The sequence below is a fragment of the Nocardia sp. NPDC060249 genome, from assembly GCF_042728755.1.
Taxonomy (GTDB): Bacteria; Actinomycetota; Actinomycetes; order Mycobacteriales; family Mycobacteriaceae; genus Nocardia.
The window spans coordinates 1,155,550-1,213,220 of record NZ_JBHXAQ010000002.1 but is presented as its reverse complement, the minus strand read 5'-3'; the positions used below and the strand labels follow the sequence as shown (position 1 = coordinate 1,213,220).

Annotated in this window: 27 protein-coding genes (2 of these 27 only partly in view); 18 read left to right on the top strand and 9 right to left on the bottom strand. The window is 67.3% G+C overall.

Going from position 1 to position 57,671, the window contains the following annotated elements; genetic code table 11:
* From ACFWFP_RS13010 to ACFWFP_RS13000, 3 genes are all read left to right on the top strand, one after another.
* A protein-coding gene (locus ACFWFP_RS13010) for an anti-sigma factor RsbA family regulatory protein (RefSeq protein ID WP_379294939.1) crosses the window boundary here: on the top strand, positions 1-585 show its 3' portion. It extends 345 nt beyond the left edge of the window; 585 of the gene's 930 nt are visible here — the last part of the coding sequence; its start codon lies off the left edge, out of view; the stop codon is at positions 583-585.
* A gap of 225 nt (positions 586-810) precedes the next feature.
* Complete coding sequence (locus ACFWFP_RS13005) at positions 811-5,082, top strand: HAMP domain-containing protein (RefSeq protein WP_379294938.1); 4,272 nt, start codon at positions 811-813, stop codon at positions 5,080-5,082.
* Positions 5,079-7,442 (top strand): SpoIIE family protein phosphatase, encoded by a 2,364-nt coding sequence (locus ACFWFP_RS13000; protein ID WP_379294937.1) that lies wholly within the window; start codon positions 5,079-5,081, stop codon positions 7,440-7,442. The genes ACFWFP_RS13005 and ACFWFP_RS13000 overlap by 4 nt, the downstream gene beginning before the upstream one ends.
* Before the next feature lie 548 nt (positions 7,443-7,990).
* On the opposite strand, the gene ACFWFP_RS12995 is transcribed toward ACFWFP_RS13000, so the two are convergent.
* Positions 7,991-8,491, bottom strand: a complete 501-nt coding sequence (locus ACFWFP_RS12995; RefSeq protein ID WP_379295134.1) for a hemerythrin domain-containing protein — start codon at positions 8,489-8,491, stop codon at positions 7,991-7,993.
* Positions 8,492-8,759: 268 nt separating this feature from the next.
* Between ACFWFP_RS12995 and ACFWFP_RS12990 the strand changes: the two genes are divergently transcribed.
* From ACFWFP_RS12990 to ACFWFP_RS12930, 13 genes are all read left to right on the top strand, one after another.
* Entirely contained in the window at positions 8,760-9,956 is a 1,197-nt protein-coding gene (locus ACFWFP_RS12990; RefSeq protein ID WP_379294936.1) for a zinc-dependent alcohol dehydrogenase, read from the top strand.
* Positions 9,957-10,091: 135 nt separating this feature from the next.
* Entirely contained in the window at positions 10,092-11,375 is a 1,284-nt protein-coding gene (locus ACFWFP_RS12985) for an acetyl-CoA carboxylase biotin carboxylase subunit family protein (RefSeq protein ID WP_379294935.1), read from the top strand.
* A gap of 60 nt (positions 11,376-11,435) precedes the next feature.
* Positions 11,436-13,415 carry a CocE/NonD family hydrolase gene (locus tag ACFWFP_RS12980; RefSeq protein WP_379294934.1) on the top strand — a complete coding sequence of 660 codons (1,980 nt, stop codon included), beginning with the start codon at positions 11,436-11,438 and terminating at the stop codon, positions 13,413-13,415.
* A gap of 607 nt (positions 13,416-14,022) precedes the next feature.
* Entirely contained in the window at positions 14,023-16,872 is a 2,850-nt protein-coding gene (fxsT, locus tag ACFWFP_RS12975; protein WP_379294933.1) for an FxSxx-COOH system tetratricopeptide repeat protein, read from the top strand.
* Positions 16,873-17,815: 943 nt separating this feature from the next.
* Complete coding sequence (locus tag ACFWFP_RS12970) at positions 17,816-18,253, top strand: hypothetical protein (RefSeq protein ID WP_379294932.1); 438 nt, start codon at positions 17,816-17,818, stop codon at positions 18,251-18,253.
* Positions 18,254-18,318: 65 nt separating this feature from the next.
* The gene (locus tag ACFWFP_RS12965) at positions 18,319-20,439 is read left to right on the top strand and encodes a tetratricopeptide repeat protein (RefSeq protein ID WP_379294931.1); all 2,121 of its coding nucleotides are present in this window, start codon (positions 18,319-18,321) and stop codon (positions 20,437-20,439) included.
* A gap of 756 nt (positions 20,440-21,195) precedes the next feature.
* Complete coding sequence (locus ACFWFP_RS12960) at positions 21,196-22,083, top strand: universal stress protein (RefSeq protein ID WP_379294930.1); 888 nt, start codon at positions 21,196-21,198, stop codon at positions 22,081-22,083.
* Positions 22,084-22,379: 296 nt separating this feature from the next.
* Entirely contained in the window at positions 22,380-23,483 is a 1,104-nt protein-coding gene (locus tag ACFWFP_RS12955; protein ID WP_379294929.1) for a hypothetical protein, read from the top strand.
* Positions 23,484-23,592: 109 nt separating this feature from the next.
* Positions 23,593-23,922, top strand: a complete 330-nt coding sequence (locus tag ACFWFP_RS12950; protein ID WP_379294928.1) for a hypothetical protein — start codon at positions 23,593-23,595, stop codon at positions 23,920-23,922.
* Between the two features lie 653 nt (positions 23,923-24,575).
* The gene (locus tag ACFWFP_RS12945) at positions 24,576-25,940 is read left to right on the top strand and encodes a hemolysin family protein (protein ID WP_379294927.1); all 1,365 of its coding nucleotides are present in this window, start codon (positions 24,576-24,578) and stop codon (positions 25,938-25,940) included.
* A complete protein-coding gene (locus tag ACFWFP_RS12940; RefSeq protein WP_379294926.1) occupies positions 25,933-26,964 on the top strand; it encodes a hemolysin family protein in 1,032 nt (343 codons plus the stop codon). The genes ACFWFP_RS12945 and ACFWFP_RS12940 overlap by 8 nt, the downstream gene beginning before the upstream one ends.
* A 39-nt stretch (positions 26,965-27,003) precedes the next feature.
* Positions 27,004-27,189, top strand: coding sequence for a hypothetical protein (locus ACFWFP_RS12935; protein WP_379294925.1), 186 nt, complete (start codon positions 27,004-27,006; stop codon positions 27,187-27,189).
* Positions 27,186-27,584, top strand: coding sequence for a MerR family transcriptional regulator (locus tag ACFWFP_RS12930; protein WP_379294924.1), 399 nt, complete (start codon positions 27,186-27,188; stop codon positions 27,582-27,584). The genes ACFWFP_RS12935 and ACFWFP_RS12930 overlap by 4 nt, the downstream gene beginning before the upstream one ends.
* Positions 27,585-27,816: 232 nt before the next feature.
* Here the strand turns inward: ACFWFP_RS12930 and ACFWFP_RS12925 are convergent, their stop codons facing one another.
* The 8 genes from ACFWFP_RS12925 to dpgA are packed head-to-tail and all read right to left on the bottom strand — an operon-like array spanning position 27,817 to position 36,868.
* Positions 27,817-28,068 carry an acyl-CoA carboxylase subunit epsilon gene (locus ACFWFP_RS12925; RefSeq protein ID WP_379294923.1) on the bottom strand — a complete coding sequence of 84 codons (252 nt, stop codon included), beginning with the start codon at positions 28,066-28,068 and terminating at the stop codon, positions 27,817-27,819.
* Complete coding sequence (locus ACFWFP_RS12920) at positions 28,065-29,675, bottom strand: acyl-CoA carboxylase subunit beta (protein ID WP_379294922.1); 1,611 nt, start codon at positions 29,673-29,675, stop codon at positions 28,065-28,067. Before ACFWFP_RS12920 ends, ACFWFP_RS12925 begins: the two co-directional genes overlap by 4 nt.
* Before the next feature lie 15 nt (positions 29,676-29,690).
* Positions 29,691-30,524 (bottom strand): enoyl-CoA-hydratase DpgD, encoded by an 834-nt coding sequence (gene dpgD / locus ACFWFP_RS12915; protein WP_379294921.1) that lies wholly within the window; start codon positions 30,522-30,524, stop codon positions 29,691-29,693.
* Between the two features lie 9 nt (positions 30,525-30,533).
* Positions 30,534-31,997 carry an aldehyde dehydrogenase family protein gene (locus tag ACFWFP_RS12910; protein WP_379294920.1) on the bottom strand — a complete coding sequence of 488 codons (1,464 nt, stop codon included), beginning with the start codon at positions 31,995-31,997 and terminating at the stop codon, positions 30,534-30,536.
* Positions 31,998-31,999: 2 nt separating this feature from the next.
* Positions 32,000-33,667, bottom strand: a complete 1,668-nt coding sequence (locus ACFWFP_RS12905) for a thiamine pyrophosphate-binding protein (RefSeq protein WP_379294919.1) — start codon at positions 33,665-33,667, stop codon at positions 32,000-32,002.
* Entirely contained in the window at positions 33,664-34,986 is a 1,323-nt protein-coding gene (gene dpgC, locus ACFWFP_RS12900) for a (3,5-dihydroxyphenyl)acetyl-CoA 1,2-dioxygenase DpgC (protein ID WP_379294918.1), read from the bottom strand. The genes ACFWFP_RS12905 and dpgC overlap by 4 nt, the downstream gene beginning before the upstream one ends.
* A complete protein-coding gene (dpgB, locus tag ACFWFP_RS12895; protein WP_379294917.1) occupies positions 34,983-35,675 on the bottom strand; it encodes an enoyl-CoA-hydratase DpgB in 693 nt (230 codons plus the stop codon). Before dpgB ends, dpgC begins: the two co-directional genes overlap by 4 nt.
* A 53-nt stretch (positions 35,676-35,728) precedes the next feature.
* Positions 35,729-36,868 carry a 3,5-dihydroxyphenylacetyl-CoA synthase DpgA gene (gene dpgA / locus ACFWFP_RS12890; RefSeq protein ID WP_379294916.1) on the bottom strand — a complete coding sequence of 380 codons (1,140 nt, stop codon included), beginning with the start codon at positions 36,866-36,868 and terminating at the stop codon, positions 35,729-35,731.
* 348 nt (positions 36,869-37,216) lie between these two features.
* On the opposite strand from dpgA, the gene ACFWFP_RS12885 reads away from it, so the two are divergent.
* On the top strand, positions 37,217-49,555 hold the full coding sequence (locus ACFWFP_RS12885; protein WP_379294915.1) for an SDR family NAD(P)-dependent oxidoreductase: 12,339 nt from the start codon (positions 37,217-37,219) through the stop codon (positions 49,553-49,555).
* A protein-coding gene (locus tag ACFWFP_RS12880; protein ID WP_379294914.1) for an SDR family NAD(P)-dependent oxidoreductase crosses the window boundary here: on the top strand, positions 49,552-57,671 show its 5' portion. The gene runs 2,365 nt beyond the window's last position; 8,120 of the gene's 10,485 nt are visible here — the first part of the coding sequence; its start codon is at positions 49,552-49,554; its stop codon lies beyond the right edge, outside the window. Before ACFWFP_RS12885 ends, ACFWFP_RS12880 begins: the two co-directional genes overlap by 4 nt.

Sequence of the window (57,671 nt, the reverse complement as noted above, 5' to 3'; positions counted from 1 at the left end):
GCGCAGCACGAAGCGCTGATCAATGCCGCCTTCGAAGGCCGCGCGGTGACGATCCTGTGTCCCTACGACGTGACACGACTGGACGCGACTGCCCTGGCCGACGCGCGGCTGACTCACCCCACCATCATCAGCCAGGGGCGCGAGCAGGCCAGCGACGACTACGACTGGCAGGCGATCGTGGCTCGCTACAACCAGCCGCTGGTGCCGGCGCCCGATGCTGCTGTCTTCCCTTTCGGTGAAGCCGAACTTCGATCGGTCCGGAACTTCGCCGTCGACCACGCGAGCAGATGGGGACTCGACGCCGTACGGCTCGAAGACGCCAAGCTGGCGGTCGCGGAACTGACCACCAACAGTGTGGTGCACGGCGGCGGCCGGGGCCTCTTCTCGATGTGGTCCGAGCCGGGACACCTCGTCTTCGAGGTTCGCGACGGTGGACGCCTGAGCGATCCGCTGGCCGGGCGTAGGCCACCTGAACAGGGACAGTTCGGCGGTAGGGGGCTGCTGTTGGTGCACTACATCGCGGATCTGGTGCGGATATACACCGGCGAGGACGGCACGACGATCCGCTTCTATCTCGACATTTGAATCAGGATGCGCGAATTCAGCTCGTCTACCGCCGGTACACCCGCGGCGGGCTCGATCCCGACAGTCGGGTTCACACCGAGCGGTCGCAGCGTAAAGTCGTCGGGCGGGTGGTCATTCGAATCCGTCAACACACCACTCGGTCGTGTGGGGTGACTACGGGTCGGCGATACCTCACACCGATCGGATAGGTGTTCGATTCGGACCGATCGACCAACGAGGACAGCAATGACGGATACCGCAGCACCGGCCCGAGCAGTGCCCGAGCAGGCCCCGCCGAAGCAAGCCGCGGTGGCCACCGACGAAGTCGAACTGCGGCGGCTGCTCGCCGGTTTGACCGCGGTGCGCGACGGTGATTTCGGCACCAGGTTGCCCACCGACGCCGACGGGCTGCTCGGCGAGATCGCCACGGTATTCAACGGCATGGTGGACCAGCTGTCGCTGTTCACCTCCGAGGTCACCCGGGTCGCGCGCGAGGTCGGCACCGACGGACGCCTCGGTGGGCAGGCCGAGGTGCCCGGTGTGTCCGGTACGTGGAAGGACCTCACCGACTCGGTGAACGCGATGGCGGGCAACCTGACCAGCCAGGTGCGCGATATCGCCCAAGTCGCCACCGCGGTCGCACGCGGTGATCTGAGCCAGCAGATCACAGTGAACGCGCGCGGGGAGATCCTCGAGTTGAAGAACACCATCAATACGATGGTCGACCAGCTCTCCTCGTTCGCCGACGAGGTCACCCGGGTGTCTCGTGAGGTCGGCACCGAGGGCAGGCTGGGCGGGCAGGCTGACGTCAAGGGTGTGTCCGGGACCTGGCGAGATCTCACCGACTCGGTGAACTTCATGGCGGGCAACCTCACCGCGCAGGTGCGCTCGATCGCGCAGGTCGCCACCGCCGTGGCAGGCGGCGACCTCACCCAGAAGATCCGTGTCGACGCTCGCGGAGAAATCCTCGAGCTCAAAGAAACCATCAATACGATGGTCGATCAGCTCTCCTCGTTCGCCGACGAGGTCACCCGGGTGTCTCGTGAGGTCGGCACCGAGGGCAGGCTGGGCGGGCAGGCCGACGTCAAAGGCGTGTCCGGGACCTGGAAGGACCTCACCGAGTCGGTCAATGTCATGGCCGACAACCTCACCGCGCAGGTGCGCTCCATCGCCCAGGTCACCACGGCGGTCGCGGGTGGCGATCTCACCCAGAAGATCCGTGTCGACGCTCGCGGAGAAATCCTCGAGCTCAAAGAAACCATCAATACGATGGTCGACCAGCTCTCCTCGTTCGCCGACGAGGTCACCCGCGTGGCCCGCGAGGTCGGCACCGAGGGCAATCTCGGCGGGCAGGCGACCGTTCGCGGCGCGTCGGGCACTTGGAAGGATCTCACCGACAACGTCAATGTGATGGCCTCCAATCTGACCAACCAGGTGCGCTCGATCGCCCAGGTCGCCACCGCCGTGGCGCGCGGTGATCTGAGCCAGAAGATCACCGTGGAGGCCAAGGGTGAGGTCGCCGCGCTGGCCGGGGTGATCAACACCATGGTCGACACGCTGTCGGCATTCGCCGACGAGGTCACCCGCGTGGCCCGCGAGGTCGGCACCGAGGGAATGCTCGGCGGTCAGGCCCGCGTGCCCAACGTGGCGGGTACCTGGAAGGACCTGACCGACAACGTCAACTCGATGGCCAACAACCTGACCAACCAGGTGCGCAACATCGCCCAGGTAACGACCGCGGTCGCCCAGGGCGACCTGACCCGCAAGATCGACGTGGACGCGCGCGGGGAGATCCTGGAACTCAAGACCACGATCAATACGATGGTCGACCAGTTGTCTGCCTTCGCCGCCGAGGTGACCCGCGTGGCCCGCGAGGTGGGCTCGCAGGGCCGACTGGGCGGGCAGGCCGAGGTCGAGGGCGTCTCGGGCACCTGGAAGCGGTTGACCGAGAACGTCAACGAGCTGGCGGGCAACCTGACCCGCCAGGTCCGCGCTATCGCCGAGGTCACCAGCGCCGTCGCCGAGGGTGATCTGACGCGCTCGATCACCGTCGAAGCCTCCGGCGAAGTCGCTGAGCTCAAGGACAACATCAACTCGATGGTGGAGTCGTTGCGCGAAACCACCATGGCCAACCAGGACCAGGACTGGCTCAAGAGCAACCTGGCCCGGATCTCGAGCCTGATGCAGGGCCAGCGCGATCTGCATGTGGTGGCCGAGCTGATCATGGACGAGCTCGCGCCGCTGGTGTCGGCGCAGTTCGGTGCGTTCTACCTGGCCGACGAGACCGCCGAGCAGCCGGAACTGCGATTGATCAGCTCCTACGGCAGCCCGGACGGGCCGGGCAGCGCGCCTCGGCTCACCTTCGGCCAGTCGCTGGTCGGCCAGGCGGCGCGCAGCCGCCGCACGATCGCCGTGGACGACGTTCCCGGTGACTACGTCACCATCTCCTCGGGGTTGGGGCGAACCGCGCCGGTCAATCTCCTAGTCCTGCCGATCGTGGTGGAAGACCAGGTGCTCGGTGTGATCGAGCTGGCCTCCCTCCATCGCTTCACCCGCATCCACCTCGATTTCCTCGATCAGCTCATGGAAACGGTGGGCGTCAACGTCAACACCATCGTGGCCAACGCGCGCACCGACGAACTACTGGTCGAATCGCAGCGCCTGACCTCTGAGTTGCAGGCACGCTCGGAAGAGCTGCAGGTACGCCAGGAGGAACTGCAGCTGTCCAACGCCGAGATGGAGGAGAAGGCGGCGCTGCTGGTTCAGCAGAACCGCGACATCGAAGCCAAGAACCTCGAAATCGAGCAGGCCAGGCAAGAGCTCGAGACCCGCGCCCAGGAACTCGCGCTCGCCTCGAAGTACAAGTCGGAGTTCTTGGCCAATATGAGCCACGAGCTGCGCACACCATTGAACAGTCTGCTCATCCTCGCTCAGTTGCTGGCGCAGAACCCGACCCGCAACCTCACGCCCAAACAGGTCGAATACGCCGGCATCATCCACTCGGCGGGTTCGGATCTGCTGCAGCTGATCAACGACATCCTCGATCTGTCCAAGGTCGAGGCGGGCAAGATGGATATCACCCCCGAGCGAGTGCCGCTGCGCAAGTTGCTGGACTACGTCGAGGCGACCTTCCGGCCGGTGACCACGCAGAAGAGTCTCGGTTTCCGCATCACGACCACCGCGGGACTGCCACTGGAGCTGCTCACCGATGATTCCCGGCTGCGGCAGGTGCTGGGCAATCTGTTGTCCAACGCGGTCAAGTTCACCGAGAGCGGGTCGGTGGAGTTGCGCATCGAGCCGACGGAGCCACGGGAGTTGCCCGCCGCGGTACGCCGCCACGGAATGGCCATCGCTCTGCGGGTGATCGACACCGGCATCGGCATCGCCCAGCATCAGCTGGAGTCGATCTTCGGCGCCTTCCAACAGGCCGACGGCACGACCAGCCGCAAGTACGGCGGCACCGGGCTCGGTCTGTCGATCAGCCGCGAGATCGCCTACCTGCTCGGCGGGGCTATCGCGGCCGAGAGCACCCTCGGGCAGGGCAGCACCTTCACTCTGTACCTGCCGGTCGGTCGCCCGGACTTCCACGAGGTGCTCGAACTCGAGCACGAGGACCGACAGCAGACCCACGACCGTCTCGAACTCGCCTCGAGTTCGGCAACGCCACAGCAGCGTCGGCTATTGGTGGTGGAGGAGCGGCCGCAAGGCTTGCTGTCGCTGGTCGCGCAGAGCGCGGTGGCCGACCTCGCCGGCAACAACGACCCGCGCGGGCCCATCCAGGTGGTCAGCGCGATCGGTGTGGTGGAAGCGGCCGCAGCGCTCGCGTCCGAGTCGTTTCACTGCGTAGTGCTGGAGCTGGACATGCCCGACGGCGCCGCGCTGAAGTTCCTCGAGACGATGGACGGCGATGCCGCGTTGAGCAGCGTGCCGGTGCTTGCCCACAACCGCCGCCTCGACGCCGAGCAGGAACGCCTACTGCAGGATCGCATGCGGCAACGGCCGTTGGAGTTGCTGTCGAGTCTGGATGAGCTGCGCGAGCGGATCGCCTTGCACGTCACCGCCGAGGCACCCGGGGACGTCCTGCCCCTGGTGCGCAGGGGTGAGGCACCGGCCGCCACACCGCATCGCCCGCTCGGCGAGCTGGCTGGGCGCACTGTGCTCATCGTCGATGATGATGCCCGTAATCTGTTCGCGCTCAGCAGCATTCTCGAACTGCACGACATCACCGTGTTGCACGCCGAGAACGGGCGCGAGGGCATCGACAAGCTGCTCGCGCACTCGGAAACGGATCTGGTGCTGATGGATGTGATGATGCCCGAGATGGACGGGTACACCGCGACATCGACCATCCGCGAGATGCCACAGTACGAGAAGCTGCCGATCATCGCGGTGACTGCCAAGGCCATGCTGGGTGACCGGGACAAGTGCCTGGCTTCCGGCGCCAACGACTACGTCACCAAGCCGGTCGATGCGGATGCGCTGCTCGCCTGCATCGTGCACTGGCTCGGTGCCAGATGATCGATCCCGGAATCGGTGACGCCGATGCGCGGACGGACCCGGTCGTCCCGCGCCTCGCGGCCACAGTGGAGCGGCTACACAAACAGATCCGGGAGGCACAGGCCACGGCCGACGGGCGGGCATTGATCGAGATGGCCAAAGGTGTGCTGGTCGAACGGCTGCACTGCGGGCCCGCGCAGGCGGCAACCCAACTGGAGATCCTGTCCGCCCGAGCCGGGGTCGGGCTCCTGGAGTTGGCCGTCGACCTGGTGAACCAGGCGGCGCAGGACAATATGAGCGCGGTGGTCGGGGAGTTTCTGCAGAGCACCGCCACACACAGCGAGCCGGCAGCGGTCGTGCGTCTGCGCACCGCCGAAAGCGGACTGCTCGCGGCGGGCGATACCCAGCGGGTGGCGGAATCGGTGCTCGAACACGCAGTGTCACCGCTGGGTGCCACGGCGGTCGCGATCTGGTCTGCGGGCATCGACGCGTCGCTGTCGCTGGCGGGTTTTGCCGGGATCGCGGGACCGGAAGCCCAGCGGTGGCGCTATGTGCCCCCGGGGGTGGCGACCCCGGCACGTCAGGCGCTGATCCAACGCACGGCGCAGTGGATCGAGGACCTGAGCGCGACGGGGCTACCGTCGATCGGAGACCGTGCCGGCGGCCGAGCGGCGATCCCGGTCGGTGCGGGCGGCAAAATACTCGGGGTGCTCGAGGTGTGCTGGCCTCGGCCGATCGACGTGCAACCGCGCCAGATTTACCGGCAATTGGAAGCACTGGCCGAGTTGTGTGCGCACACGCTCGAGTCCGACTCGGCAGCAGTACGGACCACTGAACGCGCCGATGTCGCCGACCTTGTGCGCTTGGCCGACGGATTGTTCGACCCCGCCCTGGTGCTCATACCCCAACTCGACGAGGGCACGCTCGCCGACTTCTCCATCCACCACCTCAACAGCCGCTTCATCGACCCGGCCGGTCGACCTCCCGGCCTGGTCAGCGGCTCGTCACTGCTCGAGATGTACCCGATGGCCGCGGTCGAGGGACGACTTTTCGAGCGGATCGAGCATGTCTTCGCCACTGGTGAGACCTACCGCGCCGACCGGGTCATGCTGACCGAACTGGTCGACCAGATCCCCTTGACCGTCGCGGCCGCGCTCAGCATCAGCCGCTACGGCGACGCCGTGCTCATGGTGTGGCGGATAGAGGACGAGTCAGGGAGACTGGCGACGCTGCTGCAGCACGCCCAACGGCTCGGCCGCGTCGGCGGTTTCGAAGAGAACGCGGCCACCGGCGAGATCACCTGGAGCGACCAGCTTTTCGCGCTCTACGGGCTTGCCCCGACCGCTGACCCTGTCCCGCTGGCGCAGCTGCCAGGACACATCCACGACGCCGACACCGAGGCGGTGCGACGGTTTCTGCGTACGCTGCTTCGCTACCGCCGTCCTGCCTCCACCGCTTGTCGCCTGACCAGATCAGACGGCGTGACCCGTCACGTCCGCATCATCGCCGAACCGGTTGTCGACGCGGCCGGGCACCTGCACGCCATTCGCGGTGCGTACCAGGATGTCTCGGCCCAACACTGGACCGAGATCGCGCTGTCGGCGACCCGGGACCGGCTCACCGACACCGAAATGCGCGCCGCCGAACAGAGCAGTCTGGCACGGCAACTCCAGCAGGCCATCATGCCCGACACGCAGCCGTCAACCGATGCATTCGGATTGCGTATCGCGGTGCGCTACCGGCCCACCGAGCAGGACGAGCTCGTCGGTGGCGACTGGTACGACACCATCGTTCTGCCGTCGAAGGAGATTTTGGTATCTGTCGGTGACATCACCGGCCACGGCATCACGGCAGCGACCGGAATGGTCGTGCTACGCAACGCCTTACGTGGTCTTGCCGCAACCGGCGCTGGACCGGGCCAGATGCTGGCGTGGCTGAATCTGGTGGCACACCACCTCACCGACAGCATCTTCGCCACAGCCATTTGTGGCGTCTACGACCCGCTGACACGGGTCCTGCGCTGGGCTCGCGCAGGCCACCCGCCACCAGTGCTCGTCCGAGCCGGCCACGCCTGCTCCCTGCCTGAACTCGGTGGAATAATTCTTGGCGCAGTGGCGGAAACAAGCTACGAGGAAGGTGAAATCCAGCTCGAATTGGACGACACTCTCCTTCTCTACACCGACGGCCTCATCGAGCGCCGCGACCTGGACCTGGACCTCTGCGTGGAACGACTACTGGCGATCTCGGCAGAATTCACCGGAAGCCTGGACGATCGTCTCGACCACCTGCTCGACTCCAGCGACGCCGACACAGACGACGACACCTGCGTAGTCGGCATCCAGGTGGGTACGAGCTCGGGACCGCCGATCGACCGCCCCTGAAGGCAGCCGCGAGGCTAGGTCGGGTTGTGCCATTTCGACATCCTCACGCGTCCAGCCCGCTCGCCCACCGTTTCTCCGAGTGTCTTTCCGATGACGGCGCCGAGCGCGCGTAACGGTTCGCCCGCATCGCATGACCCGGCAAGGCCGAGCTTGCGATGTGGGCTGCCGACCCGTATTTCTCCGGCGTCGGCATCGACAAACCTCCCCGATCAACCGAGAATTCAGGCCGCGAGCACGGGTTGGTCTGCGGATGGAGCTTCACCACTACACGAACCGCGATCCCGCCGCTGACCGCGACAACCACCGTCCTTTCGGTTGCGCTAAACCGTCCCAGAGCATCCTCGGACCGCGACGAACTCTGTATCCACCAGCGCCGTGGAACGATGCCAGGCGGGAAGTGGTGTTCTCGTCGGGTGAAGCTAGTGAATGTGACGCCCATGACCGGCGATACGCAGCATCACCGGGCTCGCAAACGAACAGGTGACTCGAACTGCGGGTATCGGGGGAGTGCCGCACGCGGGGTCGTCGAGATATGCGCAGCGATCATCTCAGGCGGTCATCGCATGGACGGCCTTCTTCACTGCTCCGGGCTGCTCAGGTGAAGTCGGCGCCTTCTTCCGCAATTCGATCATCCGGGCTCCGATCTTTTGAAGCTGCTTGCGCCCCAGCTGTTCTCGAACCTTCGGGAACCATTCCTCTTCTTCCTCGTCGATATGATGGTCGACGTTCTCGATCAGAACGGTGGTCTTGGCCGTGAAACGCTCATCGGCGGGCTTCATTGCCGCCAGTTCCATCACCAGCAAATCAGCTACATGGTGTTCTTCATACGACTCGAGGATGTCGTCTTCGAGATCAGGAAGAAGTTTGCGAATCTCTGGGTACATGCACTCATTCTCCAGATAGGTGTGCACTGTCAGCGCTTCGATGATCTTCTCCACGAGACGCCCCTTGGTGGCGTGTGCGTCATCACCCGCCTTTTCGAAGTCTCGGAACAGCTTCCGGATCGCCTTGTGATCCTCACGCAAAAGCACAATCGCATCAGTGGACATCGATACTCCCTCGAAATGGTGAGAACATGGCTGCTTGCTCAACGCACCGTTGAGCTTCTCTTCCTGATTGCCGACCCGAGCCACCGTCGCCAGGCTCACTCTTCGACGACGCGGCAACTGGCTGTTAGTCCCCGGGTACCCCGCCGGACATCACTCAATCCGAGCGAACCGGGTCGTGGATCCGGATTGGTCTCGCGCAGACCGGGTAGGTGCCACCTATGGAATCGCGCGGACATCGAACATTTACAGGCAACCAGGAGAGGCAGTGATGAAGGCCGTTACTTGGCAAGGCAAACGCAAGGTCGCCGTGGACACGGTGCCCGATCCCGAGATCGAAGCCTCCACCGACGCCATCATCAGGGTCACCTCTACCGCGATCTGCGGCTCGGATCTGCATCTGTACGAGGTACTCGGCGCGTACATGAGCGAAGGCGACATACTCGGACACGAACCGATCGGTATCGTCGAAGAAGTCGGGTCGGCGCTCACCGATCTCGCTGTCGGCGACCGGATCGTCGTTCCGTTTCAGATCAGTTGTGGTCACTGCTATATGTGCGACCACGGTCTGATGACCCAGTGCGAGACAACTCAAGTGCGTGAACAAGGCAGCGGTGCGGCACTGTTCGGCTACTCCAAACTCTACGGCCAGGTCCCGGGTGGCCAGGCGGAATATTTGCGAGTACCGCACGCGGATTTCACCCATATCAAAGTCCCCTCTGGTCCGGACGACACCCGATTCCTCTATCTGTCCGACGTGCTGCCCACCGCATGGCAGGCCGTCGAATATGCCGAGGTGCCCGAGGGCGGCTCGCTCACCGTGCTGGGGCTTGGCCCGATCGGCGATATGGCCTGCCGGATCGCGGCACAGCGCGGTCTGAAGGTCTTCGGGGTCGACCGAGTGCCCGAACGGCTCGCTCGCGCAGCGAGTTTCGGAGTCGAGACCATCGATCTGGATGCTGCCGACGGCAAGGTCGCCGACGTCATCCGCGACGCCACACAGGGGCGCGGCACCGATGCGGTGATTGATGCGGTCGGTATGGAAGCCCACGGTTCCCCGGTCGCGGCCACCGCGCAATGGTCGGCGTCGCTCTTACCGGACGCGTTGGCGGAAAAGCTGATGAACACCGCGGGTGTGGACCGGTTGGCAGCGTTGCAGCTGGCTATCGACATCGTCCGGCGGGGTGGCACGATATCTCTGGTCGGCGTCTACGGCGGCATGCTCGATCCACTACCGATGCGAGTCTTGTTCGACAAGCAGATCCAGCTCCGCATGGGTCAGGCCAATGTCAAGCGGTGGGCCGACGACATCATGCCGCTGCTGGGCGAGGACGACCCGCTCGGTGTGGAAACCTTTGCCACCCACCGGCTCCCGCTCGCGGCCGCGCCCGAGGCGTACGAGATGTTCCAGCACAAGACCGACGGCGCCGTCAAAATAGTCCTCGACCCCTCCGTTCAGCCGGGCTGAATGGAGGGGTGGGGGTTGCCGGTGCGATCAATGCCCCCCGGCGAGCGTCACCGTGGCGATGGCGCCGATGGTGGCCCTGGCGTTCCGCGGGTGAGGCGCGTGTTTCGGACCGGCCGTTGCGGCTAGACCCCGAATATGAAGAGTGTTTTTGTTCCTGGTCTGACAGAGCTTCAACGAGGCCAGATCGGCACGGTCGATATCGCCGGTGGCATGCGTCTGCACGAGCTGCTCGACTACGAAGCGCTGGTCGAGGCCGAAGAGTTCGACTTCGAGCAGCTGCTCGACCGTGCCAGAACCGAGCTGCGGGCCTTCGATGGTGAGGTGGACGCGATCGTCGCCCATTGGGATTTTCCGACCAGCGTCATCGTGCCGATCCTCGCCGCGGAATGGGGGCTGCCCTCGCCCAGCTTGGACAGTGTGATCCGCTCCGAGCACAAGCTGTGGAGTCGGGTGTTGCAACGCGAGTCGGTACCCGAATGCGTGCCCGAATTCAGTGCGTTCGATCCGTTCGATCCCGACGCGCTCGACGGGATCGACGTTGCCTTCCCGTTCTGGGTGAAGCCGGTGAAATCCCATTCTTCCCAACTCGGTTTCGCAGTACACGATCCGGCGGAGTTCGCTGCCGCGACCGAAACCATCAGGGCCGAAATCGGCCGGATCGCGGTTCCTTTCGACCAGGCACTGGCTCATGTCACCGTGCCCGAGGAGATCAGGGTCGCGGGCGGGCGCACCTGCCTTGCCGAGCAGATCGTCACCGGCATCCAGGCCGCGCCGGAGGGGTCGATGGTGCGCGGCGAGTATCGGGTGCACGGGGTGTTCGATATGCGCAAGGACTCGACCGGGCACAGTTTCTCCCATCTCGACTATCCGGCGCGCACGGTCCCCGAGTCGGTGCAACAGCGCATGGTCGAGGTCACCGAGCGCTATCTGCGCCATATCGGCTACGACAACGGCTGCTTCAACTCCGAGTTCATGTGGGACGAAGACACCGACAAGCTGTGGCTGATCGAGATCAACACCCGGATCTCGCAGTCGCACAGCGACCTGTTCGCCAAGGTCGACGGCACCTCCAATCACACGGTGGCCATCGACGTCGCCCTGGGTCGTCTTCCGCAGATGCCCTATCGCAAGGGTGATTTCGCGGTCGCGGCGCAGTGCATGGTGCCCCACTACGAGGACGGTGTCGTTGCCCGTGTCCCCGACGAGAGCCAGATCGCGGCGCTACAACGGCGATACCCCGGCACGGTGGTCCGCACCGAGGTACAAGCGGGCGAGCGACTGTCCGAGCTGCCCAACCAGGACCCCTACCGCTACCAGCTCGCCACCCTCTACATCGGCGCCGGCGACCACGCCGAGCTCGAGCAGCGCTATCGCGACTGTCTCGAGGCAATGCCATTCCAATTCGAGGAGGTCGATTGAGTGCAGACGGTCGAATCGTTTCCCTGTGAGGTGCGGGTCACCGAGAATGTTTTCATCCCGATGCCTGACGGCACGCGCCTGGCAGCCCGGATCTGGCGGCCGGTGACCGAGGAACCGTTGCCTGCGGTGCTCGAGTACATCCCCTACCGCAAACGCGACCTGACCCGCGGGCGTGACGCGCTCAACCACCGGTATCTGGCCGGCCACGGGTACGTGACGGTACGGGTGGATCTGCGTGGCAGTGGCGATTCCGACGGTGTGCTGCGCGATGAATATCTGGCCGCCGAACACCACGACGCCTGCGAGGTCATCGCGTGGCTGGCCGAACAGCCCTGGTGCGACGGCAACGTCGGCATGATGGGCATCTCCTGGGGCGGCTTCAACAGTCTGCAAGTCGCGGCGCTTCGGCCACCGGCGCTGAAGGCGATCGTCAGTGCTTCGGCGACCGAGGACCTCTACGTCGACAACATGCATTACATGGGCGGGTGCCTGCTCTCGGACAACCTGTCCGAGGCCACGGTGATGCTGGCGTTCAACAGCCTGCCGCCCGATCCCGAGATCGTCGGTGACCGGTGGCGCGAGATGTGGCACGAACGTCTCGAGGGGAGCGGGCTGTGGATGGAGCAATGGCTCGAACATCAACGCCGCGACGACTATTGGAAACGCGCCTCGGTGAATGAGAACTACAGCGCCGTGCAGTGTCCGGTATTGGCGGTCGGCGGGTGGGCCGACGGCTACACCAACGCGATCTTCCGGTTGCTCGAGCACCTCGATGTCCCGCGACTCGGGCTGATCGGACCGTGGGGGCACAAGTACCCGCATCTGGGTGTACCCGGCCCCGCCATCGGATTCCTGCAGGAGCTGGTCCGCTGGTGGGACTACTGGCTCAAGGGCCGCGATACCGCGATCATGGACGAGCCGATGCTGCGCGTGTGGATGCAGGACAGCATCTCCCCGCACCCCTCCTACACGGACCGCCCGGGGAGGTGGGTGAGCGAACCATGCTGGCCCGCACCGAATATCGATTCCCGCCGCTTCGTCCTCGGGCGCTACTCATTGACCGCGGAGTCGACGCCGCCTCGCACCCTGGACCTGCAGTCGCCACTGAGTGTCGGTATGTTCGCCGGGAAGTGGGCGTCCTACGCCGCGACCCCGGACCTGCCCTCGGACCAACGCGACGAGGACGGTGGCTCGCTCGTCTTCGAGACCGAGCCGCTCGACGAGAGCTGCGAGGTGCTCGGACTCGCGACACTGGACCTCGAAATATCCTCGGACCGGCCGAACGCCATGGTGGCAGCCAGACTCTCCGACGTCGCGCCCAACGGCGAAGCGACCCGAGTCACCTATGGCGTGCTCAATCTCACCCACCGTGACGGCAGCGCGGCACCGCAACCCCTCGTTCCGGGGAAATCGTATCGAGTGCTGTTGCCGCTCAACGGCATAGCGCATTCCTTCCCGCCCGGCCATCGTATTCGGCTGTCGGTGTCCTCGTCGTACTGGCCGCTCGCGTGGCCCTCCCCGGAGCCGGCGATGCTGACCATCACCACGGGCACCAGCAGTCTCACCCTGCCGCAGCGGACCCCACGCGAACAGGACGAGCTCTTGCGGCCGTTCGGCGAACCCGAGGTGGCGCCCGAGTCGCCCACGACTCAGATCGAACCCGGCGAACACCACTGGAGAGTCGAACGCGATCTGGAGACCGGGATATCGACACTCGAGATCGAGAACGATCAGGGCACACTGTCTCTGGACGACACCGGCACCATCGTGCGACAAGCCAGCACCGAATGGTTCAGCTTCCGGGACAACGATGTCACCTCGGTGCGCGGCGAAACGAGAACGCTGCGTCGTCTCGAACGCGACGATTGGCGCACCGAAGTCATCACCCACACCGTATTGCGTTGCACCGAAGAGGAATTCGTGCTCGACGCGCAACTCGACGCCTACGAGCTCGAAGACTTGGGGTCGGATCCGCGGGCGCTGAGCACAAGGGTGTACTCGCAGAACTGGCACCGCCGGATTCCGCGTGACTTGGTCTGAGAACCCGACCTGTGTGTGGGCGTTTCCTTGGGCGGCCCTCGGGTCGGGTCAGGCCTCAGCAATGACGCATCTTGCGTGGCTCGCAGCTCTGGGCGTGGGGTCAGACACCCTCATCCGGCGTCGACTGGGTAACCTGGAACTGCCCGAGCGTTTGCGGTGTCGACTTCAAGGGGCGGCAGGCGAAGACTGCGACTGGGCGGCGCGCCGCGACCAGTGGACCCTGCCGCGCCGTGCGCGTCAGGACCACCCAGAACGGGGGCTAGCGCTGGAACGGGCATTGTATCGACGCCAATTCTGCTGGCTCGCAATAATCTACCGATGACGTCGAGATTTCCACGGCAGCATGCGATGTGAACCGGCGGGGATTAGCCTCGGGGTAGGTGGCTGCGGCTGGGCCGTGTGGCTCGTGTTCGGTCAGAGGGGGACAGAGTGAGCGCGACTGGGACTGTGTTGGTGCGGGTGGCCGCACCAACAGCTGTGGGGCTGCGGTGAGTACGGCGTTGGCAATAGCGGTGAATGAAGCAACGTCAGGGGAGATGTCGGTCGTGATCGACGGCACCCTGAGGGGTGACATATCCACTGGTGATAGTTCCGGGCCGGAGACGGCGTGAAGTGGCCTTCCCGCAAGCGAAGTAGCAAGCCGCAACCGATCACCGAGATGTTCACGCCAGCATCGTCAGCTCCAACAGTGTCGATCGAGGCAGCTGGCGATCGGTCCATCGCAACGGGAGGCGGAGGCTTTTCCGGCATCGCCCTCACCGGAGATAACGCTCGAGTGGTGCAGTTGCCTGCCGAAGCCCTGCGACCGGTTGCCGAGATCGACGCCCCACCAGGGCTGGCAAATTTGCCGGGTCGGCCGTTGCAGTTCGTCGGCCGCGACGACGTGCTGCAGAAACTCGATGCGGTGTCGGCTGATACCGGTCGCGTCGTGGTTCACGCGCTGCACGGATTGGGCGGGATCGGCAAAAGCACCCTGGTTGCGCATTGGGCGGCGACACGCCGCAACGGGTATGTCGCCATACGGTGGATCACTGCGGATTCCCCTGCCGGAGTCGAACAAGGTTTGGCCGGTTTCGCGGCCGCGTTGCAACCCGGTTCAGCACAAGCGTTGGTCGCTGCGGAGCTCGCCGAGCGCGCCTTGCAATGGTTAGCCACCCACACCGGGTGGCTACTGATCCTCGACAATGTCAATGACCCCGCCGATATCGCTGCTGTGCTGGCTCGTGCGGGCAACGGGCATGTTGTGATCACCAGCCGACTATCGACCGGGTGGCAGACCGATACTTCCACGGTGCGGTTGGATGTCTTGGAACCGGCCGAATCCCTGCAACTGGTCACCGACATTCTCACCGCGGGGAGTCCCCGTGAACTCGACGGCGCTGCCGATTTGTGTGCTGAGTTGGGTCATTTGCCGCTGGCCGTCGAGCAAGCTGCCGCGTATCTGGCACAGAACCCGCTCACAACACCCCGCGCCTACTTGGAGTTGCTGACACAGTATCCCTCGGACATGTACGTGCACGCGGCCGTCGGCGCTAGACCCGAACGAACTATCGCTCGGATCTGGAGGGTGACGTTGGACCGCATTGCCGCTGTCCGACCGCTGGCTGTGGACCTTTTACGGGTATTGGCGTGGTACGGGCCGAACAGCATTCCTGCCAGCTTGCTCGACGATCTCGATGATCCGCCTGCGGTGACCGCCGCAGTCGGTGTTCTGATCGCGTACAGCCTGATCACCCCAGATCCAGCCACCGCAACAGTGTCAGTTCACCGGCTCGTGCAAGCAGTCGCCCGCACCACCGACCCGGACGACCCACATCGCACCGTCATCGCGATCGGTAACGCTCGAATCCGCGCCGCCACCGCCCTCCATGACGCATTGCCGGACTGGAACAACCCCGCCAATTGGCCTACGTGGCGACTCCTCCTGCCCCACATCGAGGCCCTCACCAACCACACTGCACACGGCACCCGAATCACCGCAGCCATTCTCGATGCAACTGCTGGATTTCTCCATAACCAGGGGTCATCGATCCGCGCGATCGACCTCTTCCATCACGCACTAACTGACCTCGAGCGAATTCTGGGGCCTGAGGACCCCGAAACACTGTCCTCCCGCCACAACCTGGCCGACGCCTACCTTTCGGCGGGTCGGGTAGGCGACGCGATAATCCTGCACGAGCAGAACCTCACGAGTCGTGAGCGGGTTCTGGGCACCGACCACCCCCACACTCTGTTCTCACGTAGCAGCCTCGCCAACACCTACGAATCGGCCGGCCGGGTGGAGGAAGCGATCCTTCTGCACGAACAGAACGTCACCGATCGTGAGCGGATTCTGGGCTCCGACGATCCCCACACGATGCTATCTCGCCACAACCTCGCTTACGCGTACAAGTCGGCGGGTCGTGTGGGTGAGGCGATCGTGTTGCACGAGCTGAATGTGGCCGACTCGGTGCGGGTTCTGGGCCCTGATCACCCCGACACGCTGACTTACCGGAACAACCTCGCTTACGCGTACAAGTCGGCGGGTCGTGTGGGTGAGGCGATCGTGTTGCATGAGCTGAATGTGGCCGACTCGGTGCGGGTTCTGGGCCCTGATCACCCCGACACGCTGACCGCTCGGAACAATCTCGCCAACGCCTACCTGTCGGCGGGTCGTGTGAGTGAGGCGATCCGATCGCATGAGCAGAACCTGGCCGACCGTGAGCGGGTTCTGGGTCCTGATGACCCCGAAACGTTGGTCTCCTGCAACAATCTCGCCAATGCCTACAAGTCGGCGGGTCATGTGGATGAAGCGATCGCCTTGCACAGGCAGACCCTTCCCAGGCGTGAGCGGGTTCTGGGTGCTGATCACCCCCACACGCTGGTCTCCCGTAACAACCTCGCTTACGCCTATGAGGCGGCAGGTCGGGCAGATGAAGCGATCGCCTTGCATGAGCAGAATCTCGCCGACTCGGTGCGGGTTCTAGGCCCAGACCATCCTGACACACTGACCTCTCAAAACAATCTCGCATACGCCTATCTCTCCGCTGGCCGGGTCGGATCGGCGATCGTCTCGCATGAGCAGAACCTCACGAATCGTGAGCGGGTTCTGGGCGCCGATCACCCCCACACGCTGATCTCCCGCAACAACCTCGCCAACGCCTACAAGACAGCGGGACGGCTGGGCGAGGCGATCGCCTTGCATGAGCAGAACCTGGCCGACCGTCAGCGGGTTCTGGGCTTCGAGGATCCCGATACGCTGATCTCCCGCCATAATCTCGCCGATGCCTACGAAGCGGCGGGACAGACATGTAAGGCGATTGCCCTACATGAGCGCAATCTCGATGACGCGGTACGAGTTCTGGGCCCCGGTCATCTCAGCACGGTGAGTTTTCGCAACAGCCTCGTCAATGCATACAAATCGGTCGGCCGACTGGGCGAAGCGATTGCGCCGAGTTCGTCGGAACGCGGCCGTTGACCACAGGCGGCCCAAGCTGGTCGTAAGCCCTGACAGAGAATCTCGGTCGGCTACTCGACGGGCAGCCATCGAATCGTCACCCACGAGCCAGGATTCGTGGCTGGGCCCCGATTGCGAGTCCGCCTGACCTGTTCAGCGGGCTCCAGTCACGCTCGAGGTGGCGATGTTCAATGTTTTCGTACCCCAAGGCGATTGGTTGGTGCGCGCATGAGAGGGTGGTCAACCTTCGGAAGCGCGTAGGGATCTCGAGTTCTCGGGGTGGCGAGTAACCTGCCGCTGCTCCTGATGCCCGTCCTCCCATCCGGAGGCACTTCGGCATAAGCTTGTCGAAGCTGGGCATCCATATGCGATTCCCACTCGCCGCAGCACTCGGTTGAGATCGACCACATCATCAAGTGTGCAGCTCACCGCTAGTTCGGAGAGCGGATTACCTGGTTCCAGCTGGACCCTGCGATGGTAACTTGCTTCGTACTCGTCCGGTGATCGCCAGCCGAGCTTCTTCTGAATACGCTGGGTGTTGTACCTGTCGGCGACGTAGGCGAACTAGGTACACTCGGCGCCTTCCTTTGTCCGCCAACGGTTCCGGTAGACCAGCTCGGACTTCAGATGGAGAAGAAATTCTCCATGAGAGCGTTGTCGTAACTGTCACAGACGGATCCCACGACTGCGCGAGCCCGTTGTCGGCCAACGGTCAGCGAACCGGATCGCCGTTAGGTCGACCCACGACCGGAACATGCGCGAATGTTCGGAGTCGTCTGCACTGCTGGGTTCTGGTCGCACCGGGGTCGGTGCGGGTGAAGGGCAAAGTCTCCACCGGTCGGGTTCGGTTCATCGGTCCGCCGTGGTGGGTGAGGTCGACGGCTCGGGTGTTCGAACGGCGGTGTAGGCGGGTGCTTTCGGCTAGATTCGGCACTGTTGGGCGCGGTGCGATCGAGGGGGCGGGATGAGTTCGGGGTCATGGTGGCCGGTAGCGGTGCCGATCGCGGTGGCGGGGGCTGCGAGTACGGCGTTGGCGGTCGTGGTGAATTTGGCTACCGGGGACGGGCCGTGGTGGATGTGGGTGCTGGTCGCGGTCCTGACGGTGGCGGGTATCGGGATCTCGCTGTGGCTGTACTCCAAACAACAGCCGAACAACCCACCTTCGCGTTCGGTGGAGGCGAGCGGGGAGCGGTCTGTCGCGGTGGGCGGTGACGCACAAGCGATCTCCACCGGCGACAACGCTCCCGCACCATTGCCCACAGCACCCGCGCCGCCTCCGGCGTCGGCGAGGGAAGTGGCCGGGCCGCGGTCGGTGACGGCGAGCGGATCAAGGTCTGTCGCGATCGGCGGGAACGCCGGCCAGGTCTCTGCCGGTGATCAGAACGGACCGGCCACGCCGTGAACGATCACCAGCCGGAACCCGATACGAAGCCTGAGGATCCGGAAGTCCCGCCCGGTGGAGTGCAGGTGCATGCAGTGGGGGAGCGGTCGGTCGCGGTCGGCGGGAACGTCAACGCGCCCATCCAGACCGGGGACAACGCACGCGTCGTCCAGCCCCCGATCGAGGTGCTGTCGCGGCCGTTGGCCGAGATCGACGCCCCACTCGGGATCGACAACCCGGATGCGCCTCCGCCCTGGTTCGTCGGCCGTGCCACCGAGCTCGCCCGACTCGATACAGCCCTGACCGGGGACGGCGGCCCGGTGGTGGTCGCGGCGGTGCACGGTCTAGGCGGAGTGGGTAAATCCAGCCTCGTCGCCCACTGGATCGACACCCGAGCACACGCGGGCAGCCCGGTGGTGTGGATCCGTGCCGATTCCGCCCAGAACGTGGAACAAGGCCTGGCCGAGTTCGGGACCCGGTTGCAGCCGATACTGGCCGAGGTGTTGACGGTGCCGGATCTGGCCGAACGCGGGACGCAGTGGTTGGCCACCCACACCGGGTGGTTGCTGGTCCTGGACAACGTCGAGAACCCCGCCGACATCGCCACCCTCTCAGCCAGAACCCGAGGGAAGGGACGGGTGGTGATCACCGGCCGCCTGTCACTGCCGTGGCAGCCCGGCGCCACCGTCCTTTTCCTGGATGTGCTGTCAGCGGAGGAAGCCGAACGACTGTTGGTGGGTCTGGCGACCGCGCTCGGGCCTCGCGACCTGGACGGGGTAGCGGAGTTGTGTGCGGTATTGGGGTATCTGCCGCTGGCGATCGAGCAAGCAGGCGCCTATCTGGGGCAGGACCGGTTCATCACCATCCGCGGCTACATGAAGAAGCTGACCGACCAACCGGGCCCTACCCTGGACCGGGCCGCGGCAGGGGCTGATCCGCAGCGGACGATCGCCCGGATCTGGCGGGTCACCCTGGACCGGATCACCGACACCGACTCCACCGCGGTCGAACTCCTACGAGTCCTGGCCTGGTACGCACCCGACCGAATCCCGATCACTCTCTGCCACAACACCGATACCGACAACACTGGTCATAGCGGCGACGAGACGGACATCTCAGCCGCGCTCGCGGTGCTGGCTGCCTACAACATGGTCATCCCAGACCCCGGCAGCGAGAGCCTGTCGATCCACCGACTCGTCCAAACCGTTGCCCGCACCCCCGACCCCGCCGACCCGCACCGCAACCCCGAAGCGATCGAACACGCCCACCACCAGGCCGTCGAAACCCTCCACACTGGTCTGCCCGACTACCTGGACCCGGCGGCGTGGCCGACCTGGCGCACTCTGCTACCGCATGTCGACGCACTGACCAGTCACACCACCGCAGGCAGAGACTCCGTCACGGCCACTCTCGCGGAGATCCGAAACCACACGGGGCTGTTCCTGGACGGTCAGGGTTTGTACGCCAACGCTCTGGCCCATCTGCAGACCGCCCTCACCGACAATCAGCGGGTCCTGGGTGCCGACCACCTCGACACCCTGTCCACCCGCAACAACCTCGCCGCCACCTATTGGTCGGCGGGACGGACCGCCGAAGCGATCCCACTGTTCGAGCGCACCCTCGCCGACCGTGCGCGGGTCCTGGGTGCCGACCACCCCGACACCCTGCAATCCCGCAACAACCTCGCCGCCACCTACGAGTCGGCGGGGCGGTTCGCCGAAACGATCCCATTGCACGAGCGCACCCTCGCCGATCGTGCGCGGGTCCTGGGTGCCGACCACCCCGGCACCCTGCAATCCCGCAACAACCTCGCCACCGCCTATGAGTCAGTGGGGCGGTTCACCGAAGCGATTCCACTGCACAAGCGCACCCTCACTGACCGTGTGCGGGTCCTGGGTGCCGACCACCCGTACACCCTGGCCTCCCGTAACAACCTCGCACTCACCTACCAGTCGGCGGGACGGACCGCCGAGGCCATCCCGCTGTTCGAGCGCACCCTCACTGACCGTGTACGGGTCCTGGGTGAGGACCACCCCTCTACCCTGACCTCCCGCAACAACCTCGCCGCCGCCTATGACTCAGTGGGACGGGCCGCCGAGGCGATTCCGCTTTTCGAGCAGGTGCTTGTCGACTGTGAGCGGGTCCTGGGTGCGGATCATCCGCTCACAGTGCGTGTTCGTGGCAACCTCGCCAAAGCGAAGGGTTGAGTTCGTAGCGTGGTGGTGTTGTCGGTTTGGGGTACACCCCAACACCTCGGCACTTCGAACATTCACACCCCGACTGTCGATATTCGAATTCGCTGCACGAACATGCGAAGCGCTCTGAATTGAGGCGATGTCCATCACCTCGGCAGGGTCCATGTCTTCTTGTTCGGCGAGACTAATCAGCGCGGCTTCGAGGTGGTGGCCGCCGCCGAATTCGTCGACGCGCTCGGCCATCTGCTCCCAGCAGGTTGCACGGATTGACACACGATCAGTGGGTCCGCCGCGACACTCTCGAATTCCTTCGCGCGGTGGACAACAAGTACACAATCGACGCGGCCGCCCGATTCGATACGGCCACGCTTCCGGTTCTTATCGCGTGGGCTGTAGAACACCTATTCTTCCCGTTCGAACACGCGAAACGACTCGCCGAAGATTTCCGCACGCTCGCCTCGAACCGATCACGAACTCGCTGACCTGGGTAGCCGAAGACCGACCTGTTCGCACAGCGGCCTTGATCGACCAGTTCATCAGCGCGACGCCTCTCATTACAGACCGACCCGTTAGGCGAATCGAAACCCTTCGGGAGAACGAATTTCTCATCCGAGACGACAGTGATCAGCGGCGAGCGCTGGTAGTAGTCGCTCAATGTGAGGTTGGCCGCGCAGGGGCTCTTCACGCGCCGTCTTATAGGATTGGGCCGAGCACCGTCAGGAACACCACGCTTCTCCTACGTGAAAGGTCGAGGCCGTGTGCAGCCCGGTGGCCAGTATCCCGGATCGTGAGTTGGCGCCGGTCGTGGTCGGTATCGACGGGCACAGTGATTCGGCGCTGCGCTGGGCTGTTCGTGCTGCTGTGGCGCGGCGGCGTCCGCTCCGACTGCTGTGTGCCCTCGAAATCAGCTCCATTCGGTCGGTTTTCGGGCGCTTCGATCTGTTCACGCCTTCGCTGCCGGACACCGTCCGCGCGCAGGGCACAGAACGGCTCCAGAACGCGCGTGGATTGGTCGACATGATCGATCCTGGCCTGGAGGTAGCGGTCGAACTCACCGAGGAAGAGGCCGCCGACGCGCTCGTCGCGCGATCGCATGGTGCCCATCTCACGGTGATCGGCGCCGGGCGTGGCGGGAATCGGCTGGGTTCCACACTGCTGGCCGTGGTCGCGCGCGCGGCCGGGACCGTCGTCGTGGTGCGCGGCGATGACGACGCGCGTGCCGACCTGCCGGTCGTGGTCGGGGTGGACGGTAGCGATCTCAGCCGGGCCGCCGCGGCAGCGGCCTTCGCTGAGGCCGCGCTGCGTGGCGTGTCCTTGGTCGCCGTCCATACCTGGGACGACCTGCGCTTCGAGAAGGCAGCTGCCCCACCGGATCCGGTCGACGATGCCGAATCGATCGCGGAATCGAACCGGCTGCTGACCGAGGTGCTCGCGCCTTGCCGGGCCGAACACCCTGCGGTCGAGGTCGAATCGCAGGTTTATCGCTACAGCCCGGCCCATCATCTCCTCGAATGGTCCGCCGAGGCGCAGCTGGTGGTCACCGGGAGCCGGGGACGCGGTGGTTTCCGGGGCATGCTGCTGGGGTCGACGAGCAATGCGCTGGTCCAGCACGCGCGGTGCCCGGTCATGGTTGTCCATCGTGAGCCAGGGCACTGATGCCCTGGCCAATCAACTGAAAGATCATCACAGCGTATTCTTGATTGGTCGGCGACTATCCAGCGACCTTGTCTCGGTGTGGGAAATCGGGACGTCCGTCTCGAACTCGAGGCTCCATCCAGGATAAATCTGGAGAACCGGGTGCATACCAGGCATTCCAGACCGGAGTGTTCAGCATGCCCGGCAACCACTTGGTAACGACTCGGGTCTCTGTGATTCGAACGCGGGCATGGTCTGGACATACTGGTGATTCCGCAACCTGTGCACCTGAACAGAGACACTGTCGAGGAGTCCGCATGCTGCACATCGATGTCCCCACCCGCCGTGAGATCGCGGCACTCGCCTCGATGACCGCGCCCTGGTCGGTGTCGATCTACACACCGACCGAGGTCGATCCCGCCGAACCGGACGCAAGCCGCGTTGCCTTTTCCAATCAGGTGCGTGACGCGCTCGAGCGGGTCACGTCGGCCGTGGAGCGGGCGGCGCTGTCGGAGGAATTCGACGACCTGCTCGACGATCCCGAGTTCTGGCGGTATCAGTCGCGCACGCTCGTCGTGCTGGCCACCCCCGCGCGGATCCGGATCTACCGGTTGCCGAATCGGCTGCCGGCGTCCACCACGGTCGCTGATCGATTCCTGCTCAAGCCGCTGCTGCGCACCGTCACGTTTCCGCAGTCGGCCTATGTTCTTGCCCTGTCGGAGGGCGCCGCCCGGTTGGTCCATGTCGATGCCGAAGGCCCCGCGGTCGACATCACCCCACGTGATCTGCCGACCAGCGCGTCCGACCATGCCAAAAAGGCTTCGCTGGGGGATCGTGCTCCGAAGGGGCGGGTCCAAGGGTACGAGGGGCGAAAGATGCGGGTACGGCAGTACGCGCGCGCCGTGGACCAGCAATTGCGGACCGCGCTGACCGGCCGTGATGTCCCGCTGGTGCTGGCCGCGACGGAGCCCACCGATTCGCTGTTCCGGTCGGTGAACAGCTATCCGGATCTGCTCGATGAGAGCTTGGCGGGCAACCCCGAGCATCTCGGCCCGGACGAGCTCGCCGCCCAGGCGCGACCGATCCTGGACCGCTGTTACGCCGACCAACTTGCCGAGTTGAATACGTTGTTCGACAAGCGGATGTCGGAGGGTCGGGCGCTGGCCGATATCGCCGATATCGCCCGCGCGGCGACGTTCGGCATTGTCGGCATTCTCTTCGTCGACATCGAGACCGCGGTACCGGGCACGCTGGCCGTCGACGACGGCGCGGTCGAGTTCGGTCCTGACGCGGAAGGTCCCGATGTGCTCGACGAGATCGCGCGCCGGGTGCTGCTCACCGACGGCCGCGTGCTCGCGGTGCGCGGGCCGGAAGTGCCCGGTGGCGGTCCGGCCGCGGCAATCTTGCGCTACCCGATGTGAGAGAGGGCGGACATTTGTTGCGGGTTGCTCGGTGCCAAGTCGTGACGGGCAGCGATCAGCGGGCGTGGCGCTGCGCCGCCGAACTGCGTTGACGGAGCACACTGGAAAGATGGGAGTGCTGTGGATCTCGACCGGGTCAGGAGCGATTCGCGCCGAGGAAGTGGCCGAAGTCGCGGTCGCCAAGGCTAGTCGGGTAATCGGTGGACGCATCGGCCGCGACCAGTTCGCGGTGGTCCTTCGTTCCTTTCGCGGATCGCAAACCTCTGGCAAAACGGTCTCCCGCACTGTGTGGAACCACGCCGATGAAAGCGCGGCTGCTGTGGTCGCGCGCCGGTTGATCGAGCACCTGATTGTCCGTGCCGACTCGGCAGGGACATTGCGGGTCCTCGGCTCCGGTGAGATCGAGTTCGACAGGGTCGAGCGCGAAGCCGCCGATTGACCCCCTCGACCCTTGCGTGGCTGAGCGAAGAGTTACAAGGCATCCGATCTCGCCAAAGCGGGTGCGCGGACGTTCGGAGCAGTCGTCGACGTGCTACACACCGACATTCGCCACCGACGACGAGGTGTTCGGTCTGTATCGGAAGGCGTGCTGCACAAAGAACCTCGCGCCAATTGGTGGCCACTCGTTCACGAGCGCCGATGCCGACACCGTCGCGGAGTTGCTGCCAGCACGCCGACCTGACCGATGTGGGTGGGATCGCGGGTCGGACTGTGACTACCGCCGTTACGACGGCGTGGAGTGCAACGCCGTGATCGCGGCACAAACACCGAGTCGCGATTTCGAGAGCAGCTCCGGCGGTGTCCACATCCGCTGAACCGATTCGGGACGGGGGTGCTGACCGCGGTGATTCGGTCGGCCAGTGTGATCCAGAGGTGAGGTTGAGCACCCGTACGACCGCAGGCTGTGGGCGCTGCCGCTCTTTCGGCCTCGGAGGGAGGCCAATGCGGTCGGCCCTGGTTTCGGCGGCGAAACCATACAGTGCTACGTGTTAGTGTGGCGCGTATGCCGGATGGTGAAGTCGACGACGAAGTTCCGTCCAGATCGCTCCGCGGTGCGGCGCGCCGGTTGGTGCGGCGTGACGGGGTGGGCATGTGCTGACCGCGTTGAGCGTGGTTCTCGGAGTGGTTGTTGTTCTTTTGATCACCGCGGCGACCGGGTATTTCGTTGCCCAGGAGTTCGCGTATATGGCGGTGGACCGCTCTCGGCTCGCCGCGCAGGCCGAGGCTGGTGATTCTGCGGCGGGTCGTGCGCTGGCGGTGACGCGGCGGACGTCGTTCATGCTCTCGGGTGCCCAGCTGGGGATTACGGTGACCGGACTGCTCGTCGGTTATGTGGCTGAACCGCTGATCGGTCGTGGTCTCGGGGACATGCTGGGCGGGATCGGTATTCCGACCGCTGTCGGAATCGGCGTCGGCACTGTGCTGGCGATCGGGTTCTCGACACTCGTGCAGATGTTGTTCGGCGAGTTGTTCCCGAAGAACCTCGCGATTGCCCGCCCCGAGCCGGTCGCGCGCTGGTTGGCGCGCTCGACCACCCTGTATCTGCGGGTATTCGGTTGGCTGATCTGGCTTTTCGACCAGTCATCGAATGTGTTGTTGCGCGCGTTGCGGATCGAGCCGGTCCACGACGTGGAACATTCGGCCACACCGCGCGACCTCGAACACATCGTGGCAGCGTCTCGTGACGCGGGGGAATTGCCGCGTGAATTGTCGATGCTGTTGGATCGAATGCTCGATTTCCCCTCCGCGACAGCCGAACACGCGATGATCCCGCGCTCTCAGGTCGACCTGGTCAATGTCGGTCAACCGGTCGAGGCGGTGCTCACTCGGATGAGTGCCGGACACACCCGCTACCCGGTCGTCGGACATTCGAGCGACGACATTCTCGGCATCATCGAACTCCACGACTTGTTAGGCCGCGAGCTGACAGGCACCGCGGGCGACCATATGCGCTCTGCAGTGTTGGTACCGGAGTCGCTGGCGCTGCCCGACGTGGTCGCCCGACTCGGCGTCGCACGGCAGGAAATGGCGCTCGTCGTCGACGAGTACGGCGGCTTCGCCGGGATCGTGACAATCGAGGACATCGCCGAAGAGCTCGTAGGTGAGATCGCCGATGAACACGACTCCGGAACGACTCCTGAAATCGTTGCCGCAGAAGGTGGTTGGCTCATGCCGGGCGATATACACCTCGATGAGGTCGAGCGGGTAATCGGTGTGGATCTTCCCGCCGGGGACTATGAAACCATCGCCGGACTGATCATCGATGCTTACGGGGGACTGCCGCAGGTAGGTGACCGGGTCGAGGTCGCGGTGCCTCGCCGTGGCGCGGACTACATCGCCGAGCGGCTGGGTCCGGCTCGGACAGTGGAGGCTGTGGTGAGGTCCGTCGGCAAGCATGTGCCGTCGTCGGTGTGGTTGATCGTACGCACCGAGCAGGCAGGCGACACTGATGAGTAACCCGTGGGTGGTCGTCGCTGTCACGATCGCCCTGATCGCTGCGAGTGCGTTCTTCGTCGCTGTCGAGTTCGCGCTGATCGCGGCCCGTCGGCACCGGCTCGAGGACGCCGCTCCGAAAAGTCGTGCCGCTCGTGCGGCGTTGCGCAGTTCGGCGGAGTTGCCGGTGCTGTTGGCGGGTTCCCAACTCGGCATCACCGTGTGTACGTTGGCGCTGGGTGCGGTCACCAAACCTGCTGTGCACCACTGGATCACCCCGGCCGTCGAAAGGCTGGGCGCACCGCAGTGGTTCGCCGACGTCGCCGGGTTCGTGCTGGCGTTGATCGTGGTGACGTTCCTGCACCTGGTGGTCGGTGAGATGGCGCCGAAGTCGTGGGCGATCGCGCATCCGGAGAAGTCGGCCACGATGCTGGCGATTCCGATGCGCGCGTTCATGGCGGTGATGCGTCCGCTGCTGACTGCGTTGAACCATGCCGCCAATTGGTGCCTGCGCAGAGTCGGTGTCACCCCGGTCGACGAGGTCGATGCGGGTCAGGACTCTGCCGCGCTGCGCCACCTTGTCGAACACTCCGCGACCGCGGGCACGCTCGACGAGCGCTATCACGGAAACCTGACCAGCGCACTGGAACTCGAACAGCTCACCGTCGGTGACATCACGGTGCCGAACCCCACGCCGAGCGCGGTAGCGCCTACTGCGGGCATCCGCGACGTTCAGGACCTGTCGCGCGAGACGGGTCACCTGCGGTTGTTGGTGCGTGCCGGCGACGACATCCTCGGCGTGGTCCACGTGCGTGACAGTCTCACCGCCGTGCCGCAGACCACCGCGGCCGAACTGATGCGGCCGGTGCTACGGTTCGGTTCCGGCATACCGGTGTACGAGGCGCTGCGCGTAATGCGCGAATCCCGCAGCCACCTCGCGCTGGTCACCGCCCCGGACGCCGGAGCGGCGATCGTCGGTTTGGTCACCATCACCGACGTCCTGCAACGGCTGCTCCCCGCAGCTGCGGGCAAGGACACGAAAAGCTGAGCAGAACAATCAGTTTCACCACGACGACAAGGCAGAATTATGGGTGTCAGTCTGGCCGGGGGCGGCAACGTGTCGTTGTCGAAGCGGGCGCCTGACCTGACCGCCACGGGGTTGGCCCGCTACGATCTCACCGAAGATGCCTCGAGCGAGACCGCGACGGTGCTGGTGCTCGCCGACGGGATGGGTGGCCACCCAGCCGGCGAAGTCGCTTCGGTGCCGATATGACCGAAGCGCCGATTCGGATCGGTGAACTGGCCAACCGCGCCGAGGTATCGACTCGAACAGTCGACTACTACACCAGCCTCGGTCTGCTGAATCCGGCCGAACGCACCGCCGGGAATTTCCGGCTCTACGATCCAGCGGACACGGAGCGGATCCAACTCATCAAATGCTTGGAAGCCCAAGGCATCCCGCTGGAGGAGATCTCGACCGCCTTCGCTTCGCCTTGCGCAGATGTGGGTCCGATACTCGCGCGGATCGATGACGACCTGAAGTCTTTCCGGGCGGTGGCCGAGTCTGCGCCGGAAGCAATGCAGGGCCTGCTCGGGGTTATCGCGACTCGCGTTCACACCCTCCTCTACATCGCGCTCCAGATCCCTCCGGATATCCCTATCCTCTGACCGCTCGGGCCCGCCACAAGCGAGTAGGCGGCATCCCGGCACTCGCGCGCGGCTGTTCGAACACCGAAATCGCTGACACCCTCACTATCGCCGAACAAACAAAACCCGTATAGGTCGGATCGTCGGGCAAACTCGGCTTACGGGACCGGATTCAAGCCGTCGTCTCCGCGTATGGGGCGGGCATCGTAGTTCGCCGTCATCGGTGAGGGCCCAGGTTGGTTTGCCTGCAGCCTCATCCCACGCCGCCGGGGGCGGCCGCGAGGAGCAGATCTTGCGGCGAGGGCATCGGCGGGAGTACAGCCTCAGGTCGGCGGGGTGTCGTGAACGGTCGGCCGCGAAGATCGGTGGTGCGCCACCCAGGGGTGCGGATTGCGGTAGGCAGCCGGCGGGGTTGTGGGGCGGCGAGTGCGGTCAGAACGATGACCAGGGCGGCGATCTCCTCGTCGGTCGGGTTTCCGCGTTCGATATGCCATGAGCTGCTCATATCGGCTGGTTTCCGTGTTTGCGGTGGGGAAGGTCGGGTTGTTTGGTGCGCAACATCGACAGGGCATCGATCAGGCGAATCCGGGTGTCGGCCGGGTCGATGACGTCGTCCACGAGGCCTCGTTCGGCGGCGTACATGGGGTGCATGAGCTCCGTGCGGTACTGCGCGATCTTGGCCTCACGGACGGCATCCGGATTGTCGGCAGCGGCGATTTCACCGCGGAAGATCACGCTCGCCGCACCTTCCGCGCCCATGACGGCGATCTCGTTGGTCGGCCACGCCAGGGAGACATCGACCCCGATCGAGCGTGAGTCCATCACGATGTACGCGCCGCCGTACGCCTTGCGCAGGATGACCTGAACCCGGGGCACTGTCGCGTTGCAGTACGCGTACAGCAGTTTGGCTCCGTGCCGGATCACGCCGCCGTGTTCCTGATCGACGCCGGGAAGGAAGCCGGGGACGTCCACGAGCGAAACCAGTGGGATATTGAACGCGTCGCACATCTGCACGAAGCGGGCTGCCTTCTCCGCGGCGTGGATGTCGAGCACACCCGCGAGCACATTGGGCTGGTTGGCGACGATGCCGACGGTGTATCCGTCGAGATGGGCCAGCCCCACGATCACGTTGCCCGCCCAATTCGCATGCACCTCGAAGAAATCGCCGTCGTCGACGATTTCGGCGATCACGGCACGCATGTCGTATCCCGCGTTCGAATTGGCAGGCACCAGATCGAGCAGGGCATCACAGCGCCGATCCGCCGGGTCCAGTGTCGCATCGCGTGGCGGCAGTTCTGCGTTGTTCTGTGGCAGCAGGGTGAGCAGATATCGGACGTCGTCGAATGCGCTTCCCTCATCGTCGTACGCGAATCCCGCCACACCGGAACGGGTGGTGTGCGCCTCCGCGCCGCCGAGATCCTCCCGGGACACCGTTTCCCCGGTGACGGTGGCGATGACATCGGGCCCGGTGAGAAAAAGATTGGAGATACCGCGCACCATGAACACGAAGTCGGTCAAGGCGGGGGAGTAGGCCGCACCACCCGCACACGGTCCGACGATGACACTCAACTGCGGGATCACACCCGAGCTGCGGACATTGCGCTGAAAGATGCCACCGTAACCGGCGAGTGCGGTAACCCCCTCCTGGATGCGGGCGCCGGCGCCATCGCAGATGCCGACAATCGGCGCGCCGGTAGCGGCGGCCAGATCCATGACCTTGTGGATCTTTGTCGCGTGCGCCTCGCCGAGCGCTCCGCCGAACACGCGGAAATCATGGGCGTAGGCGAAGACCTTGCGCCCGTGCACCATTCCCCACCCGATGATCACACCGTCGGTGTGCGGTCGCGTGTCCTCGAGCCCGAAACCGGTCGCGCGATGTCTGCGCATGGCTTCGATTTCGGTGAAAGTGCCGGGGTCGAACAACAATTCGATGCGTTCGTGTGCGGTCAGTTTGCCTTTCGCGTGCTGGGATTTCGTGGCCCGTTCGCTCGGGCCGCTCGCGACCTGCTGTCGCAGGAGCCGCAGGTCCGTGACGCGTGCGCGCATTTCCGAACCGGGAAGATCGTCCGGCTCGGGTAGCGCGAGGTCTTCGGTTCCGATGGTGACAGTCATCGTCGTGTCCTCTGCTCAGTGCCCGGTCCAACGTGGTCGGCGATTCTCAGCGAAAGCGCGTGGGCCTTCCTCGGAATCGGCCGAATGCATACGCAACCGCTCCCAGCGGTAATCACCGGAGAACGCGTCGGCCAGCGGCATCGTCTGCGCGCGCGCCGCGGCTTCTTTCATTGCCCGCACCGAAAGGGGAGCGCTGGCCAGTAGGTCATCCACCCAACTCTGCGTGCAGGCGGCCAAATCGGGCAAAGACACGACTTCGTTGACGAGCCCCAGCTCGTAGGCACGGTGTGCGCTCATCCGACGACCCGTGAGCAGGTGTCCCATCGCGATCCGGTACGGCGCCTGCCTGCTCAGGCGGAATACCCCGCCCGCACCGGCCATCAGGCCGAGTTTCGCCTCCGGCAAACCGAATTGGGCATTGTCTGCGGCGATCACGACGTCGGCCGCGAGCGCGAGTTCGAACCCGCCGCCGAGCGCATATCCCGACACCTCGGCCACGATCGGTTTGGCGAACTCGAAACGTTCGGTGATCCGGGGAAAGCCGGGCTTGCCCGCGCTGCCGAACGACGACGTCGCGGTCTTCGCGTCGATCCGGCCGGCCAGTTCCTTCAAATCCTGGCCGACGGAGAACGCGCGCTCGCCCGCGCCGCTGAGCACGACCACCCAGACGTCGTCGTCGGCCTCGATGTCATCCCAGATCCGGGCCAGTTCCTCGTGCATGGCGAAGTTCATCGCGTTGAGCACCTCGGGTCGGTTGAGCTCGACCCGCGCGACTCGATTGTCCTTGCGGTACTTGATGATCGGCACCTCGGTGGCGGGCGCGGTGGGTGCGGCGGGCGCTGTCGTCATGGTGTCTCCTCAGAACGGGTAGCGGGGCAATTCGTCCTGCACGGTGATCCACTGCCAGCGGCTGAACAGGTCGGCGTTCTGTTCCGCACCGAAGCGGGCGCCGTTGCCGGACGCGCCGTTGCCGCCGAACGGGACGTAGGCGTTGTCCTCGATGGTCTGATCGTTGATGTGCACGATCGCGGTGCGCAGCCGTCGCGAGATGCGCTGGGCTCGCCGAGTGTCGGGTCCGGTCGCGATGGCGGCGACCAAGCCGTACTCGGTGTTGTTCGCCATCCGGATCGCGGCCTCGTCGTCGTCCGCGGTGAGTACTGGGATCACTGGGGCGAAGATCTCCTCACGTGCCACGGCCATGTCCTCGGTGACACCGGTCAATACGGTGGGGGTGAAGAAGTTCCGCTCCCGCTCGCCGCCGCACAGCAGCTTGGCTCCGGCGTCGATCGCTTCGTCCACCAGTCGTTCCGCGCGCACTGCCTGAGCGCGGTCGATCAGCGGGCCGAGATCTCGATCGGGGTCGGTCCACGGGTTACCGACGGTGAGTCTTGCGGCGCGCGCGGCCAGTCGTGCGGCATAGTCGTCGGCGATCGCGATGTGCGCGATATGGCGGCCCGCGGCCATGCAAACCTGCCCCGAGTGCAGGAATCCCGCCCAGGCACCCGCCGACGCGGCGGCATCCAAGTCGGCGTCGTCGAGCACGAGATAGGCGTTGTTTCCGCCCAGTTCGAGCGCGGCGCGTTTGAGTAGTCTGCCGGTCATTTCGCCGACTCGCCTGCCCACCGCGCTCGAACCGGTGAACGCGATCATGTCGACATCCGGGTGTTCGGTCAGCGCGATGCCGACGGCGGCGTCACCGGGCAGGACCGTGAACACGCCGGCGGGCAGCCCCGCCGTCGCCAACAGCGCGGCCAGTAATTCGCCACCGCAGAAGGCGGTGCGCGGGTCCGGCTTGAGCAGCACCGCGTTGCCGCAGGCGAGGGCGGGTGCGACTGCGCGGACGGCGAGCAACAGGGGCATGTTCCACGGGCTGATGACGCCCACGATGCCGAGCGGGTCGCGGCGCGCGAGGCTCTGTCTGCCGGGCGAGCCCGGCAACAGTACGCCGTGCGGGCGACCGAGAAGCTCTGCCGCGGCGAACAATTCGGTGACCGTCTCGCCGATCTCGAACCGAGCTTTGGCAACGGTGCCCCCGCCCTCGCGCACCAGCCACTCGGTGAACTGGTCGGCGGCATCACGCAGCAGGATCGCCGCGTCGCGCAGCAGCGTCGCGCGATCGGCGTGTGGCCGGTTACCCCAGGCGGGTTGCGCGGTCATGGCGGTGCGGGCGGCGGTGGCCACGTCGTCCGGGGTGGCATCGGTCAGATCGCGCAGTTCGTGGCCGGTCGCCTTCTCCACGACCGCGCGCGTGGCACCGGTGGCGGGCAGCCATGGCGCCCCGGGGATGACGAGTTCGGCGATGCCGGATGCGGTGACGGTCATGGTCATTCCTGTCCGATGTGGTCGCGATGACCGGCGATGCGGGCGTCGATGAGATAGGGGCCCGGGTAGGAGATGCCGACGCGCAAGGCCGCCGTGAGCTCCGCGGGTTCGTCGACGCGGGTAGCCTCGACCCCGAAAAACTTTGCTGCCGTGGTGAAATCGAGTACCTCGTCGTTGTCGAGATGTAGGTCGAGCCCCAGATAGTCCTCGGCAGGAGCACCCTCGCGGTGCCAGCCGTCGAGAGTCTTCTTGAGCGTGCGATATTCGGCGTTGTTCATCACCACGAACGTGACGTCGACGCGGCGGCGCGCGGCCGTCCACAGACCCTGGAGGCCGAACAGCGTGCAGCCGTCGCCCAGCACCGCGACCACCGGTCGGCTCGGGTCGCCCAGCCGCGTACCGATCGCCATGCCGATCCCGGAACCGAGCCCGCCGCCCACGGTATGCCGTAGTGAGCCAGGCTTGTCGAGTCCGAGCAGCGGCCGCAGCACCACGCCGGTGGTGATGGCTTCCTCGACGAGCACAATGTCGTCGGGAAGTGCGTCGACCAGAGCCAGGCACGCCGCCCGCGGCGCCATCGGCATGTTCGACGACACCTCGGCGGCCCGCGCGCGAACGGCGACGCGGGTGGTCTCGGTGCGCACCGCGGCGGCCGCGATGCGTTCGGACGCACCGTCTGTCGCGTCGCCGAGCGCCTTGGTGAGTGCTGTCATGGTCGCGGCCAGGCCACCGAACAGTGCGGTGTGCAAGGGGATATTGCGGCCGAGTTCCGTTGCGTCGTCGTCTATCTGGATGACAGGGATAGGTGAATCGATGGCCGCACCCGGCGAGTAGTGGTGAGCCAGGAACGCGTGCGTCCCGATGATGACGATCGCGTCGTAGCCACCGAGCGTTGACCGAATGGCCGCGTTGACAGGGTCGAGGCTCCCGTGATGCAGCGGATGCGACATGGGGAAGTCGATTCCGTCGTGCAGCGGCTGGTGCCACACATCCGCCCCGATGGTCTCGGCCAGCGCCACCGCCTCGGCCACCGAACCGGACCGGCCGATTCCGTCACCGACAACGAGAGCGGGTCTGCGGGCCTGGGCCAGCAACGCCGCCGCCCGCCGGATGCCGAGCGCCGCACCTGGTTCGGGAACGGCGGTCCGTACCGGCACCTCGACGTCGGTGTTCTCGGCGAGCAGGTCCATCGGGACCGAGAGGAAGACCGGCCCGGCGGGCGCGCGGACCGCCGCGGCGAACGCTCGGCGCGCCATGATCGGCAGATCCCACGCGTGCTGGACGTCGAAGGACTCCTTGACCCCTGCCGCGGAGATGGCGAGCAGGTCGCCCGACAGCATCGGGTCCTGGGCCAGGTGCCGCCGATCTTGCTGACCGGCCATCACCACCAGCGGTGTACGGGAGCGGCGCGCGTTGAGCAGACCGACGAGGCCGTTGGCCAATCCGGCCGCGATATGCAGGCTCACGAAGGCCGGACGTCCGGTGGCGCGCGCGTACCCGTCGGCCATGGCGACCAACGGGCCTTCGTGCACGCCGAGCACGTACTCGATATCGGGTGCCTGCCCGAGCGCGTCGAGAAACGGCAGTTCGCTGGTGCCCGGATTGCCGAATATCGTGGTGACACCCTCCTCGCGCAGAATCGCGAGCAACGCTTCGGCGGGTGTGGTCATGACGCGCCGGACTTACTGTGGAAGCGGCGAACCTTGCTCAGCACGTCCGCCCCGTTCATCCGCAATGCCTGGTGGTAAGCGAATTCGGCCAGGTACCGGCGAAAAACGTCCTGCGGCTCCTCGGCGGTGGTGAGGATGTGCTTGTTGACGACCACCGCGGGCGAGGCGAGCCGGATCGCCGCGCGCTCGAGCTCTTCCTCGAGCTGCTCGGGCTCGACGACCGTGTCGAAGACATACCCTGCGTCCGGATCGGTGGCCTGGATCTTGCGACCCCAGAGGATCACCTCGCGCGAGAGACGATGGGTCGATCCACGCCCCAGCCGAAGATTGCCCGCGCCGGGGATGATGCCCTCCTGTGCGGCGGGGAGACTGAAATAGCTGTCGGAGGCGGCGATCACGCGGTCGAAGACCAGCAGCAGTTGCGCACCGCCACCGATAGCGAAGGAATCGACCACCGCGATCCATGGCTTGGTGAGAGCCCTTGCCGGCCACGTGGTCTCATCGCCGGGCAGGCCGCGCAGCAACTTGGCGATGTATCCGGCCTCACGCCCGAGTAAGAAGTCCGTGTAGGAGATCTTGCCCTCGTGTAGATGAGCGAGATTGATACCCGCGCTGAAGACCCGTCGGCCGCGGTAGCGGGGGTGGTCCATCACACCGCCGCGCACCACACCGACCCGGACCGCCGGGTCGAGCAGTGCCAGGTCGACCGCGGTTTCCATATCCGCGACGTGCTGATTGTCCTCGGCGTTGAGACAGTAGTTGTTCGTGATCGTCAGCTGGGCGACATCGCCGGTGCGTTCCAGTGTCACCGCGGGCAGCGTGATGTGCCCGGTGGCCTCGAACTCCGGCAGCAGCGCGAGCGCGCGGTCGGTGGGTGCGCGCATCGCGTCGAGGAGGTGCTCGCCTGCCACCGGATCCGACAGCACCGCGTGGAAGAACAGGCCGAGATCGATCTCCCACCCTTCCTTCTCGGACTGCGTCAGCCCGTCGTCGTGGGCCAGCTGCGCGGCCGTCGGCAGGAGTCCGGGAAACAGCTCGGTCGCCGCCTCGGCGAGTGGGCCGAACCGCAGGCCGACGCGCAGGTCATCGGTGCACGCGAGGTAGCAGGAGCGGGCGTGCACGGCGAGGAATCGTTGCCGGGCAAGGCGAATCGACCGGTGCGAGGCGTCCGCGGCGGCTCGGTCGGCCTCCGAGCGTGCGGAGGCGGGGCCGAGTTCGGCGAGCAGGGCATTGTGTGCGGCCGCGGCGGTGGCGAGGTCGCGGTGATCATCGGCGAGGTGTCCGGTGGGAACGGCCGCCATCACCGGCGCGGCGGTCACCGCTCGACCGGCTTCGTGCGGCGCAGGGTGCGGTCGGCGGCGGCCAAGTGCGCGCCGAGCGCGTCCTCGAACCGGGTGTTGACGGCGTCGAGCAACAGCCTGCGGCGGATCGCCAATTCCGAACCGACCGTCTCGGCGAACAACGCGACCCCGACGCCGACCGCGGCCGATTCCCCACCGGGCTCGACAACTGCGTCGACCAGGCCGCGCTCACCGGCGACCGTGGCGGGCAGGGCTCGGCCCTGGATCGCGAGCTCGCGTGCGCGGCTCACGCCGAGCTGTGCCACCAACCGGTGCAGCGCCATCGCCGGCCAGGTTCCGCCGCCCACCGCCGCCAACCGGAAAACCGCGCCGGCGGAGACCACTCGATAGTCGGCGATCAGCAGCAACTCCGCCGCGGGGCCGTAGGCATCGCCGTCCACGATCGCCACGATCGGCGTCGGCGCCTGTTCCAATCTGCGTACCGCGTTTTCCCACTTGCCCACCAGTCCGACGGGAACCGCTCCGGGCCAAGGGAATTCAGCTCCCTCTCGGGCGCCGCGGATGGTGAGCACAGTGGTTGCCTGCCTGCCCGCCGCGGCGGCGTCCTCGGCGGCAGTGGCGACCGCGAGCACCGCCGCGATCAGCTCGCCGGACAGGGGTGTATCGGCGGCGATGTCGACTGTCATGGTGTCGAGTTCGATGGTCATCTCGGATTCCTCACTGCTGGATATTCGAAGCATCGGGGCGGTCGCGGCGCCGGTCAGTAGCGCACGAGGGCGGTTTCGATCTGCGACCCGGGGCCCATGGTCATGAAGATTCCGTAGTCACCGGGGCGGATCCGGTTCTCGGCGAGCAGTCGCTGATACGAGAAGAGAAACGAGCCGCTGGACAGATTGCCGAAATCGCGCATCACGCTCGTGGTGTGACGCAGGTCGAAGGAGGTCAGCCCGAGGTTGATCTTCACGGCGTCGATCACCTTCTTCCCCCCGGAGTGCACGATCCAATGGGCGATGTCCTTGCGACGCAGTCCGGTGTCGTGGAGCAACCGGTCGATGACGCGCTCGGCGTGGGCACCCACCTCGTAGGGGACTTCGCGATCGAGATAGAAGCTGAACTTGCCCGCGTCGCCGTCCCAGTCGTAGCGCATGGCTCCGATCGCGTGCTTGATCATGTAGCTGCTGGAACCGAGCAGCGTCGGTGCCGGCGCGGCCGGGGCGAGGTCGTCGTCGCCATCGCCGGAGGTACACAGGGCAAGGGCCGCCGCGCCGTCACCGAAGAGGCTGTTGACGACGGCAGTGCGCATCGTGCCATCGAAAACATAAGCGGCGGAACATGCTTCGGAGCAGACCAGCAGGGCGAGCTCGCCCGGGTGCGTCGCCGACCAGTTCGCGGCCGCCGCGAGCCCGTTGAGACCTGCGTTGCAACCCATGCCGACCACATCGAGTCGGGCTGTGTCGGGAGACAGGCCGAGCTCCTCGATGAGCAGCGCGCTGAAGCCGGGCGTGAGGAAGCCCGTGGTGGTCACCGCGACCAGATAGCGAACATCGCTGAGCTGCTTGCCGAGATTGTCCAGGCAGTCGCGCACGGCTGCCGCGCCGGTGCGAATTCCGTGCTCGCGGTGTTTGTTCAGTAAGTCACCCTGCGTCTCGATCCGGAATGCGCCGTCAACGGCGCGCGGTGGCAGCGTCAGATGGCGGGTCTGGATGCCGCCGTTGAGAAACACCCCGCGAATCTTCGGGTCGGTGATGCCGAGCAGGTCGACGAGTTCGTGCTGGCTGTAGCGGTTCTCGGGATTGGCGGTACCGACGCCGAGCAGGCGTGGCCGGACGGCGACCGGCGCTGATGCCATCCGTTGCCGAGGTACGGCGGTCGGGGCGAGATCGAGATCGAGGATCGTCATGATGTCTAGCCGATCTGTCGAGTGTGGCCGGAAGCCGGCGAGCGCGAGGAGTGCGCGAAGGAAAATCGCCGACTGTCCGGAAACCTCGATGTCGTCGGTGTCGGCGTGAATTCGACGCTAATCGTGCTGTCGCCGAACACGCCAGGTAAACGCCGCTGAGACGTGTGCAACAGCCCGCGCTAGGGGGTCCTAGGGGGGACTGAGGGGTGTTCGGGTTCGGTGTGTCGCGGCCAGTCTGAATGGCATCGGCTGGATGTTGGTCATCCGGCGAGCGAGTCCGTTTTCCAGGACGCGAACCGTCGGCCGCCGTGCGCGGCACCGGTCGCGACCATGCCCGAGGAGGTTCGAGTGCGTGGTGATCTGATCGTTCCGGTCCACGAGTTGCTGCACCGGTACGCAACCGAAAGCCCAGAACGAGCGGCATTTTCGGATCGTCGTCGCACCGTATCGTACGGGCTTCTGTACGAGCGCACCGGGCGTATCGCCGGACGGCTCGGCGCGGGCGGGCTGCCATTCGGCGGGCGGGTCGCGATCCTGCTCGGCAACCGGGTGGAGTTCGTCGAGGCGTTCCACGCGACGCTGCGTGCGGGTGGTGTCGTCGTCCCGCTCAACGCGCAATTGACGCCGGCCGAGCTGCGTTACCAGATCACCGACAGCGGTGCGGGTTTCATCGTGACCGACACCGACCGGCTGCCGATGTTGGCGCCGATGCTCGCGGATCTGCCGTATCTGCGCGTGCTGCTGGTGGATGACACCGACGACGGCTCCGGTAGCGCCGCTGCGGCCGATTATGTTGCGGGCGAACAGATTATCGATTTCGAAGCCGTCGCTACCGACCCCGGCGCGGATCCGGGCGCCGCACTCGACGACCTCGGCCTCGACGAGACCGCGTTCCTGCTCTACACCTCCGGCACCACCGGCACCCCGAAAGGTGTGCTGTCCACCCAGCGCAGCTGCCTGTGGAGCGTGGCGAGCAGCTATTCGACGATCCTCGGGCTCAACGCCGGGGATCGGGTGCTGTGGCCGTTGCCGCTGTTCCACAGCCTGGCCCACATCCTGGGTGTGCTCGGTACGACCGCAGTCGGTGCGCACACCCACATCCTGGACGGATTCGCTCCGGAGAGCGTGCTCGCCGCGCTCGCCGAACAGGAGTACACCGTGCTGGTCGGTGTACCGGCGATGTATCACTACCTGCTCGACGCCGCCGATGCGGGCGACGCCCTCAACAGCGGCCGGATGCGGGTCTGCCTGTCGACCGGTGCGGCCGCTCCCACCGCGTTGCGCGAGCGGTTCGAGCGGGTGTTCGGGCTGGCCATGATCGACTCCTACGGCAGCACCGAGACCTGTGGCGCGATCACGATGAGTTGGCCCGGCGACCGCCCGGCGCCCGGGTCGTGCGGGTTGCCGGTGCCCGGCCTCGCCGTCCGCATCGCGGACCCGGACACGGGGGCAGCGCTCGCCGCGGGTGCGGAAGGCGAGGTCTGGGTGCAGGGGCCCAACGTCATGCTCGGCTACCACAATCAGGACGAGGCGACCCGATCAGTGCTGGTCGACGGCTGGTACCGCACCGGCGATCTGGCGGTGGTCGACGGCAACGGCTATCTGACCATCAAGGGCAGATCGAGGGAACTCATCGTTCGCGGTGGCGAGAACATTCACCCCGGCGAGGTCGAAGCGGTGCTGGCCGAGCTGGACTGGGTCGGTGACGTGGCGGTGCTCGGTCGCGCGCACGCCGTGCTCGGCGAGGTACCCGTGGCCGCGGTCGTTCTCGGCAGGGGCGTGGATCCCGTGGCCGCTGGCGATCTGACCCGCGAGGCCATCGGCCGGTGTCGCGAGCGGCTGGCCGCGTACAAGGTGCCGGAGGACGTCGTGGTGGTGTCATCGATTCCCCGCACCGCCTCGGGCAAGATCAAGCGGCACGAGATGCGTGCGGCGCTGCCGGCGGCCGAAACGACGGCGGCGCCGACCGCGGCCGACGTGACCGCCGACCCCGGTCTCGCCGCCGAGTGGGAGCGGCGGTTGCGCGACGGCCACGGTGCCTCGCTGCGCACGGTTCTGGCCGAAGAGATCGCCGCTGTCCTGGACAACGGAACAGACTCCAGCACCATCGATTTCGACATTCCGTTCGGCGCGCTCGGGATCACCTCGATCGGTGCGCTGCTCCTGCGCAACCGACTGGTCGACGCCACCGGACTCGACCTGCCGGCGACCGTCGTCTACGACCGGCCGACCCCCTTCGCTCTGCTTCGTGGCCTGCGCGCACTGCTCGTGCCCACCGAATCGGCGGCGGCGCGGGCCGACATCCCCGCGCCCACCCCTCGGGAACCGATCGCGATCGTCGGCATGGCGTGCCGCTACCCGGGTGCCGTCACCACACCCGAGGAACTGTGGGACCTGGTCGCGGGTGGGGTCGACGCCGTCTCGGAGTTTCCCACCGACCGCGGCTGGGATCTGTCGGCCCTGTGGGATCCCGCGGGCGGACCGGGTACCAGCGCGACTCGCTTCGGCGGATTCCTCACCGGGGTAGGCGATTTCGACCCGCGATTCTTCGGCATCTCCGCGCGAGAAGCGCTGGCGATGGACCCGCAGCAGCGCATTCTGCTCGAACTGGCCTGGGAAGCCGTCGAACGTGCCGGGATCGCGCCAGATGCCCTGCGTGACAGTAGAACCGCGGTGTTCACCGGCACGATGTTTCATGATTACGGCGCCGAGACCGAGACCGCCGACGCCGAATTGACCGGCTATCGGGGCATCGGCGTCGCGGGCAGTGTGCTCAGCGGCCGGATCGCCTACACGCTGGGACTGCGCGGCCCGGCGGTGACAGTCGATACCGCGTGCTCGTCGTCGCTGGTGGCGCTGCACCTGGCGGTGCGCGCATTGCGCTCGGGGGAGTGCGACGCCGCATTGGCGGGTGGTGTCGCGGTGATGGCGAGTCCGGCGACTTTCGTCGAGTTCACCGCGCAGTCCGGCCTCGCCGCCGATGGCCGCTGCAAGGCGTTCGGAGCGGAGGCCGATGGCACCGGCTGGGGTGAGGGTGCGGGACTGCTTCTGCTGCAACGCCTTTCCGACGCCAGGCGGGAAGGGCGCCAGGTACTCGCGGTCATCGAGGGTACCGCCATCAATTCCGACGGCGCTTCCAACGGACTGACCGCACCGAGCGGGCCCGCACAGGAGGACGTCATCCGGGCAGCGCTGGCCGACGCCGGGGTCACCGCCGACCAGGTGGACGCGGTCGAGGCGCACGGCACCGGCACCAGACTCGGTGACCCGATCGAGGCCGGTGCGATCGTGAACACCTACGGTCGTGATCGGGCCGGCGGTGCGCCGGTGCTGGTCGGATCGCTCAAATCCAACATCGCGCACACCCAGTCCGCAGCGGGTGTCGGCGCGGTCATCAAGATGGTGCAGGCCCTGCGGCACGCCAGCCTGCCCGCCACCCTGCACGCGGACAACCGCACACCGCACGTGAACTGGTCGGCCGGGCAGGTCGAGGTACTGACGACGGCGCGCTCCTGGCCGCGGGCGGCCGATCGTGTGCGTCGTGCGGGTGTCTCCGCCTTCGGTGTCAGTGGTACCAACGCGCACCTCGTACTCGCCGAACCCGATGCGAACCCTGGCGAGCGCGACAGCGGCCGGTCGACCGGCTTGTTGCCCGGCGCGCCCGCGATCGTCGCAGTGACAGCGAAGACCCCGACCGCGCTCCCCGGACAAGCGGCGACTCTCGCGCAGTGGTTGAGCGCTACTGATCATGATCCGCGCGACATCGCGCATGCCCAGATCGTCGGGCGGACCCGATTCCCGCATCGCGGATATCTTTTCGCCCGCACCGGCGATGAACTGCTCGAGTCGGCGACCGCACTGGCAGACGGCACACCACATCCGCTGCTGCTGACCGGCGCGGCCGCGTCGAGTGTCGAGCCGGCACTGGTCTTCGCGTTCAGCGGCCAGGGCTCGCAGCGGGTAGGCATGGGACGCGAATTGGCCTCCGCCGCACCGGTGTTCGGGGCGATGCTGACCGAGATCGCCGCCTTGGCCGATCCGCTCTTGCCGCGTGGCCTGCTGGAAGTGATGTGGTCGGACGCCGAGGCGCTCGATCGCACCGAGTTCACCCAGCCCGCGCTCTTCGCGATCGAGGTGGCGATGGCAGGGCTGCTCCGTGAACTCGGCGTGACACCGGCCGCGGTGACCGGTCATTCCGTGGGCGAGATCGCCGCCGCCCATCTCGCGGGTGTGCTGTCGCTCGCCGACGCCGTCACGCTGGTGTGCGCCCGCGGCAGACTCATGCAGGCACTGCCCTCGGGTGGCGCGATGATCGCCATCGCGGCAACCGAGGCGGAGATCGCGCCACACCTTGCCGAGGCGGGACTCGACCTCGCCGCGGTGAACGCCGAACGATCCGTGGTGATCTCGGGCGACGCCGCGCGCTGCGCGATGGTCGCCGATCGGTTCGCGACCGAGGGCCGGCGCACCAAACGGCTCGTGGTTTCGCACGCGTTCCACTCCCGCCTGATGGCGCCGATGGTCGCCGAATTCGAGTCCGTGCTGGAGGGATTGACCTTCCACCCACCGCAGCTGACCTGTCATCCGAGTGCGGGCACCGACGGCGGCTACGACGACCCCGGCTACTGGGTGCGCCACGTCGGCGCGCCCGTCCGGTTCGCCGACGCGGTGGCCGCCGCCGCGCCGACAGCCACCGGATTCACCGAGATCGGTCCCGGCGCGGTGCTCACCGCGTTGATCGGCCAGAGTGTCGCCGGACCCGCCGTCGCCACGCTGCGCCCCGGCCAGGCCGAACCGGATGCTGTGTGCCGGGCGCTGGTCGAGCTGGATCTCAGCGGTCATCCCGTGGCGCTGGATCGAGTGCACGGACAGCGCGCACGTGTGGACCTGCCGACCTACGCCTTCGATCGTCAGCGATTCTGGTTGGCGCCCAACCGCTCCGCCGCAGGACAACCCGGTCGACGGACGGTGCGGCACCCAGTACTCGGCGCCGCGGTGGCAGTCGGCGGAAGCTCGCAGATCGTGTTCACCGGGCGGTTCCCGGCGACGACACACGGTTGGCTGGCAGAGCACCGGGTCGCCGGCACCCCGGTGCTACCGGGCACGGCATTGGCCGAAATGGCTGTCGCGGCGGGCAACCAGGTCGGCGTCGGGCATCTGATCGAGTTGGTGCTGCATACCCCGCTGATCCTCGCGACGGACCAAGCCACCGAGGTGCAAGTCGTGCTCGAGCGCGGTGACGGCTCGAGCCACACGGTGACCGTGTTCAGCAGATCGTCGGCCACCGCGCTGGACGCACCGTGGATCGAACACGCGACGGGTGAACTGGATGCCGCGCCTGCACGATCGGATGCCGATGCCGTGGCCGGACCGCCCGTGGGGGCCGAGGAGCTGGCTGTCGCGGACTTCTACCAGGCCAGGGCCGACATCGGGCTCGACTACGGGCCGCAGTTCCAGGGACTGCGTGCCGCCTGGCTCGACGGTGACGACATCTACGCCCGCGTCGAATCCGATGCGTCCGATACCGACACCGAGGAATACGACCTGCACCCCGCCTTCCTCGACGCGGCCATGCACGCCATCGACGCCGCCGACCCGGCGCGATCTGGCCGGCTGCCGTTCACGTTCACCGGAGTGCGACTGCTCGCGGGGGGCGTGGGGTCGGGCTGGGTGCGAATCCGCCCGAAGCAGGGTGCCGCCGAGAGCTTCTCGGTCGAGATCTTCGACGACGCGGGTGGAGCGCTCGCTGTGCTGGACGCGGTGACCCTACGTCCGGCAGCTGTCGCGAAGGCCGACAAGGACGGGCTCTACCGCTTGGCCTGGCAGCGTGCCGATGCGCCACCGGCCACGGCCGTCAGCGCTGTGCTCGAGGTGCCCGCCGGTGGCGAATTGCGCGCCGTCCTCGGCGACGTGCTCGGTGAACTCCAACGCCACACCGAGCGCGACGACGACACAGCGCTGGTCATCGTGACGGTCGGCGCGATCCAGACCGATGACGCCGACACGCTGCCCGATCCGGTGCACGCGGCCGTCTGGGGGCTGGTGCGGTCGGCTCAGTCCGAACATCCCGGCCGGTTCCGGCTGGTCGACCTGCCCGGCCCCCGAACCACGGAACCCGCGGTGGTCACCGCGTTGGCGGCCGATGCTCCGCAGCTGGCCGTGCGGGGGGACCGCCTCCTCGCGCCGCGCTTGGTTCGGGCCGCACCGGCGGTGCCGGTGCCACCGGAGTGGGAACTGGTCAGCTCGACACCGGGCGATCTGTCGGGCGTGGTGGTCCGGCCGTGCGATCCGCCGGCGCCGGACGGCCCAGGTGCGGGCCGGGTCCGGGTCCGTCTGCTCGCCGCTGGTGTCAACTTCCGCGATGTGCTGCTGACACTCGGCATGTACCCCGGTGGGGCCGACCTCACCTTCGGTGGTGAAGGCGCGGGTGTTGTCGTCGCGACCGGACCCGGCGTCACCCGATTCGCGCCGGGCGACCGCGTCATGGGTGTGTTCGCACATGCTTTCGCGTCGCACGCCGACGTCGACGAGTTCGCGATCACCCTAATTCCCGACGGCCTCGACCCGATCGTCGCGGCAGGACAGCCGATCGTCTACCTCACCGCCCGGTACGGGCTCACCGACCTCGCGGGTCTGCGGCCCGGACAACGCGTTCTGGTGCACGCGGCCGCGGGCGGGGTCGGCATGGCAGCGACCCGGCTGGCACGCCGGCTCGGAGCCGAGGTCTACGCGACCGCCGGTCTCGGCAAGTGGGCGGCCCTGCGCACGGAGGGATTCGATGACGATCACCTGGCCGACAGCCGCACGCTCGAGTTCGCGGACAAGTTTCCCCGTGGTTTCGACGTCGTCCTCGCGGCGCTCACCGGGCCTGCCGTCGACGCGTCCCTCGGCCTGCTCGCACCGGGTGGGATCTACCTCGACATCGGCAAAACCGATGTGCGCGAACCGGAGTCGGTGCGAAGCAGTCATAACGTCGAATACCGGCCGTTCGACCTGTCCGACGCCGGACCCGACCGGCTCCGCGCCATGCTCACCGAACTCGGCGAGTGGCTGGCCGTCGATGATCCGGCCCCGCTACCGATCCGAACCTGGGACACCACCTCGGCCGTCACCGCTTTGCGCCACCTGCAGCAAGCGCGCCAGATCGGCAAGGTCGTGCTCACCGCACCCCGCGCGCCACGTTCTACCGGGACCGTCCTGATCACCGGTGGCACCGGGGGACTCGGCGCGCACGTCGCCGAGCACCTGGTTCGCTCGCGCGGGGTGGGCAGGCTGATGCTGGTGAGCAGGCGCGGAACGGCGGCATCGGGAGTGGCCGATGTACTCGCCGGACTACGCGCCGCGGGCGCGACAGTCGATGTCGCCGCCTGCGACGTGAGCGATCCGGCCGCGGTGGCCGCATTGATCGCGGCGATGGACCCGGCGCATCCGATCACCGGAGTCGTCCACACCGCGGGTGTGCTCGACGACGGCGTCATCACCGCCCTCGACGCGGACCGACTCGATCGGGTGCTTCGGCCGAAGACCGATGCAGTCGAGGCGCTCACTACCGCGCTGCGTGGAATCGACCTGGACTACTTCGCGGTGTTCTCCTCGGCCGCAGGCACTTTCGGAAATCCGGGGCAGGCCAACTACGCGGCGGCCAACGCCTACCTGGACGCCTATGCGCAGCGGGCGCGCGGACAGGGCATCCCGATGACCGCCATCGCCTGGGGTTTGTGGGGGACGGCGAACGGCATGAACACCGGCTTGAACGCCGCCGACCTTCGGCGCAACTCCCGCGACGGCATGCGCGCACTGTCGGTCGAGGACGGGATGGCGTTGCTGGACAACGCGATCGATCATGGCGGTGCGCTGGTGGCAGCCGATCTCGATCTCGCGGAACTGGCCGATGCGGACCGCGTGCCCGAGGTGCTGCGCGCGCTGGTGCGTCCCGTGCACCGGATCGCGCGTTCGACGGCCGATCGAGCGGGCACCGCTGTCGATCTGCGCGGGCCGGGGCGGGAGAGCTCGGTGCGCCGGTTGATCGTCGAGCACACGGCGGCTGTACTCGGGTTCACGGGCGAACAGACCCCCGCCGGTACCCCCTTCAAGGAACTGGGTATCGACTCGCTCACCGCTGTCGAACTGCGCAACCGCCTGGTGGCCGCGACCGGGGTGCGGTTGCCGTCGTCCCTGGTGTTCGACTACCCGACGCCCGAGGCGGTGGCCGGGCTGGTGCTGACCGAACTCGGTCATACGCCGGTGGCCCAGACGCCGGAGGTGGCGCGCCAAGAGAGTTCGCGCGGCGATGATCCGATCGCGATCGTCGCGATGGCGTGTCGTCTGCCAGGGGGCATCACCGCGCCGGAGCAGCTGTGGGAGGCGTTGCTCGATGGCGCGGATCTCATCGGTCCGATGCCCGGCGACCGGGGTTGGGACCTGGCCGCGCTCTACGATCCGGATCCCGCCGTCGAAGGTACGAGCTACGTGCGCGAAGGCGGATTCCTCTACGACGCGGGGCATTTCGATGCCGAGTTCTTCGGCATCGGCCCGCGTGAGGCGGCGACCATCGATCCGCAGCAGCGCTTGCTGCTCGAGACCTCGTGGGAAGCGGTCGAGCGGGCGCGGATCGACCCGCGATCTCTGCGCGGAAGCTCCACCGGCGTGTACACCGGCGTGATCAACCACGACTACGCGGCCGGGATCAGGGCGGGCGCACCGGGTCCGGCCGGCGTACAGGGCCACCTGCTGACCGGTACCGCGGGCAGCGTGGCATCAGGTCGGGTCGCCTACGCGCTCGGGCTCGAAGGACCCGCCATGTCGATCGACACGGCGTGCTCGTCGTCGCTGATCACCATGCACTTGGCCGCCGCCGCGCTGCGTGGTGGCGAATGCGATCTCGCACTGGCCGGCGGCGTGACGGTGATGTCGGGGCCGCGCAACTTCATCGAATTCTCCCGGCAGCGTGGACTGTCCCCGTCAGGGCGGTGCCGCGCTTTCGCGGACGACGCGGACGGCACGGCGTGGGCCGAAGGGGTCGGCGTCGTGGTCCTGGAACGGCTGTCCGATGCGCGCCGTGCCGGGCATCCCGTGTTGGCGCTGCTGCGCGGCAGCGCGGTCAACTCCGACGGCGCCTCCAACGGCCTCACCGCACCGAATGGTCCAGCGCAGCAACGTGTTATCCGGCAGGCGCTCGCCAACGCCGACATCGGCCCCGACGGCGTACAGGTGGTCGAGGCGCACGGCACCGGTACCGCGCTGGGTGATCCCATCGAAGCCCAGGCGCTGCTCGCGACCTACGGGCGTGATCGCGTCGGCGAGGCGCTGCTGCTCGGCTCGGTGAAATCGAATATCGGTCATACACAGGGTGCCGCCGGCGTCGCCGGCGTGATCAAGGCGGTCACCGCGCTCGCGCACGGCGTTGTGCCCAAGTCGCTGCACGTCGGCGCACCGAGCGGGCATGTGGAGTGGGCGTCGGGTTCGGTACGCGTGGCGACCGAGCAGGCCGCCTGGCCTGCGACAGACGGTCCGCGCCGGGTCGGCGTGTCCTCGTTCGGCATCAGCGGCACCAACGCACACCTCGTCCTCGAGCAAGCTCCCGCCACTGCACCCGTCACGCCACTGCCGCCGGTACCGGGTCCGGTCGCGCTCACGGTCTCGGCCAACGGTCGCGCGGCATTGTCGGCATCGGCGTCGGCGCTGAGCGAATTGCTGTCCGGGCCCGCGGCTCCGTCACTCGCGGCGACGGCGCACAGCCTCGCCGCGACGCGGGCCGATCTGCGCGACCGTGCGGTGATCGTGGCGGACGACACCGAGGACGCCGTGGCGGCGCTGTCGGCGTTGGCGATCGGCGCGCAGGCGTCAGGTCTTCGCACCGGGACAGCGCGCACCGGGTCGGTGGCCTTCTTGTTCACCGGTCAGGGCTCGCAGCGGCTCGGAATGGGTCAGGCACTGGCCCATCGGTTCCCGGTGTTCGCCGATGCCATCGCCGCGGTGTGCGCCGAGGCCGACCGCCACCTGCCCCGCCCGCTCGCCGACGTCATGTGGACGGCGGGTGACCTGCTCAACCGCACCGAGTTCACCCAACCCGCCGTCTTCGCCTACGAGGTGGCGATGTTCCGGCTGCTCGAATCGGCCGGCCTGCGCCCGGACGTGGTCGCCGGGCACTCCATCGGGGAAATCGCCGCCGCCCATGTGGCCGGGGTCTTCTCCCTCGCCGACGCGACCCGATTGGTGTGCGCCCGTGGGGCGCTCATGGGCGCGCTGCCGCCGGGCGGGACGATGATCGCGGTGGCTGCGAGCGAAGCCGAGGTCGCGCCGTTGGTACTGGCGCGCGCCGACGAGGTGAGCATCGCCGCGGTCAACGGGCCTGCGGCGGTGGTGCTCTCGGGTGTCGCGAGCGCGGTCGCGGAAGTCGTGGACGAACTCGCGGCGCTGTCGCCGGGGCTGCGCCGCAAACGGCTGATGGTCTCGCACGCCTTCCACTCGCCGCTCATGGACCCCATGCTCACCGAATTCGCCTCGGTCACTGCGGAACTCGAGTATCTGCCGCCGACTGTGCCGATGGTGTCGGCGGTGGCGGGCGGGCGGGCCGACGACCGGATCGCCAGCCCGGACTACTGGGTAGATCACGTGGGCGCGACAGTCCGCTTCGAGGAGACCATCGCCGCCCTCGCCGCTGACGGGGTGCGCACTTTTCTCGAAGTGGGGCCCGCCGCGGCCTTGACTCCGCTGGTCGGCGCCTGCCACCCGGACACGTCGGTAGTCGCTGTCGCGACGGCCGAGGGCGATGACGAAGTCGCCTCGTTGCTGTCCGCTGCCGGGGCGTTGTTCACCGACGGTCGCGCTGTCGAGTGGTCGGCGCTGCTCGCGCGCACCGCGCTGGTCGACCTGCCGACCTATCGTTTCCAGCGCAGCAGGTACTGGCTGACCGATCCGCCGCTGACCGGTGCCGCTGACCAGGTGGACTTCGCTGACCTGGTGGTCGAGAACTGGGCACCGCGGATGCTCGAACAGCGGGTGCCGCACGGTGACTGGGCGATCATCGCCGAACCGGGTGACCCGGACGCCGCACTGGTGGCGGACACGCTGAAGGCAGCAGGTGCCGTGACCCATCGGGTCGATGAGGCAACCCTGGCCGCTGGGGATGCGCGGTGGATTGCCGTCGTGCCCGCCGGGCGGGAGGACGGAGCCGAGTGGCTGCGCCAACTCGTCGGGGCACGGATCGGATCAGGACCCGCAGCGCTGTGGGTGGTGACCCGCGAGGCCGTCGCGGTCGCGCCGACCGAGCGGGCGGCCAGGCCGGGCCACGCGCAGGCGTGGGGATTCGGCAGGGTTGTCGCGCTCGAGCATCCCGAATCATGGGGTGGACTGATCGATATCGGTGCCGGGCTCGACGCCGCCGGCGCACGGGTGCTGACGACAGCGTTGGGCGAGCGCACGGGCAGCGAGTTCGCGGTACGGCCGACGGGGCTGTGGGCGCGTCTGGCCGCGCGTCCGTCCCGCCGTGCCGGTGCGCCGTGGCGGACCGGCGGCACTGCCCTGATCACCGGTGGCTCCGGTGCGCTGGCGGCGCGGCTCGCACCCTGGCTGGCCGAGCGTGGCGCACAGCGGATCCTGCTGGTCAGCCGGACGGGTGGCACACACCCAACGCTGCCCACCGACGTGGGCGCCGACGTGGTGGCCCTTGCCTGCGACATCACCGATCCACTGGCGGTCACCGATCTGCTCGATCGGTATCCGGATCTACTGACCGTCATCCACGCGGCGGGGGTGCTGGCCGACGGTGTGGTCGCCGACATCACCGCCGACACACTGGCGACAGTGCTCGCACCGAAGGTGATCGGCGCACGAAATCTCCATTCCGCCACCAGGACTCGTCGTCTGGATGCGTTCGTGCTGTTCTCGTCGATGGCGGGTTTCCTCGGCAACGCGGGGCAGGGTAGTTACGCCGCCGCCAACAGCTACCTCGACGCACTCGCTGTGCAGCGGCGCGCCGACGGGTTGCCCGCGACCAGCCTCGCGTGGGGCCCGTGGGCGGGCGATGGCATGGCCGCGGCTGGACGGCGGCATGCCGGCGGTATCGGCGAACTGAGCCCCGAACGAGCCTTGACCGCGCTCGACACCGTGCTGTCCGTGGTGGATGACGCTGTTGTCGCGGTCTCCGATACCGATTGGAACGTGTTCGTGGGCGAGACCGGACGCGCCGCGGCGTTCCTCGCGCCCCTGGTGAGGCGCGAATCCGACACTGCCGCAGCCGAACCTCTGGTACCCGCCGAGCTGTCGCGATTCCTGGCCGCCGAGCCGACCGCGCGCGACACGGTGCTCTTGGCATCGGTCTACGAACTCGCGGCGGTGGTCCTCGGCTACGACCGCGACAGGAAGCTGGATCCGCACAGTGGATTCCTCGAGCAGGGCTTCGACTCGTTGCTGGTGGTGGAACTGCGTAATCGCATCGCGTCCGCCTTCGGTGTGACCCCGCCACCGACGTTGCTGTTCGACCATCCGACCCCGGTCGATCTGGCCGCCTACCTACGCGGCGCGCTCGAACCCGAGACGGTGGCGGCGTACTCACCGGAGCCGGTGCGGGTGTCGAGGGGCGACCCGATCGACGAGGACATCGACGCGCTCGACCTCGACGCGCTGCTCGCCCTCGCGGGCGAGACCGCGGCGGCCACACCCGAACCACAGGAGGAGCACCGGTGACCGAACACAGTGCCACACCGAACGACGCCGACAAGTCGCAGGCTGTCGTCACCGCACTGCGCGACGCACTCAAAGAGGTGAAGCGCCTGCGCGCCGACAACACCGAACTGGCGGCCGCTGCCCACCGCGTGCCGATCGCCATCACGGGGCTGGCCTGCCGCTTTCCCGGCGGTGCCGACTCACCGGACGAGTTCTTCCAGCTCCTGCTCGACGGCGTCGACGCCATCGGAGGATTCCCCACCGACCGAGGCTGGGACCTGGACTCCATCATCGCGCCCGAGGGACGCGATGGACCGCATTCCTACGTGGACAGCGGCGGATTCCTGTCGGACGCGAGCGGTTTCGACGCGGCGTTCTTCGGGATCAGCCCGCGTGAAGCGGCGGCGATGGACCCGCAGCAGCGACTGCTACTCGAATCGACCTGGGAAGCACTGGAATCGGCGGGTGTCGACCCGACGACCCTGCGCGGCAAGCGGGTCGGGGTCTACGTCGGCACCAACGGGCAGGACTACCTCGATGTGCTGACCGCCGCGCCCGCGGAGTCCAGCGGCTACGTCGGCACGGGCAGTGCCGCGAGTGTGCTCTCCGGCAGAATCGCCTATTGCTTCGGATTCATCGGGCCGGTGGTCACCGTCGACACCGCCTGTTCGGCCTCGCTCGTCGCGCTCGACCAGGCCAGGACCGCGCTGGCGGCGGGTGACTGCGACTTGGCGGTGGTCGCCGGTGTGACCGTGATGACGACACCGCGCGCGTTCATCGACTTCTCGGCCCAGCGCGGGCTGGCTCCCGACGGGCGCTGTAAACCGTTCGCGGCGGACGCGGACGGCACCGCGTGGGGCGAAGGCATCGCCACCGTTGTGCTGCAACGGGTGCCCGACGTCGCCGCGGGTCGGGTACGGGCGGTGGTGCGCGGTAGCGCGGTCAACTCCGACGGCACCAGCTCCGGGCTGACCGCGCCCAGTGGTAGCTCACAGCAGCGGGTGATCCGGGCCGCGCTGGCGGACGCGGGTCTGCGCCCCGACCAGGTCGACGTGATCGAGGCACACGGCACCGGTACCGCGCTCGGCGATCCGGTGGAAGCGGGTGCGCTGCTGGCCACCTACGGTGTCGACCGGCCCACGGACCGGCCTGTGCTGCTCGGCTCGGTGAAGTCGAATATCGGCCACACCCAGGCGGCCGCGGGGCTGGCGGGCGTGGTGAAGCTCGTGGTCGCCATGAAACGGGGCCTGGTGCCGGCGAGCCTGCACTGCGACGAGCCGACGTCGATGGTGGACTGGTCCACCGGCGCGCTGCGGGTGAACACCGCGACCACGTCGTGGCCCGCCGGTTCGGTGCGGCGGGCGGCGGTGTCGTCGTTCGGATTCAGCGGCACCAACGCGCACGTCGTCCTCGAACACGAGGTCGTCGATATCGCGGCCGAGTCCGATGGCGCCGCGGCGAGCCCAGTGGTGGCGCTGCCACTGTCGGCGAAGAACGATCGGTCGCTGCGAGCGGGGGCCGCCGCGCTGCTCTCGATGCTGAGCGCGACACCGACCCCGCGCGAGATCGAGTCTGTCGCACAGGCTTTGGCGAGCAATCGGGCGGTATTCGACCACCGAGCGGTGGTCACTGCCCGCACCGATGACGGCGGGGCGTCGGTGCGCACCGGGCTGCGCGCGGTGGCGGAGTCGGTCGCTGATCCGTTCGTCGTGGCCGGCGCCGCCGGTAGCGGCGCGGTGACCATGATGTTCACCGGTCAGGGGGCCGCGCGGCTCGGCATGGGCCGCGAACTGTACGACGCCTTCGCGGTGTTCGCGGCAGCGCTCGACGAGGCATTCGCTGTGCTCGACCCGCTGCTGCAACGGCCACTGCGTGAGGTGATGTGGGCGGAGCCCGGCGCGGAGAACGAGCAGCGCCTCGACCAGACCGCGTGGACCCAGCCCGCCCTGTTCGCGATGCACGTCGCGCTGTACCGGCTCGCCGAATCGTTCGGAGTCCGGCCTGACGCGCTGCTCGGCCACTCGGTGGGCGAGATCGCGGTGGCCCACGTGGCCGGGATCTTCTCGCTCGCCGACGCCGCCGCGCTGGTCGTAGCGCGTGGAAAACTCATGCAGGCGCTACCCGCCGGTGGCGGAATGTGGTCGGTGCGCGCTACCGAATCCGTTGTTGCCCCGCAACTTCCGCCTGAACTGACGGTTGCTGCCGTGAATACCCCTGACAGTGTGGTGATCTCGGGGTCGATCGCGGCGGCAGAACCGGTAGTGGAACGCTGGCGGGCCGAGGGGCGCACTGTCACCGCGCTGCGCGTGTCGCATGCGTTCCATTCACCGCTGATGAATCCGATCCTCGACGAGCTGCGCGCGGTCGCGGCCGCGCTCACCGCGCGGCCCGCGACAGTGCCCGTCATCTCCACAGTGACCGGCGCGGTGGTCGCTCCCGATACCCTCTCCGACCCGGAGTACTGGGTGCGGCAAGTCGGTGCGACGGTCCGGTTCTCGGATGCCGTCCTGACCGCTGTCACCGAAAACGGCGCCGCGACATTGCTCGAATTGGGCCCCGGCGGGGTACTGACCGCGCTCGCCACCCAGACGCTCGCCGACCGTCCCGACGCCGCGCTCGCGGTGCCCGCCCTGCGCAAGGACCGGGCCGAAGTCTCGACGGTGATCGCGGCGCTGACCGCGAGTTGGGCGCGGGGCGGCACGTTCGACTTCGCCGAGTCGACCGGCCCGGCCGCACCGATCGACCTTCCGACCTACCCATTCGACCGTCAGCGACACTGGCTCGACACGGGCGCACGGACCACCACCGACCGTGACACTGCGCTGCGTGATGCGGGCCAGGCGCCACTGCGGCATCCACTGCTCAGCGCCGCGGTGACCGTCGCCGACCCTGAGCTGATCCTGACCACCGGTCGTTGCGCCGTACTCGCGCAGCCGTGGCTCGCCGACCATGTGGTGGGCACGGTGCCCATCGTCCCCGGCACCGCCCTGCTCGACGCGGTCCTGACCAGCGCGCGGTACGCGGGCTGCGACGAACTCACCGAGCTCACCCTGCGCAGCCCGGTCGCGGTCTTGCCGGACGAGCCGCGCGAAATCCAGGTGGTGATCGGCGCGCCCGACGAGCGCGGCGGTCGACCGGTACTCGTGGCGACGCGAGCCGACACCGAAGGCGCCGACTGGGATACGCACGCGACCGGTACGGTCCGCCATCGGACAGTACCGGTCCCTGAGCCCGACGCCACCGGTGCGCCGTTTCCGCCACCAGGATTCGAGTCCGTCGACCTCGCGGGCCACTACGAAGACCTCGGCGACGCCGGCCTGCATTACGGCCCCGCGTTCCGGGCGCTGCGTGCCGCGTGGACCCGCGACGGCGTGGTGGCGGTCCTGGTCGATGGCAGCGGGTCCGCGTTCGACGGCACCAGCCTGAACCCAGCCCTGCTCGATGCCGCGCTGCACGCGGTCGGTTTCTCGAGCGCGCTGCCCGACGGGGAACTCGGTCGAATCCCGTTCATGTTCAGCGGTGTCCGGCTCCACACCGCCGGCATCGTCGGCCCCTGGCGGGTCATCCTGACGCCGACCGGGCCGGGCGCCGTGGCGCTGGCCGTGAGCGACGGGGCGGGTAACCTGCTCGCCGAGATCGATGCGGTCACGCTGCTCGCGGCCGAACAGGTCCGGCGGCCGATCTCGCTGTACCGGCGTGAGTGGATCGAAATCCACTCCACGCCTGATGATTCCGTCGACTCGCGGGTTCCCGCCGAGATTCTCGCCATTGATCACGACGACCCGGGCATCGCCACGCACACGGCCCTCGCGGCGGTCCAGCGAACGCTGAGCCTGCCCGAGACGACTCTGGTCGTCACCGCTGACGCGGATACTGTGGCGGGCGCGGCGGTGTGGGGCCTGATTGCCTCGGCGATCACCGAGAACCCCGGTCGCTTCGTCCTGCTCGATACCGATGATTTCGAGCCGACCTGGACGGCCGTGCATGCCGCGATCGCGGCCGGACACCACCAACTACGTTGGCGCGCAGGGAAGCTGCAAATTCCGCGGGTGCGACGCCTGCCGGTTGCCACGCCGGATGGTTCCCCTGCTCCAGATCTCGCATTCGGGTCGGGAACCGTGCTGGTCACTGGCGCCAGCGGCGCGTTGGCCGGGCTGTTCGCACGACATCTGGTTCGCGAACACGGTGTCATGTCCCTCGCGCTGGTGAGCCGTGCCGGGCGTGGATCCGCGGCGACGGTGGCGCTGGCGGCGGAGCTGGAGCAGGCGGGGGCGCGAGTCCGGATCGCCGCCTGCGATGTGGGCGACCGTGCCGAGGTAGCCGCGCTACTGGACAGCATCGCGGATCTGAGCGCGGTCGTGCACCTGGCCGGGCGGACCGAAGACGGCGTGGTCGCTGCCATGACACCGGAGCGGGTCGACGCGGTCTTCGGGCCGAAGATCGTGGCGGCGCTGCATCTACACGAGCTGACCGCCGATCGGTCGCTGGCCGCGTTCGTCCTGTTCTCGTCGATCGCGGGCACCGTCGGTGCCGCCGGCCAGGCCAACTACGCCGCGGCCAATGCCGCCCTCGACGAACTCGCCCGCCGCCGCGTCGCGGCCGGGCTGCCCGCGTTGTCGCTGGCCTGGGGCGTGTGGGAGCGCGGCGGCGGGATGACCGACGCGCTCGGTGACGCCGACAAGCGGCGGATGCGCAGGACAGGTCTGGTCCCGCTCACCGACGCGGCGGGCCTGGCGCTCTTCGACGCCGCGCTGGCCGCCGCCGAACCCGCCGTGGTCGCAGCGGTTTTCGAACGCGGCGCTGACGCATCAGCGACACCGCCGATCCTGCGTGACGTGGTCACGGTCAGAAGAACAGCTGTGGCAGAGACCGTTTCGACGGCCGGCGTCCTGCCGACGGCGATGCTCACCGGGGAGCAGCTGGTCGCGCTGGTGCGAGCGGAGGTCGGCGCCGTGCTGGCGCTGCCCGCCGATGCGCCCACCGACGTCGCCTTCCGCGATCTCGGCTTCGATTCGCTGCTCAGCCTCGAACTGCGCAATCGGCTCGCCACCAAGCTCGACAGGCCACTGCCGCCCACCCTGGTGTTCGACTACCCGAACGTGATCGCTCTCGCCGAGCACCTCGATGAGCAGGCCGCGCCGGCTCACGCCGTGGCGCCGGCGAAGGTAGCGCGCCGGGCGGCCGCTGAGGACCGGGTGGCGATCGTCGGCATGAGCTGCCGATTCCCCGGCGGAGTCGATGATCCGGACGGATTGTGGCAGTTGGTCGCGCAGGGACGTGAAGGTATCACCAGCTTTCCCGCCGAACGGGGATGGGACGCGGCGCAGCTGTACGACCCCGACCCGGCGGCTACCGGCAAGACCTACTGCGTGGAGGGCGGATTCCTGCCCGGCGCCGAGCTGTTCGACGCGGAGTTCTTCGGCATCAGCCCGCGCGAGGCACTCACCATGGACCCCCAGCAACGGCTGCTGCTCGAATCATCGTGGGCGGCGATAGAAGACGCCGGCCTCGACCCCAACGGTCTGCGCGGAAGCAGCACCGGTGTCTTCGTCGGAATGATGTACCACGACTACGGCTCCAGAGTTCGGCAGCCCTCGGCCGAGTTGGAGGGCTATCTCGCCAACGGCAGCGCGGGCAGCGTCGCGTCCGGCCGCGTGTCCTACGTGCTCGGGTTGGAGGGGCCGAGCCTGACGGTGGACACCGCCTGCTCGTCGTCACTGGTGACAACCCACCTGGCCGCGGCCTCGCTGCGTTCGGGGGAGTGCGACTTGGCGCTGGCGGGCGGGGTGACGGTGATGTCGACACCGCAGACCTTCGTCGAGTTCAGCCGTCAACGTGGGCTCGCGAGTGATGGCCGCTGCAAATCGTTCGCCGCCGCCGCCGATGGCACCGGCTGGGGCGAGGGCGTCGCGGTGCTGGTCTTGGAACGACTCGCCGACGCCGAGGCCAATGGTCACCAGGTGCTGGCCGTGCTCGCCGGTTCCGCGGTGAATTCCGACGGTGCGTCCAATGGGCTCACCGCGCCCAACGGTCCCGCGCAGCAGCGCGTGATCCGGGCGGCGCTCGCCGCGGCCGATATCGCGCCGACCGACGTCGACCTGCTCGAAGCGCACGGTACCGGAACGACTCTCGGCGATCCCATCGAAGCGGGCGCGTTGCTCGCGACCTATGGCGCCGACCGTGCCGAGACCGATCCGCTGTGGCTCGGGTCGCTGAAATCCAATATCGGCCACACGCAGGCCGCGGCCGGTGTCGCGGGAATCATCAAGGCAGTCCAGGCGATCCGGCACGGTGTGTTGCCGAAAACCTTGCATGTGGACGCGTCGGGGCCGACCGACCAGGTGGACTGGACCGCGGGTGGGGTGCGGCTGCTCGATCACGCGCGGACGTGGCCCGATACCGGTGGTCGTCCCCGTCGCGCCGCGGTATCGGCGTTCGGCATCAGCGGCACCAACGCGCACGTCGTGCTGGAACAGGCGCCCGCCGAGGTACGCCGCGACAACACCGGCGAAGACCCGAGATCCCGAGTCTTCCCGCTCAGCGCCCGTACGACGCCGGCACTGGCCGCCCAAGCCAGGGTGCTCGGCGAATGGCTGGAGCACCGAGGCGACACCGATCCCGCCGACCTTGCCGCCTCGTTGCGGGCACGGCCGGTGTTCGCGGTGCGGGCCGCCGTGGTTGCCTCCGATACTGCCGTCTTAGGCGATGGTCTCGCCGCGATCGCCGCGGGCTCGCCGACCGCGCTCACCGGGACGATGGCCGAACTCGGCCGGGTGGCGTTCGTCTTCAGCGGTCAGGGGAGCCAGCGGGTCGGTATGGGCCGCGTATTGTATTCGGCCGAACCGGAGTTCGCCGCCTGCTTCGACCGGGTGGCGGCCGCTGTCGACGAGCACACGACATGGTCGGTGCGCGAGGCGATGTGGCCGACCGGCGACACCGGAGAAACCGGGAGGGAACTCGCGCGTACCGAGTTCGCGCAACCAGCGCTGTTCACCCTGGAAGTGGCGCTGTTCGACTATCTCGTCGGCCTCGGGTACACCGCCGATCTGGTCTGTGGCCACTCGGTCGGTGAGTTCGCGGCGGCCTACGCCGCCGGGGTGCTCACGCTTTCGGACGCGGCCGCGCTGGTGGTCGCGCGCGGTGCGCTGATGGCCGAACTGTGCGCTCCGGGAACGATGTACGCGATTACCGCGACCGAGGACGACGTGCGGCCCGCGCTCACCGACGAGGTGTCGCTGGCAGCCGTGAACGGAATCCGCGCGTGCGTGATCTCGGGTCCGGAAACTGCGATCGAGCGGGTCGCTGCGGCGCTGTCGGACACGGGGTTTCGGGCCAAGGAGTTGGTGGTTTCACACGGGTTCCACTCTCCTGCGATGGAACCGATGCTGGCATCGTTCGCCGCGGTGGTGGCGAGGGTGACATTGCGGGAACCGGTCGTGCCGTTCGTCTCGACCGTGACCGGGGCGTTGGCCGGCGGCGGGGTGCTGACCGATCCGAGCTACTGGGTCGAGCAGGTGCGCGCCACTGTGCGCTACGCGGATGCGACCGAGGTCATGTTCGAGCAGGGCGTGCGGACCGGCATCGAACTCGGCCCGGCGGGTGTGCTCAGCGCACTGGCAGCCGGCGCGGCGGAAGAGCACGGTATCGACGCCGTCTTCACTCCGGTGCTCCGCCCGCCGCTCGACGAGCGGACCAGCCTTGCGACGGCGACCGCGACACTCTTCGCTCGAGGTGCGCGACTGCCCGCACTCGCTGGAGACCCGGCGACGTCGCCCACGCGGCTCGGTCTGCCGACCTACGCGTTCCAAGGTGAGCGCTACTGGCTGGCGGCGAACGATGGAGCGCGCGATATGCGTGGAGTCGGCCTGGTCGCTGTCGACCATCCGATCCTCGGCGCCGTGCTGCGCGTCGCCGGGGCCGATACCACTGTGCTCACCGGTACGTTGTCCACGCGGACGCACCCATGGCTGACCGATCACCGGATCGGCGCGACGATCGTCGTCCCGGGCGCGGCCCTGATCGAGTCGGTGCTGCACGCCGCGAGCGCGGTCGGCAACGACACCGTCGCCGAGCTCGTGTCCGAGATGCCCCTGGTGCTCTCGGCGGACGGCGAAACCCACGTCCAGATCCAGCTCAC

Coding starts and splice junctions, on each gene's coding strand:
- ACFWFP_RS13005 (WP_379294938.1), top strand. CDS start 811: ATGACGGATACCGCAGCACCGGCCCGAGCAGTGCCCGAGCAGGCCCCG.
- ACFWFP_RS13000 (WP_379294937.1), top strand. CDS start 5,079: ATGATCGATCCCGGAATCGGTGACGCCGATGCGCGGACGGACCCGGTC.
- ACFWFP_RS12995 (WP_379295134.1), bottom strand. CDS start 8,491: ATGTCCACTGATGCGATTGTGCTTTTGCGTGAGGATCACAAGGCGATC.
- ACFWFP_RS12990 (WP_379294936.1), top strand. CDS start 8,760: ATGAAGGCCGTTACTTGGCAAGGCAAACGCAAGGTCGCCGTGGACACG.
- ACFWFP_RS12985 (WP_379294935.1), top strand. CDS start 10,092: ATGAAGAGTGTTTTTGTTCCTGGTCTGACAGAGCTTCAACGAGGCCAG.
- ACFWFP_RS12980 (WP_379294934.1), top strand. CDS start 11,436: ATGCCTGACGGCACGCGCCTGGCAGCCCGGATCTGGCGGCCGGTGACC.
- ACFWFP_RS12970 (WP_379294932.1), top strand. CDS start 17,816: ATGAGTTCGGGGTCATGGTGGCCGGTAGCGGTGCCGATCGCGGTGGCG.
- ACFWFP_RS12955 (WP_379294929.1), top strand. CDS start 22,380: ATGCTGCACATCGATGTCCCCACCCGCCGTGAGATCGCGGCACTCGCC.
- ACFWFP_RS12950 (WP_379294928.1), top strand. CDS start 23,593: ATGGGAGTGCTGTGGATCTCGACCGGGTCAGGAGCGATTCGCGCCGAG.
- ACFWFP_RS12940 (WP_379294926.1), top strand. CDS start 25,933: ATGAGTAACCCGTGGGTGGTCGTCGCTGTCACGATCGCCCTGATCGCT.
- ACFWFP_RS12935 (WP_379294925.1), top strand. CDS start 27,004: ATGGGTGTCAGTCTGGCCGGGGGCGGCAACGTGTCGTTGTCGAAGCGG.
- ACFWFP_RS12930 (WP_379294924.1), top strand. CDS start 27,186: ATGACCGAAGCGCCGATTCGGATCGGTGAACTGGCCAACCGCGCCGAG.
- ACFWFP_RS12925 (WP_379294923.1), bottom strand. CDS start 28,068: ATGAGCAGCTCATGGCATATCGAACGCGGAAACCCGACCGACGAGGAG.
- ACFWFP_RS12920 (WP_379294922.1), bottom strand. CDS start 29,675: ATGACTGTCACCATCGGAACCGAAGACCTCGCGCTACCCGAGCCGGAC.
- dpgD (WP_379294921.1), bottom strand. CDS start 30,524: ATGACGACAGCGCCCGCCGCACCCACCGCGCCCGCCACCGAGGTGCCG.
- ACFWFP_RS12910 (WP_379294920.1), bottom strand. CDS start 31,997: ATGACCGTCACCGCATCCGGCATCGCCGAACTCGTCATCCCCGGGGCG.
- ACFWFP_RS12905 (WP_379294919.1), bottom strand. CDS start 33,667: ATGACCACACCCGCCGAAGCGTTGCTCGCGATTCTGCGCGAGGAGGGT.
- dpgB (WP_379294917.1), bottom strand. CDS start 35,675: ATGACCATCGAACTCGACACCATGACAGTCGACATCGCCGCCGATACA.
- dpgA (WP_379294916.1), bottom strand. CDS start 36,868: ATGACGATCCTCGATCTCGATCTCGCCCCGACCGCCGTACCTCGGCAA.